Below are 57,671 nucleotides of genomic sequence, written 5' to 3'. Positions count from 1 at the left end.
GTGAGGCCGCCCTATTAGTCAATGGATTTCAACCAGAACTAACAACCGAAGGTCAATTCAGTACCTCAATATTTCGTTTTGCAGACAACGCCGAGCAGAGCCAGACAATCTGGAATAATTTACCAGAACTGTATTGGTATTATACAGCAGATGGAGTCAAGCCGGGTGCGTCTGTACTGGCAACACATCCCACACAGAAGGGAAAAAACGGACAGTTGATCCCAATAATAGCCACACAGCGTATAGGAGCTGGTAAAGTAATCTTCAGTGCAACCGACGATCTTTGGAGATGGCGCGATCTTGTCGGTGATCTTTATTACTCCCGTTATTGGGTACAATCGATCCGCTACCTTAGTCGTTCAAAACTGTTAAATCAGGAACAGGCTGTCGAACTCACACTTGACCGTAATACATATCAACAAGGCGACTCGGTTCAGTTTCGTGTGAAATTTCTGGATGAACGATTAATTCCGACAGACGATGAAGATGTGACTGTGATGCTAGAACGACAAGGAGAAGCCTCTCGGCCGGTCAAATTAACACCATTAGAAAAGTCTCCCCATATCTTCGAAGGCAGTTATTCCAATATCGCAGAAGGATCGTATCATAGCTGGGTCTCTCAACCAATCCTGCAAGGGAATCCTCCTTCCGATGACTTTCGAGTTGAAGTATCACAACGTGAATTATTAAATCGAGACATGAACCAAAGCGATATGCAGAAAACCGCCAGGGAAACGCGAGGAAAATATTATCATATCTTTGCCGCTGACCAACTTCCAGCTGCCATCCCAACAGGCCATCCGGTTCCTCTCGAGAACGAAGAACCGATCACGCTTTGGAATCGCTGGGAATTTCTCATTCTGTTCACTCTATTAATCTCTGCAGAATGGCTTTTAAGGAAACGTTTTCGACTAGTATAATAGGAATTCTGATTCTGCATTTTTATCTCTGAAGTCAATAATATGTCTGCTTCCATTCGAGCACAATTTGTGCAACTGCATCGTAAGGTTCATCAGCTGGTCTGGCTGAATGGGCTTTGCTGGGGATTGACCATGTTATTGATTTCGGCATCCCTGGTAATCAGTCTCGATTGGGCCTTAAAAATTTCAGACCCGATGATTCGATTAATCTTGGGGCTAGGTGCGGGAAGCTTTGTTGTCTGGATTCTCTGGCAACATTTGGTAATTCCTTTAAAAACACCGCTCACCGATTTTGATCTCGCTCTGAAAATTGAACGGCAATACCCTCGTCTGAAAGACAGCTTTTCCAGCAGTGTCTTATTTGATACTGAAAAACCGAGTCACTTTACCGGTTCGTCACAACTTCGTCAGGCAGTCATTAAAGATGCCTACCAGCAAGCCTCTCAAATCAATTTTCTGGAATTGATTGACACAAGACCAATCAGAAAAATAATGATTAGCGCTGCGCTGCTCTGTTTATTTGTCGTTTCCATTTCAATCTTGCATCCGAATCGAGTGATTTTAGGCATTCATCGTTTTGTACTACCCTTTTCAGCACCAGATTGGCCACAAAATGTCGAATTGCAATTTCTGGATGAAAATCTTGTACCTATCGAATCAGGCCCCAATAATCCATATCAGGTTGTAGAAGGTGAGAATTTTCGATTTTTTGTTGAAAACCGCAAAGGAACTCCTCCCGAAGATTTACGCATCGAATATCAAGTTAGCAAGAATCAACAACCACGTGGGAAATTAAATTCGGAACCGTTAAGAATCGTCTCAGTCCCAGATCAATCAGCAGTAGACCATGAACTTGGCACCGGTTCTTTAAGGATCACCAATAAAACAATAAGGCTGCGCGCGATTGGAGGTGACGATCACTCCATGCCGTGGCTGACACTACTTTCTGTACCTCCAACAACTCTGAAATTACAAGAGGTAACCCTCACCCCACCTGCCTATTCACAAGAGCCTGTTGAAAAACTACCTGCCGGTATTGGTAGCTTCAAAGCTCTGATCGGAACCCGAGTCGATCTCAAAGCGCGTTCTAATAAGCTTTTGAAATCTGTTAGCTTACGAGTGAAAGATAAAGAACCTGTATCTCTAAAACTAGAGCCGAACAGGAAAGAATTTTCTGCTCACTTCGTCATTGAGGATCCAGGTACCTATTCCTATTGGTTTGAATTAGAAAACGATCAGGGGTTTCGGCCTCCCAACCCGGAACGTTATGAAATCATTGGAATCACCGATTCCGTTCCAGAAGTATATCTCGAAAAACCAGCTACAGACTTGCAAGTGACTCCGTCAGCTCAAATACCATTAACGGTTTCAATCCAAGATGATTTAAAAATCGCCAGCGCACTGATTCGTTTTCAAAAATCATCAAAAGAAGAAACATTGTCGCGCGCACTAAGAACAGATCGAGAGAGTCAATCGTTCCCGCTACCATTCAGTCCGAATGATTCAAGTGAGCAAGTGATTCTGAACGATGTCTGGGATCTTACCAAGTTGTCGCTAACGGAAGGTGATCGAATTATTTTTCGAGCAGAAGCACATGATCATTATCAGATGTTGCCTCAAGCAGGTAATGAGACTCGGGTTGGAGTAAATCGAGTTGGAACAAGCCTTTCAAGAGTCTTGACACTCGTAAGCCCGCAGTACAAAGCGAATGAATTAGCAAATCGTCATGCACATCTGCTAGAGGAACTGACACGAGTCTTAAAAAATCAACGGCTTTTGCATACAGAAGTGAAAGATGTTCAACACCAACTTGAGCGCGTCGGTAAGGCAAGGTCAGAAGAAATTGATACAATCAAACAGGTAGAAATGGACCAGAAACGGATTACCTCTCAATTATTCAGTCCTCGGACCGGGTTGGAACAACGCTCGAAGGAACTAGTGAAAGAACTTGAGTGGAACCATATTAATGACCCTACGATGAGTCAGCGACTTACGGAGCTCAACACTGAGCTTTCTGAATTAAATCAAAATGTCTTCCCTGAAATACAGGAACAAATCACACAAGCTCGCAAAAAACTTCAGTCAAATATTGATTCCGGATCATCACGAAAGCAATCATCAAACTCAAATGCTCAACCTGAGAACCGGGGAGATTCAGAGCAGTCTGATGTGGATAATACTAAGCCAAGCACTAAAACAGGCAAAACCGAACAAAAGACATTTGCTAACACTGCCCCACTCGAAGCATTAAACATTGCAGAAAAAGGCCAGCAGCAGGTAATTAGCAGGTTGGATAATGTTCTAAAATCACTTTCTCGATGGCAGAAAACAAGAGATCTTGTTTCCGAATTAGAAGAACAGATTCAGCAACAATCAGACATTCAGAATCAAACCAGCCAACTGGCACAGAAGACCATCACCAAGTCGTTTGGTAAGCTCAAGCTTCAGGAACAAGCTGATCTTGAAAAACTGGCGTCCCGCCAGGAACAACAGGCTGAAAATTTCAAATCATTTAAAAATCTTCTTGATTCAATCAATTCAAATTCAGGAGCACTCACGCAGGAAGAACAATTAAGAAATCAGGAAGCGATCGATTTTTTGCGAAAAAAAACGATTCCGGAAGAGATGAAGCAAATAGCCGAAAAACTAAAACAAAACCAAGTGGGACAGGTACTTCAAGATCAACAAAAAATTCAGCAATCGATGCAATTGTTGAAAGATATTTTTGATCACCAATCCACAGGTTCTTCGCCGGACCAGTTGTTAAAGAAAATAAAACTGTCTGAACAAGAACTGAGTTTTTTGAAACAACAGCAACAGAACGTGCTACAGAAGTTACAGAAAGCAGCCAATTCATCAAATCAGACAAAACTGAAAGAGAAGCTAGAAAAACTAATTAAAGAAGAACAGGAGTTGCGACAAAAACTAAAACAATTCGAACAGCAATTAAAGCGATTGAGTTTACAACAGGAAGCGCAATCCGTTCAAAGAGCCAGAAATCGGCTCTCCAGAATAGAAAATGCGTTAGAACAGGGAAATCTTCAAGATGCCACAACAGAAATCCAAGAGTCGCTTGATGATCTGGAACAAGCACAACGTGAATTAGCTTCACGTAGAAAAGATATAGAAGAGTCTCTGGCGTTTGAAGCACTCGAGAAATTAGATTCAGAAATCAAAAATTTACTCAAAAGACAAGAAGCTGTGATTCAGGAAACAATTCGCCTTGAAGAGATACGTCTTTCACGTGGGCGGTGGTCTCGTGGTCAATTAAAATCCTTGAAACAGCTTTTCGAAACTGAGCAAGAACTACAATCCTTAGCGATATCACTGGCATTAGATTTGGAGGCGGCTCCTGTATTTGCTTTAGCATTTCAAAAAATCATTGATCAATTGGACCTGGCGACTAACAGATTAGGCCAACGCCTTACCGACCAGGAAACATTAACTGCCGAAAAAATAGTAAGATCAAAATTGATAGAGTTGTTAAAAGTTTTAGATGACAGAAAGTCACAAAACCAAAATCAGCCTGATCCAGCTCAAGATCTTCCCGAAAATATAATCCCCCCAAATGATCAGATTTCATTAGTCACACAGTTAAAATTACTCAAACTTTTACAAGAAGATATTCTGCAAAGGACAAAATCATTTAATCAATCTATCAGTCAGGTAAAAACATTGACTCCGCAGCAAATTCAAGAACGAAAAGATCTGTCTGAGGAACAAGCGGCTTTAGCAGAATTATCTATGGAACTATTAGCACGCTTTAATGAACCTCTCTCAGATGATCCGCAACCAATAGATGAGATCCCCTAATGACTGCATTCACAAACCGGCCAGTGATTCATACCCTTTCTATGTTCTCAATCGGATTGGTGTTCAGCCTTTCCCAGCCCTGGTTATGCGCCGACGAACCCCCTCTGAAAAATCCTGATGACAATAAAATTGCTAAAAATGAAGAAAAGCAAGATCCGGTTCTGAATCAAAAAACCAAAAAAGAACTCAAAAAGTTAAACCTTGGCCAGCAACTTCCAGTCGAGTTGATTATTGAAGAGATGAAGCGCGCCGGAAAACTGCTTCAAGATCAACAAACCGGACAACAAACTCAGAAAATTCAGCAACAGGTCGTTGAAAATATTCAAAAATTAATCCACGAGATTGAGTCGGCTTCTAAAGTATCTCTGCAGCAATCAAACCCAAAACAAGATCAACCACAGAATACCAAACAGAAAACTCAACAGCAGAAAGATGGTATGGGACAAAAAAAAATCCCCCAACCCTCTCAAGGACCAGCACGGCAATCTTCTGAGCGCCAGGAAAAAGGGCTGGTGACCCCGGGCAGTCTGACCAAATCCAATGGGCATATCAAAGATACCTGGGGACATTTACCCCCTGCTGTGCGACAGCAACTGCTAAATGTCTATACTGAGAAATTTCTTCCCAAGTATGAAGAACAAGTACGTCGCTACTATGAAGCTCTGGCAGAGAAGAAAAAGCGTTCTCCCTGACCTGAGCCCCAGTTTGCAAGAGATGACACTTTTATATAGTCTGAAGTCGCAATCTTAAGGTGAAACAACATCAAACGTGTCACTGCGTAAAATGGTTGTGTCAAAGCCATTACCATTAAACATACGAACGTAATTCCAACGCCTTGCGCCTTTGATTGCAAAGCCCGGAGTTGTCGCCAGTTCAGGCAAACGATAGGCAGAACGGCTCTGAGGACGAGGATAACGCTCTGCAACCTCTGGGGGTAGCTGGTGGCTGTAATATGAACGATTAAACATCCAGCTCTCTGCTTCAGCTTGCTGATTGCCTAAACTAAAACTAACAGCACCTGGTAACATAAGCAGCAAAACGCATTTTGCGACACATCTTCTGATTTTTGATGAAAAATTTAATTTCATAAGTCTTACCTCTTCAGAAGTCATTCAAGATGTTGCTTAAAATCAACAAATTGAATCTGCTTTGAAACGAATGTTGCATCAAAACAACATTCACTCTTCAATCAAAGTGATAAAGAGGTAATACGCAGATAGTATGCCAATCAGACACCAAGCTGATCAATCAAGCGGAATCCCCGCTTCTTTATAGAGCTCTGCTTTTTTCTTGTTATCCTGCAAGACCAGTATGTTTCCCGTTTCATCATCATAGCCATACATTTTGTAAGGAGGGAGCTGAGCAAATTCCACTCGATTTTCCTTCATCATCTTCATGTACTCATCGTAACTAGGAAATTTATCATTGAGCGCTTTGTAAGCTTTTATCGCTTGCTGCATCCCTAAAGTACTGACACGAGACGCCATCGAAAAATAAGCGCTTCCAGCCTGAGTAAAAGGATCAACCCCCTTGATCTTGCCATCGACAACAGAAATCTCTGGATTTTTCAATGCTTTTTTCGCATCAACGACAACAGCTGTTGTCTTATGAATAATACTTTTTTTCGTGTTATTTTGAGGCGCTCCCTGATTCCCCGGTTTTACATTTTGCACAGCCTGTTCGGCCATTCCCCCTTCAGGCATTTCCTGTTTTTGAGCGTCTCCCCCTGCTTCCTGTTGTTTGCCTTGAGCTGCATCTTGCTGTTTTGCTATTTCAGAAGGGTCCTGACATCCTAATGCTGCAAAGATTAGTAGAAAACAAATTAGAACAGCGTTCATACCAATATATATTTTGTCCACTAAATCTTTCATTGGTGATACTCGCAATTAGAGAGAGAAATGAATTTGAAAAACACGATTTGATACTATATTAGAAGCATACATTAACACAAAAAGAGATCGATATCATCAGATTTCTATACTTCGCTGAAAAACGAATCATTCCAACAAAAACACAATATTTTAATTCATGTTTACAAATTAAATTCTTTAAGAAAACACGATTTTCAAATTTATGACATTAGATCTCAGTAACTTTGGAACAATAAATCATAGGCACATGACACTTTTTATTTATAGAAAATAACTCGTATGCATTGTTTATGACAGCAGATTTGGTAACGATTTCCGTTCTTTCCTAAAGTTTGTAGTATTTAATTTTAATGACTGATTCCAGCCATTATAGTAAATACTTGGCAAGCTTTACAGAATTCACTGAACGGAGATACCGGACCTAATGTCGACATTCAACACTTCTTCTGATCAAGATGCTAGAAGAGTGTTTACAGAATTATTGACCAGAGAGAGGTTACGCATTTTTGGGTATATCCGGACTTTAGTTCCCCACAACTCAGATGCAGAAGACGTATATCAACATGTATGTTTGACGCTCTGGAATAAATTCAGTGAATTTGATCAAGAACGAGATTTTTTTTCCTGGGCATGTGGAATCGCTTTTTTTACTGTTTGCAATTTTCGTAGAAGTATTCAACGCGATCGACACTTTTTCAGTCAGGAGCTAATCGAAACAATGTCTGCGGAGCGGCTACGCCATTTAAGCAACCACAACACTCGGCTTGAACTTTTGCAAGACTGCTTCAGCGGTTTAAGTTCAGCTGATCAGGAATTGCTTTTGCAGGCGACATTTGAAAAGCAGTCCATCAAAGAATTTGCAGAGAAAGCTGGTAAAACGGTCCAAACACTTTACAACCGTCTGAGCACACTTAGGCGTGAATTAGCTCAATGTATTTTGAGAAAGCTTAAAAGTGAGGGCCAATCATAATGACTGTTCATGAACTCCCTCCCAATTTTGATCGACTGTTGAATCAACTGATTGACGGTCAAATATCCAAATCAGAATTTGAAGAACTGGAACATTATCTTAGTTCGACTCCTGAAGCGATGCAGACTTACTTTGATTATCTCGATATCCAAACCGGAGTTCAGAAGCGCTACGTTGAAAGATTAAAAGAACTTGACCAAATCTTCACAGACGAGGTCCCTCAAACTAAACCAGCTTCAAAAGCACCTGTTTTTAGACGAAACACGAAACTATTCTCGATGCTCAGTTACCTGGCTGTAGCAACGGCTTCGGTTACACTTATGCTATTTGCAGAAAAGTCTATCACAGGCCGTTTCTTTTGGGAGCCGGCCCCCTCAGTTCCAATTCCCTATCAAGGAGACCCAGCCCCCAGAGACTTACCTTACGTAGCCACTCTCACACGATCAAATGATTGTGTATGGGGCGGTGATACCGAACCTCTTTTCTCTGGACAGCGATTGTTAACAAAAGACCTCTATTTGGAAACAGGAACTGCGGAATTTCGCTTTGATAGTGGAATTCGCTTAGTTCTCAAAGGTCCAACAAAAATCCATATCAATTCAGCAAACTCCGCAATAGTTGATTCAGGAGAGGTCGTTCTACATGGATATGAATCTGCACCGGAATTCGCGTTAACGACTCCCCAAGCCACTTTCTTTGACATCGGTACTGAATATGGAACGAAAGTGGAGGACAACGGAGATACGGAACTGCACGTTTTTCAAGGCTCTGTCAGAGTAGAGCCCTCAAACAAGACCAAAGATTTGATCGTCAATCAAGGGAAAGCGCGGGATATCACAAAAAATAAAGATATTCCTTTAGAGTTGACAAAGTTCCAACGTGAAGTTCCAGGAAAGCCGAAAGACGCAAAGAAGGTCAATCTGGACGAGTTAATTGCTTATGACAGTTTTCATCCCTCAAAAATCATCATTCCAGAAGAGCTTTCCGAATGGCAGCGTGGTGGAATTGGCTGGGAAACCCATTGGCGAAACCATAAAAACTGGTCAGGTCTGGCTGTCGGGAATAGCTATCCTAAAAAGTCACTCGTGCCTAAAGAGCTTTCACCAAACCAATTAGGTTGTGTCGAAATAGAACGTGGAAAGATCGGCTGGCGCACTTTAAAAAAAACAGTTCGGCTCGATATTGACGCAATCTACTACATCAGCTTTTTTATCCAGAAAAGAAAATGGAGTCCTGCTATTGACCGTCAGTATGGAAACATTTCCTTATGGAATTTGGGGAAATCGAACGAAGATCAAAAAAACGCAAAAAAAATATTATTTGGCATCAGTTCGAACAGATTTCCCTCTTTACGTATTCAGACTCAAACAGTTGAGAAAGCGCCACCACTAGAAGATGAAAAACCTTATTTCTTTGTTGGTAAAATTGTGGCGAGTGAAAAATCACCAGACCAGATATTTTTACGCGTTTTTTCTGGAACCGAAAAAATCCCAGAGCAAGAACCACATATTTGGACATGCACCACTGATCCATTTTATGATTCAACAGTATTTGATCATGTTCGGATCTTTGCAGGTAGAAACAGCAAATATCTCTTCGATGAACTCCACATCGGCACAACTTGGGAATCCGTTGTAAATTTTAATGATCCCGATCCTCCAAAAGTGAATTAATTGCGCTCCACCTTCTTCTCATTTTCTTCCGTATATTTCATTCTATTTTGTACTTATGCAAACCCTGAATGAATTACACAGAAAAGTTTTACATAGAGTTTCAATAAAATTTTAATTCGCGACTATCCTTTTATAAGTGGCGTTCCAAAAACTGAATGGAATTATTGTACCGATAATTCTTTTCTGAATATTCCAACATTCTCTGTTTTTTTATAGTAAAATTTTGAATCGAGTAGACAATTTGTTGATAGCAGAGCAATCAGTTACGTCTTCATCGTAATTCTTTTTGTTCATACAATGCTAGTCCCTGAACGGCAGAAGGGGAGATGAGGGTTGGCTCATCTTCCCTTCCTTCATTTTAGCTTTACCTTAACATTTTCAGATCGAATACGTACCAGAGTAAGTCCTAGTCAAATTCTATTCTTTTTCGCGCTTCAGTTGTTGGGAAAAGCAATCCAAAATAGAAATCTGGGATCTCATATCAATCAATGAATCAATCTCTATGAGTGTGAACTTCCTGTATTGACCACGGGCTGAGTATGACGATCGCTGCATAATACAACCAACAAATTAGAGACCAACGCTGACCGATGCTCGTTATCCAATTCGATCACTCTCCGTTCTGCTAGATGGTCTAAAGCCATTTCGACCATTCCCACTGCTCCCTCAACAATTTTAGTTCTGGCTGCCACGACTGCTTGTGCCTGCTGTCGTTGTAACATCGCGGCAGCAATTTCCTGTGCATAAGCAAGATGACTGATACGTGCTTCTATGACCTCAACGCCCGCTTTATCCAGACGTTCCTGAATATCAATCTTTAACTGATCACAGACTTCAGTTGTATTACCGCGTAATGACACTTCATGGTCTTCGCTATCGTAAGGATGACGACTGGCAAGATTACGTAATGCTGCTTCACTTTGAACGGCCACAAAATCTTCATAGTCATCTACTTCGAACATTGCTTCCGCGGTATTGACGACACGCCAGACTACTACCGTGGAAATATCGACCGGATTACCATCTCGGTCATTCACTTTCGAAGGTTTTCCCGCGGAACGGCTTTTGGCCTGAAGAATTTTTCCCGTCGTCGGATCTTTCTGCTCAGGAGTTGAGATTGATCCGGTCTCAAAATTACGAATTCGCAAAGAGATCTTTTGTTTGGAGAAAAACGGATTGACCCAGAAAAAACCAGACCGCGTCACAGACCCTTTATACTCACCAAACAACAATAAAACTCGTGCCTGATTTGGAGCAACCGCCATGCACCCAAACAAACCAATGATACAAGCTGGTACTAAAATGATCGCCAATAAGATTAATGGCACACTTTCAGCAGCGACCGCAGATACGAACAAAAACACAGCCAATAATAACCCGCACAAACAAACAGCCAGCGGATTCCAACCCGATATTGGGTCATATTGTTTCTCTTCAGTCATCACATTTCTCCCTGATTCCGACATGGTTTCTATTTATCGAATATGATTACTTCTAAAAACGTAGCTGTCTGACTTCGAGATCAAATATTTCCCCTCATTTTCACCAACTCCACTATTATTTTTTACCAACAGTTCGAGAAGATTTTAGTCCTGCCTGGTTAACCGTCGAAATTTCATATTTTGCCTTTGAAGAAGCCTCATTAGTCCCATCTAGGAACTCCATCTTCGGTGCTGGATGATCATCAAAAATCGGCTGATCCGAATAATTCCAGGCGTGGAAATGCCCTTCAGGATTCCATCGTTGATTCCGATGACCTTGAACCGTGCCAATGATTTTACCATCGCGATAAATCTGGAAAGCATGAATCCCGCTTTCCAAATCGGCTTCTGCCTGCCATTCGAGTTTCACACCTTTGCCCGGCACACTGCAGACTTTTACGGCTAAAGGTGCGGCAGGAGGTGAGGTATCCGCGATCCGGCCTAACTTTACCAGTTCGTGCCAGGCTGTAGCCACCTTTTTATCGGGTAACCAGGACTGTTGCTTGGAATCAGCGGCCTGATGACTGACGAGTGGTCGAATTGTTTTTGATTTTAGATCGCCAAGCCAACCTGACTGATAATCGAGCTGTTTCAGTTTGGTTGATTTTGAATCGTTTGGTAAACGCTGTTTGAGCATTGAGTCAAAAAAACGAATCGCCAGTAACCTGCTATTACTGTTCTCATGACTCGAACCAGGGTGTTCGGCAACTGACCACTGCGCCTGTTTTTCGCGTGCGACATCAAAAACATGATGTGTACCAATCACTGCTGCATAAAAACGCTCACCAGGCTGATTTTCTTTTTCACCATAACAGAACATCACGGGAACCTGAAAGACAGCAGGGTTACTATCCGGTTTAAGCGGCTGACTACGGGGTAACTCTCGATTGACAGGAGACAATCCTCCCGAACGAGGAAACACGGCAATCACACGTTTCGGATTTCGGTATAGCATATTCATCACCCACAACGCACCACCGGAGTGCCCCCATAAACACCAGGGTGCCTTTGCAATCTCAGGATGATGGCTAAGCTTCCCCAGCTTCTGAAGTGCATAAAAAAAAGCGTGCTCCGAACCATCAGCGGGCATATACCAGGTGCTGCATTCTTCTTCAGGTGCCCAGATTTGAGTTCCTAACAACGCACAATTCCACTTTCTGGCCAAAGCCTGCCACTGCAAATCGTCTGCGTGTTCCAGACCAAACTTTCTGGCACCAGCACCACAACCATGCTGTCGCACTATGACCCCTCGAATCTGTTTGACATGATCGGGAACCCACAATCGGTAGTAGGCATTTTCATAAGCATCCTGTTCACGAGGCGGTATACTCACCTGATAAAGTCGCCCTCGATTTCGTGCAACAGGATTAGCATACTCAGAGTTCTTTTTATCGATTTCATTCTTCGATTTCGATTTATCGGCTGCCTCAATATGACTACTAAAATCAAAACCGCTAGTGAGAAATATGAGTAAGAACAGAATGCTTAAACTGATCCCGGTTTTCATTTACTTACTTTCTATTCAAAAACAACTTCAAAAGAATCATCACTGTTGCCTTATTCACTATCGTATTCTCTTTGATTTCAAAACCAAACGCTCAGAAACGTAGATCTATCGGAAAACAATTGATTAAAAACTCGATTGACAGAATTATGTCTCATCTAATTTTCCTTAAAAACAGGACTCATTTTCAATATTGACTTAGCGAAGTCTCTACTTAAAACTGCGCAATCTGCGTCGCGCGCGTGGGAATATTTTCTTGATAGTGCATCGATTATCCCCTGGTGATTCTATCACTATAAAAACCACTTGAAATTACAAATAAACGAGAAAGTTCCTGATTCGATTCACAATCTACACCATTGATTTGCATAGCTATCAAATCGTTTCACCCGTTTTGAAGCAGCTTTCACTTTACATCGCAGATCCTTGAACTCGCTTTCACACATCGATCACCCCTTGACTGGTTTACGCCCTTCAAGATGATAATTGTCACAATCAGTGAATAGAAATAGACGAACCAACGGGCTCTCTTTCAACGAGTCCGGAATTGAGGCATACCAGAAAAATCACCAGAGCATCACCGATTTTATCCGATATCATCTGCCTAGAAGAGGGGAAAAATTTGCACTTCAAGAGCAGGTCAGCGCTGAGCCTGAGAATTGCAGTCAGGTTTAGTCCGAATGTTTCAGTTGATCCAGCGAAACAAAGTCGGGAGTTTTACTAGTTTCTGAATCACAACCAGTGCAGGAGCCGCCAGCACAGCCAGTCCTTTGTTTGAAAAAACGCACAATACGACGGAGTAGAAAAAAGATGGCTGTCGCTACACAAACCAGGGCTCCCACTAATTGCCAGTCAATCTGATTCATAACCCGGACTGATCCTAAAATTCGAATGGTATTTATGTATGTTACCACTATCAACTTTAGTTAAAACAACATCCCCACCTGATAGGAAATGAATGCTCCCACATAGGCCAGCGTTGTCATATAGGTAAATGAGATTACCGGCCACAGCCAACTGTTGGTTTCTCGCCGAATGACCATCAATGTCGCCGCACACTGGGCACACAAAGCGAAAAAGACCATGATCGAAATCGCGACCGGAACATTAAACACCTTGGTGCCATCAGGCCAGGTCGCAGCACGGATTGAGCCAATCAATCCTTCGTCATCTTCACCAACGTCTCCGCCCAGACTATAAATGGTTCCCAAAGTGGAAATAATCACTTCTCGCGCAGGAAAGGATGCTATTACTCCCACACCTATTTTCCAGTCCCATCCCAGAGGTTTGACTACGGGAGCAATCCAATGCCCTGCCTGACCTAAAAAACTGGATTCCACTAATTGACTGCTCACCAGATTCTGCTGCTCATTCAGCTCAGTCTGCTCTGCTGAAAGTAACTCCTTTTTAGTTTGTAATTCCTTGAGATCCATCTGATCACTTTCATCAGTCGCGGCAATCTCAACTTCAAGCTTTTGAACTTCAGAATCAATCGTTTCGATTCTCTGCTGAATTTTAAATTGCTCGCTATGGTCACCCGGAAAATAGCCAGTAGCCCAAATTATGATTGATGTCAGAAAAATCAAGGTACCAGCTTTAACTACAAATGACTTCGCACGATTATAAACTCGTAAAATCACATTACGAGCAGAAGGCCATTTATAACCCGGTAATTCCATTACAAATGGTGCCACATCCCCTTTAAAACAAACCCGTTTTAAAAACCAGGCTACGGGAATCGCAACCAATGCCCCAATCGATGACATGCCAAACAGAACGAGCCCCTGCAATGTCACCACTGGACTCCCTGCCAGTGACAGGTAGGCAATATTCGGAATGAAAGCAGCGATAAAAAGTGTGTATACAGGCCAACGCGCCGAGCAACTCATTAAAGGTGCCACTAAAATGGTCACCAGTCGTTCGTGTCGATTTTCAATGACGCGCGTTGCCATAATCCCGGGGACCGCACAAGCAAAAGAAGACATCAACGGAATGAACGATTTGCCGCTCAATCCCAGACTTCTCATTAATCGATCCATGATAAATGCTGCGCGCGCCATATAACCACTGTCTTCCAATACTGCGATAAAGAAATACAAAATCACAATCTGTGGAAGAAAAATGAGCACACCTCCCACACCAGCTACCACTCCATCTACAACCAGACTTCTCAATGGACCAGGAGAAATCAACGATTCCACAATTCCCTCTACCATTCCCTGCCCCGCTTCAATCAGATCCATGGCAGGGCCTGCCCAGGTAAAGACAGACTGAAACACAAAAAACATCAACGCGAAAAAAAATAGAAAACCAAATACACGATGGGTTAACCAACGATCAATTCGATCAGAGGTCGTCACTTGATGTTCTTGGGGATGTTTTATAACATCTTTTAATAGCTCTCTGCTCCAACTATAACGCAAGCGCGCTTCCATAGCCGGCACAGCATGGCCAGCCTCTTTCAAACGCGTGCGTGCCTGACGTAAATCATCCATCAGGCCATTATGAGTATGGTGCTCAAAGTACGATTCCACATACCCCCCCACATCAAGCAGTAATCGATCCACCAGAAAATCGGGGGGTATTCCATCTTCATCGGTCTGAAGCTTCTCAGATAACTGTTCGCGCTCGTGGTAAAAGGCATCGGGAAAAAGAGACAAAGGCTGATGTTTCTCTCCAATGCCAATCCGTACTATTTCTGCCTTTAATTCATTGACTCCTTTCCCAGCATGCGCTTCGGTACACAACACAGGTAATTTTAGTTTTTGTGATAAAGCCGTCGCATCAATCTCAATCCCCCGTGAGCGAGCAAGATCACACATGTTGAGAACTAAAACAACGGGAATCGACAAATCAAGAATCTGGCTGAACAAATAAAGATTTCGTTCCAGATTTGATGCATCAGCTATGCAAACAATAGCATCGGGAAGCGGAACCTCTTTTTGTCTTCCCAGCAAAACATCAACTGCCACCATTTCGTCAATAGAGCGAGGTGCCAGACTATAAGTTCCCGGTAAATCAACCAGATCGATGCTCCGGCCGTCCCAGGTAACACTCCCCACTTTCTTCTCCACGGTCACACCAGGAAAATTTCCAATATGAGCATGCCCACCGGAAAGATGATTGAACAGAGTGCTCTTTCCTGTATTGGGGTTACCAATAATGGCAACAGTCATTTTTTTTTGCGTTATTGCAGGAGAGTTAGTCATGAAACTGGAAGCTCTGAAAGCGTCGCTTTCATTCGGAAGGAAACATTACGGCCTGCAAATTCAGAAAGCACTGAAGTTATACGATTTCGACCTCAACACACTTTGCTTCATTCAATCGAAGAGATAAACGGTAGCCACGTACCGCAAACTCCAAAGGATCACCTAAAGGCGCTTTGCCTAAGAGTTGAATCTCCTCGCCATCAATAAGCCCCATCTCCATTAAGCGAATGGAAACAGCATCTTCACCATTGATTTGGGTGATCCGAGCGATCTGGCCTTTGATAATCTGGTTTAGTGTCGTCACAAATACGATCTCAACACAAAAGAAAACAATATAGCGTGTTTTTAAGTGCATTTACTGTGTTATTCCTCTCCACTATAGGCATATTGAGACTCAGTTTCAACTCAGGGGTTACAGAGTCTGACTTCCTCTGAAGCGTTTGATGAAAAACTGAGCCATGATGATCAACTCAATCTCAATTGTTCTAACTACTTTCGATTAAAATACTTATATGGCATGAACAAAATACCATAATTAACATATAAAACAATAATAATTAACCTAATTTGTACCTACATTTATTGCCTTAGAGTCAATTTAACCTAAAATGATCTATATGAATTTACTAGCATTCTTTGTGGTTTCACTAATTAGTACAACACTTTAGCTAAATTAGTTTTCCCACCACTCAAAATCCCAATGTTCGTGTAGCAGGCAAACGAAACTTTCCGCGACTCCCACAAAAATTGAAATCGAAATCCAATTAGTAATATTTCACTAACTCCATTTTCGTTGGTAGAAATATTGATCCATTTTACGTCTTTCTTAAGATCATTTTTTATTTCCAGGAGCTCAAAAATATGGAAAAAATGTTACTCAAAAAGAAGCGTGGTTTCACACTGATCGAATTGCTGGTAGTGATTGCGATTATTGCCATTCTAATTGCATTACTGTTACCGGCCGTTCAACAAGCACGAGAAGCCGCCCGCCGTTCCACTTGCAAAAACAATCTGAAACAGATTGGTCTAGCTTTGCACAATTATCACGATAATTTCAGAGCGTTTCCCCCTGGAGATGTCAGAAGAACCTATCCCTCAGGAGTTCAATCTTGGACGACGAGCCAACTGGGTTGGATTCCTCGGATTCTCCCTTTCCTGGATCAAGCTCCACTTTATAATCAAATCAACTTTGAATTGGAGCACGGTGTCAGTGCCGCCCCTAACAGTAATTTACGAAGAGAAAAACTGCCTTCCGTTCGTTGCCCCAGCGATTCTTCGCGTCAACCTGATGGAAATTATGGCCCCACAAACTATATGGCTTGCAGGGGTAATTCAACAAGTGCTGGTAATAATTCCTCTGGTTCTATTTTCAGCATGAATAGTCTTGTCAGAATTCGTGATATTCAGGACGGCACAACGAATACGATGATGGTTTCGGAAACCTTTGCCAGCGCCCCTATGTGTAGCGAATTACCAGTCAGCAATTCTTGTGCAGCCACTTGCGCTACCGTTTATAACGGTAATACCACAGGCGCGCAGCAAGGTTATTCCTGGATGTGGGGACAACAATATCAAGCACACTATTATGCCACGATTTATACTCCCAATCCCGAAATTCCTGACTGTGGTGCAGGTTCGAATTCGACTAATGCACTCGTTTCGGCTCGCAGTAAGCATGTAGGTGGAGTCCATGTTCTTCTCGCTGATGGGGCGGTCCGATTTGCTTCGGAAAATATTGATCTGACCATTTGGCGAAATTTGGGTGATAACGATGATGGAAATGTCCTCGGTGAATGGTAGGATTCATTCATGGCTCTTAAATATTGAAAACTCCTCGCTACTTATTCTTCGATTCAAGTAGCGAGGTTTCTTTGCTTATCCCTAGTTAGACAGTCATCTCACACTGCAGTCTATTTCAAGATCAATTGCTTGGCCTGTAGCAACTCAAACGAAAATGGAACAACATTCAATGACCAGATTTTTACATTCAATACTGCTTGTAGCCTGTATCATTCCCTTTCAATTTGGCTGTGGTGGGGAAGAAGCTCCCATGACTCCTGAGTCAGCAGAAGATCCAGTAGAACAACTTGATCCCGCAACAGAAGCGGCTGCACAAAAGAAAGCGATGAAAGAAAATCGATAATTTATCAAAATGACCTAGTTGGTCTTACTTCGAATTTGATTACATGAATTAAATTAAGGCCGCGATAGATTGGAGTTGAATCTATCGCGGCCTTAAACTATTACCACAGTAGTTACTTAGAGTAGGTCTCACCTTAATCGAACTCTGATATCTTTTTTTAAAACCGAACAAGCTCTTTTTTAGTTGACTTAATTAAATAAGGGCTTTTGTTATGAGATGGCAATTTCTTATCTATCCTTCTTTATTACACAACACCTCAAAATGTTTTTAGGGTTGAAATATTTCTCCCTTCGGGTAAATTAAAAACACCTATTCTTAATGGTATTTTCATTTATCAATAAAAAATTAATCAATATAAGAAACTATGTATCCATTATCTAAGTATGGTTGTAGTTACTCATAAGTTAATCGAAATCACTTAATGGACTGAAACCAGTCTAATCACTTCAAATTTTATTAAGCAAAATCCCCTTTATTTCGTCAGTGAAAATACTGACAGAAATAGAGGTTCGTTTTATGTCTTAGTCGGTATCTGTTTTTGTTTCTTTATTTTATTTCCGGGAGTTCAAGTTATGGAAAGAATGTTGCTCAAAAGGAAACGCGGCTTCACGCTGATCGAACTGCTGGTAGTGATTGCTATCATCGCTATCTTAATTGCCTTACTGTTGCCAGCAGTTCAACAAGCACGTGAAGCAGCACGTCGTTCCACTTGCAAAAACAATCTCAAGCAGATTGGCTTGGCTTTGCACAATTACCACGACAACTTCAGAACGTTTCCACCGGGAGACGTCAGAAGAACCTATGGTGGAGTTAACTCTTGGACCACCAGTATGCTGGGTTGGATTCCAAGGATCTTGCCATTTCTAGATCAGGCCGTAATCTATAATCAAATTAACTGGGAACTGGAGAGCGGTGTCAGTGCCGCTCCTAACAACAATCTTCGTAGAGAAAAACTGCCTGCTGTTCGTTGTCCGAGTGACTCTTCGCGACAACCCGACGGAAATTATGCCCCTACTAACTATCTTGCATGCAGGGGGCAGGGAGACTCAACTACCGCTAATTTTGATGGTTCTATTTTTGCTCGTAACAGTAATGTCAAGATCCGTGACATCGAAGATGGCACTACGAACACAATGATGGTTTCAGAAACCTTTGCCAGTGCTCCGTTCTGTGATGATCCTTCATCTGGAGGACTTTGCCCAGCTAGTTGTCTGACCAAACCTGGTTATCAAGGTAATGTTAGACAGAGGCAACAAGGGTATTCGTGGTTTTTTGCCCAATACTACGAAGCCAACTATTATGCAACTATTTATGGCCCCAATCATGATGAGCCTGATTGTGGGGCTGGCTCAGGAACTGCTAACGCAATCTTATCAGCACGGAGTAAGCACGTAGGGGGAGTCCATACTCTATTAGCTGATGGATCTGTTCGATTTACTTCAGAAAACATTGATTTGGCTATCTGGCAAAATGTGGGGGATCCCAAAGATGGGAACATCTTGGGTGAATGGTAAAGTCGTCATTGGCGCTTAAAGCGAAAATATTCATCGCCACTTGATTTGTCAGTCAAGTGGCGATGTTTTATAATTTATAAACTCACACTATTGCTACATTTTTTGAGTCTAATGGACTCGAGAATCGAATAATAAAAACAAAATTATAACAAACACTGATGAAATCGAGTTTTTTAATCGAGATAAAACGGAAAAAGATACGCTATGAACAGATTTTTATTTTCCATCTTAATTGTATCCTGTATGACTCCCTTCATGTTTGGCTGTGGTGAAGAAGCGCCAATGACTGAGGGGGATGATACCCAACAGGTAGATGAAGTAACAGAGGAAGAAGCAGAAAAACAGGCTAAAAAGAACGTGCAGTGACTTTAAGAGCTTCGCATAATCTTTCATTATCACGTTTTGGTATCTTAATCGTTCAGAGCAAGATCAAACTATAATTTAAAGACAGAAGTCATGCTAGGTTGGCACCAACAGTTTATATATCTAAGAATCGATAGTACGTTTCTCTCTACCACTTTTAGAATAGATAAGCTGATGTTTTAAACGCTCTCTCAATTCTTAACTCTCTAAACTTTTGCTACTCAGGCTGTAACAAAAAGAAAAACTTACGGTGTAAGAATGACTGAAGAGAATTACCAAATCTCTTTCAAGTTCGCATCATAAGCCTGAATTCGGCGACCTGGTTCAAATTCTTCTGGTGATTCAGCCAGGACGCGTACCCAGACCTGATGCCCTTCATAAGTCGCTTCAATCGAAATATGTGGGCCGAGCTGATCGTCATAATCAACGGGTAAAGCCTGCCAGTACAAAGCACGAACTTCTTCAAAATATTCACCCAGTTTGAGAATATCGAAACAGAACTTGGAAGGTGCCAAAACACCATCCCATTCACCGCCTACAATCTCTGTGTTCGAAGCAAACAGAGTAACTTCCCATTCGTTACGGCTTGCATTATGAAAGAAATGACAACCAATCGGCGCAAGTACATCGACATCATACATCAAAGAGGCGACTTGATTAGCCATCGAACTAAGCCAGTTTGGAGGGGCGGGCATCTGAAATTGTCGATCTAGAAAATTGGACAGTGAATTTTATATGTGCCTTATTACTGTTTGTCAAAAAAACAATGCCTCTGAACCATATTCAAGTAACGCTAAACTTTGAATACAATTCGCAGATGATGTTCAATCGACACTAAGATCGCAGAACCTTGCTATTATTCGTCATCTCAAGGCCCGCGTATGACATTTAAGAAAAAGAGATCTAATGGGACGAAGATCGGACTCACGACATGAGCATGATATATTTGTACCCCACTTAAATATCTAATGTAATTCAATTTAACGCAAAATAAGTGCCAAACACCCTTTGGAAAAGAGATTCGGGATTGAGACTATTTGATACCTGCAAAATGACTCAAAAGCAGACATTGAGGGTAAATATTACCAATTTACAATGAGGATTGTTCTTCTATTTCTAAGGATCTCCAAAATGTAAACATCAACTGTAAAGAAAATAAAACACCTTTGATCATCGAAATGTTCAAAGGTGTTAACAAAGCTGTTTGATGAATTTGCAGTTAAAAATAACTTCAGAGCTAGTTCGCAAGTAAACCGTTAATCATCATGATGGCAGCAGGACCGACCAGGACGACAAAAATTCCCGGAAAAATGAACAGGACCAGAGGAAAGATCATCTTCACTGCAGTCATCGCGGCCTGCTCTTCTGCCATCTGGCTACGTTTCACACGCATGCTGTCAGATTGGACTCTCAACGCCTGAGCAATTGATGAACCAAACTTGTCTGCCTGAATCAAGATGGCGGCCAGAGCACGCATGTCATCGACGCCACTACGAATACCCAAGTCATGCAACACTTCACGTCGTGGTCGCCCCATCTGTAATTGCAGATTACACAAAGCAAATTCACTACACACATCCGGGGCCGTTTCTTCCAGTTCTTCAGAAACCCGCCTCATGGCAGCATCAAGCCCCAGCCCCGCTTCGACACATACGACAAGCAAGTCTAATGCATCAGGTAAAGACAAGAAAATACGTGAGATTCGAGAACTTGCTAAAAAACGTAAGACCAGTTCGGGTAGATAAAAACCAATACCACCGCCAATAACCAATGCAGTCCAACCATTTTGGGCAAATCCAAAACGATAAAATCCATAACTTGAGCCCAGCAACAATCCTAGTAATCCTAGAGCGACTTTTAATGAAAGATAGATCGAGGACGCATTCTCCGAATTGTATCCGGCATTTGCTAACCTCACTTTTAATTTGTTTTCTTCCAGTTCTGATTTGGGCGTCAATGCTTTGGAAAGTGTGGGCGCTGCCTTTTCCAATAGTGTACTGGCGGACTGAGCGGCGTCTGGGTTATTGCGTAAGTGCGGATTGCGTAACTCGTCCAGTCTCTCCGTAGTACGCGATTGATCTGAGTTCAGTTTGTTGATCAATGCGATACCACCGACAATCACCATCCCAAAGATCGCCCACGGTAATAGTTGAACAAAATCCATAATTCACTCTCCCACGCTCAGCCAACGTTTTTGGCTCTCATTTTCAAATAGTAAAAAGTTGATCCGGTAATTCTGATGTGCTTTCAATCAAATCTTGATATTAATAATCTTCTTGATCCAGAGGGCTCCCAGAACCTGAAGAACAATTCCACCGGCTATCATTTTACGCCCTAATTCATCGGTAAAGAGCAACATGACATAATCCGGGTTCAGATAGTAAACCGCAAAAAACAGAGCAATTGGTAGAGCCATCAAAACAACTCCACTGATTCGACCTTCCCCGGTCAATGCTTGAACCTGTCCCATAATTTTGAAACGCTGCCGAATAATGTGACCAATTTTGTCCAGAATTTCAGCAAGGTCTCCCCCTGCCTGTCGTTGAATCACAACGGCGGTCACAAAAAATTTCAAGTCGAGGTTAGGCATTCGTTTGAGCATACTCTTCAACGCCTCATCGATGGGAATACCCAGATTCTGTTCTTCATACGCCATCGCAAATTCCGTTGCGATCGGAGGCGGCATTTCCTGTACGACGACACTCAATCCCGACGCCAGACTATGTCCAGATCGCAGCGCGCGACCTACCAGTTCCAAGGCATCGGGAAGCTGCTGTGCAAATTTTTTGAATCGTCGATTTCGGCAAAACAATAGCCACATAAAAGGGAGTCCCCCTGTCGCTAAAGCAGCTACAGGACAAAACGGCACAGGTGCATTCGTAAACCAGGCTAATGCAAACCCTAATCCGGCAGCCACCCCTGTCATTAAAAGAAAAGTGTCTGCTTTAAACGGAGCCTCTGCCTGCTCCAGTAACAGTTTCAGATTGCCGAACTTCTCGAAAAACAGCGCAACTCGATCTGAAACACTGGTGATACCACCTTTGACAATTTCGTCTTTCAACAACGAGGCTGTTTCATCTGCTGTCTTTTTTTTACCCGTAATCACCGCTAAACGATCTTCCGCTTTACTAGACGAAAAATCCTTAAATACGAATATAACAGCTCCCACGAAAGCCATCATACCCAAAAATGCAGCGATTGAGATGATAAGTGTTTGATCCATCTCTGGTTACCTTTATCGTTTGAAGATCTATTTTTTTCCGATTTTGTATTCTTCTCTAACCAAACTGAAAACGTTAGCCCTGTAAAACACGATTTGCAAACAGATTTGAAGGCAGGCGAACGCCCGCAGCTTCCAGCCGATCCATGAAGGCCGGACGAACCCCGGTCGCTTCAAAGTGACCATAGGCTCTGCCTTCTTCATCAATGCCATCTTGAATGAACAGGAAAATATCCTGCATAATGACAGTGTCTTGTTCCATATTCAGTACCTCAGTCACATGAGTCACTTTACGAGGTCCCCCTTGCAAGCGATTGACCTGAATAATCAAATCAACGGCTGCTGCAAATTGTTGTCGGAGGGCTTTGAGCGGTAATTCAACTCCCCCCATTGTGATCATTGTTTCCAAACGGGAAACACCATCACGAGGAGAGTTGGCGTGAATCGTAGTCAAAGAACCTTCGTGACCAGTATTCATCGCCTGGAGCATGTCCAATGATTCAGGGCCACGACATTCCCCAATGATGATTCGGTCGGGACGCATACGCAGGGCATTCTTTACAAGATCCGTCGCTGTGATTTGCCCTTTCCCTTCAATGTTGGGTGGACGTGTTTCCAATCGCAATACATGCTCTTGTTGTAATTGAAGCTCGGCTGCATCTTCAATCGTAATGACACGGTGATCAGCCTGAATAAAGCTGGATAATGTATTTAAGAGTGTTGTTTTACCGGAACCGGTACCACCACTGATGATGGTATTAATCCGAGCCTTAATGATACCTTCCAGTAGCATTGCGATTTCCGGCGTGAAGGCACCAAATCTCAACAGATCTTCCAGCCCCAATGGATTCGATCCAAACTTACGAATCGTTAACGAAGGTCCATCCAGCGCCAGCGGAGGAATCACGGCATTAAGTCGAGATCCGTCGGGTAAGCGGGCATCTACCAGAGGAGAAGTTTCATCGACACGCCGTCCCACTTTGGAAACAATACGATCAAGAATTTGCAGCAGATGCTGATTGTCCCGGAAAACAACATTCGAACGTTGAATACGACCACATTTTTCGACAAAAACATGCTTGGGACCATTGATCATGATATCTGCGATATCTTGATCTTTAAGCAGCAATTCCAATGGACCAAAGCCAAAAGTTTCGTCCAGAATTTCCTCGATCAAACGCTCACGTTCCGATCGGTTGAGAAGGGGATTTTCGGTATCACACAAATGTTCGATCACCAGACGAATTTCACGCCTGAGCGAATCACCTTCCAGATCTCCAACGCGGGTCAAATCGAGCTTTTCAACCAACTTACCATGAATAAGTCGTTTGAGATCATCAAAAGCCATATTGGAATCAACTTGAGAAAGGCCAGAACCAGCCATATTCACTCTACTCCTTCAACTGATATATTTTATTGATCATCACGCATGCTTACCGGCACTTTGACCATCAGCACCATATTTTCAGCCCGCCCATTTCCATGTAGTTTTTCAGTACAAATCTAGGTCACAAAACTACCTGAAGTCGTCAGAAGTATGAAAATGATGCAAAAAAACAGCATAGTTTGACTATTGAAAGCAAAAAAGTTGCGTGAATCATGAGGAACTTATTGATCTCTCACAATCTGCGGAAAGTAGTGGTTGAAACTATCACGATTCGGGGAAATCACTGGATTACTGAAAAAGGATGCTTTTCATCACTACAAGCTAGATTTTGAATACAGTCACAGGTGAGAATCGTTCTACTGCTTCTGTCGAAAGAGAACCTAACTGAATCTCCGCATCTAAACGCCAACCGTTATAATCGCAACAATCCTGAAAAGTTAGAACATTGCCTCAATTATCGATTATCGTGCCCACCTATTGTGAAGCCGAAAATTTGGCTAACCTGATCCCGCGTATTACTCAGGTCTTGAACGACTCTGCAATTTCTGCAGAAATCATAGTAGTCCATGATCAAAGTCCAGATGGCATAGCAGATCTCTGTCAAACGCTGTCACAATCATCGCCCCTTCATCTGATCACCCGTGAAAATGAACGGGGCCTCTCAACTGCAGTCATCGCTGGCATGGATGCAGCGTCGGCAGAGATTCTGATGGTAATGGACGCCGATCTATCACACCCACCAGAAACAATTCCGGAACTGTACTTTGCCTTGAAAAACCAACAGGCAGATTTTGTGATTGGCAGCCGCTATGTGAACGGTGGTTCGACAGACGAAACCTGGGGTTGGTTCAGAAAGTTTAATTCAAAAATTGCAACTTGGATGGCACGTCCCTTCACAACAGTGAAAGATCCGATGGCAGGCTTTTTTGCGTTACATCGTCAAGATTTTTTGAATGCACGCGAAATTCTTAACCCCGTGGGCTACAAAATCGGCTTGGAATTAATGGTGAAATGTCGTTGCCGCAACATCATTGAAATTCCTATCCACTTTACAGATCGTACTCAGGGAAGCAGCAAACTCTCGTTCAAAGAGCAAATCAATTACCTGAAACATCTCAAACGTCTGTTTGAATTTAAATACAGAAACTATGCTTACTTTGCACAATTTGCTGTCATTGGATGCTCGGGAGTCGTCGTAAATTTAATGGCACTATCCCTGCTCTTGAATTGGCTTAATCGACCGGTGGCAATTGCAGTTGCGATTTGGATTTCGATGAGCACTAATTTCCTGCTCAATCGCAATATTACATTTTCGTATGCGCGATACGCTCCCATTCTCAAGCAGTATCTCGGTTACTGCAGTAGTTGTCTATTAGGTGCTTTCTTCAACTGGCTCACGACAATGGTATTATGTAGTTCAATTACCTATTTCGAGAAAAGGACTTTGCTGGCAGCATTAATTGGAATCGTGGTGGGTATGACATTCAATTTTATTCTCTGCCGCTATTTTGTTTTTTCAAAGCACAAAACAGCCAGTTGAAGTCAAAAAACAGTTTGATGCCGAAATGCTGGACATTCCAGTGAACAAACTGTTAGAATAAGCGTGTATTGAGTCGTCAAATTATTTGCGACTCAATCCCATTCAAAACACCATTTCGTTGTGACTCTCTCACCATAATTGAAGACAGGATACTCCCATGACAATCGCCGAATCAATCCTCCCCGAATTTGATATGGAAATGGCGGGAACTCGCAAAGTGCTCGAACGAATTCCCGATGACAAACTCGACTGGAAAGCGCACCCCAAATCGAACAGTATCGGCTGGGTCGCTACTCATCTCGCGGAAATGGTAGGCTGGGTTGAAGGAACCCTGACTCAAGATAACTGGGATCTTAACCCGGAGGGTGGCGAACCTTACCAAGCTCCTGTACTTAATAGCCGTCAGGAAATCCTGGATCTCTTTGACGCGAATGTTGTCGCAGCAAGAAAACGCATCGCGTCTACTTCCGATGAAGAATTTGTGAAGTCATGGTCACTTCTTTCCGGTGGTGAGCCCCTCATCACGATGCCCAAAATTGGTGTGATTCGCACTTGGGTACTCAATCATAGTATCCATCACCGTGGTCATCTCTGTGTGTATCTGCGACTCAATGATATTCCCGTTCCCGCACTCTACGGCCCCTCTGCTGACGAGCAGGAATGAATAGCAGGCACATGAGGATTTAAAGATTACCTGGTTGCCCTCCTTCAGGAGGTTGCTGCCGCTTTTGCTGCTCCGCTACTTTTCGCTGAAACTGCTCAAATGAGTGTGTCAGCGAATCGAGCAGGCGGGGAATATTCGGTGCTGCCATATGCACTCGAGCAGAAACACACGAACGAGGAAAGAATGTCGTTATGAAATCAAAGGAAAACTCTGTCGCCGAATGACCGATTCGAACTGCATTCGCATATACGCCTGAGAGCATCTCATCAGGCAGCTTCAATTCATCATACAAGTCTTCTGCTGAAGGAGGCTTTTGTCCCGCTTCTGCAGGCTTAGCTACTGGCTCAGCAGCAGGTTGCTGGGGATTGCTTTCCGATTCTGCTTCAGGCTGTACAGCCTCACCTGAAGCTCCAGCATTGATATCTGAGCCCACACTCGCGACTGGCGGAGTCGGTGCTTCAGAAGGTGCGACTTCCATCCCCGGTCCGACATTGATGGCATCTGCAGAACCAGTCACTTGTTGAGGAATAGGAGTGGGTATGACTGGAGTACCAAACCGTTTTTCATAATTATTCAAATTGTCTCTCAGGGCGCGAATCATTTGCGGAACGACGCCAATGGGTAAAACGACGCGTGCGGCAACCTGTTGAGGTGTCGAAATACGTAACAGGAAATCCAGGATAAATTCGTGTCCCCCCTGTAAGACAACAGCCCCTGTGCTGAACACCCCGCGCGAAACCCCCTCAGGCACACGCGCACTCACCTGGGAATGCCTGATTTCTTGTGTGTGCCGTTCCTGATTCGATTCCTCAGAATGGTCGTCGTTGTTTTCTGCTGGTGTCAGATCATCACTCATATCTGCTATTTCAATTCTTTAAAGATTTGGTTTTTTCTTAGAATCGCACTCAAACCCGTATGCGACTCGATCTCTACTTTTTTTATAATAAACGAAATCGAACAATTTCGAAACCGGCACCAGCCTGGCAGTTTCTATTTTGATTGCAAGATACGTAACTCTTTGGGAAGTGGGAAGCGAACCGATTCTTCACGAACAACGGCATTTTCCACTTCTGCTTGATAATGGTCTTCTAAATGTTGCACTAACTCCTGAACGACTACCTCTGGAGCACTCGCTCCTGCGGTGATGAGAATCGCCTCGCATTCTTCGAGCCATTCTGGTAATAACTCATTCACACCATCAATTAGATAAGCCTGCTTTTTAGCAGACTTTCCGATTTCCATCAGTCGCTTACTATTGGAACTATTCTGACTACCTAAGACCAATACAAGATCGACTTGCTGTGCAAGTTCCGAAACCGCTTCTTGACGATTTGTTGTCGCATAACAGATATCGGCTTTGGGTGGACTCTCGATACCAGGATACTTTTTTGTAAGACTTTCGATGACTCTGCCTGCTTCATCAACACTCAATGTTGTTTGCGTGAGATAAGCTAATTTGTCATCCTCAGAAAATTCCAAAGCTGCGACTTCTTCTGGGGTCTCGATCAAGGTAATACTTTCAGGAGCTTCACCCATTGTGCCTATGACTTCATCATGTCCTTCATGACCAATCAGAATAATGTTATAGCCCGCATTTGCATATTTAATTGCTTCCGTATGAACTTTGGTCACCAGAGGACAAGTCGCGTCAATCGTACGAATGTTTCTGTCGCGCGCCTGCTGACGAATCACAGGGGAAACACCGTGCGCGCTGAACACGAGAATCGAATTTTCGGGAACATCGCTCACGGAATCAACAAAAACCACACCTTGCTCGGTAAACCGATTCACGACATGTTTGTTATGTACGATTTCATGATAGACATAAATATTACTACCAAAAATCCGAATGACTTCTTCGAGACATTCAATTGCCATATTGACGCCCGCGCAGAAACCACGGGGATTTGCCAGAATTACTTTCATTTTACTACATCCAGTTTTGCAGATGGATTGCATTACCTATCTGCTTAAGAAGGCTTGTACGCCAATTCAGCTGGCAGACAGACGCCTCATCGAGCTTAAGAACATCGATCAGGTAATTACCGGGTACCTCATCAGTCATTCTATGCGGAACGCAGAATTAAACCAAATCAGGAAAGTTTAATTTTCGCACTTTCAGGAGAGGTATGTCTGTATTTTGCTGTTTTCAGGGAGAAAGCCCATGTTTTCTCAAGAATGAAAGTCCTTTTTCAACATCAGAAACACAGAAACCAGCCTTTGCTCTTCCCTGATTTCACTACTCTACTGTAACACTCTTTGCCAGGTTCCGGGGGCGGTCTACATTACAGCCTCGTAATACAGCGATATGATATGATAAGAGTTGCAACGGAATCGCGGTAACGAGAGGCTGTAAGAAATCTTCAACGTCTGGGACATAAATGACATCGTCAGCAATATCAGCAATTTTTTTGTCCCCTTCACAGGCAATGGCAATCACAGGCCCTTTACGCGCTTTCACCTCTTCCAGATTACTCATGACTTTGGGATATATCTGTCCGCGTGGAACAACAAAAACACTGGGGGTCTCTTCGTCAACCAGCGCAATCGGGCCATGTTTCATTTCGGCTGCCGGGTAACCTTCAGCGTGTATATAGCTGATCTCTTTGAGTTTCAGTGCCCCCTCCAATGCCCCGGGAAAATTATAAAGCCGACCCAGATAGAGAAAATTATTGAAATTACAGTACTTGTTGGAAATGTCTTTGATGAGATCATTACACTCAAGACATTTCTGAATTTGATCGGGAATTTTTTGGATCGCATCAATAATTCTGCGACCTGCAGGGTAAGAGAGATGCCTCATTCTCCCCAAAAATAGTGCCAATTGAATCATGACCATCACCTGGGATGTAAAGGCTTTGGTCGAAGCCACTCCCACTTCAGGACCGGCATGCAAATAAATTCCACCATCTGCTTCACGGGCGATTGAAGAGCCAACCACATTACAAATCGCCAATGTGGGATGACCTTTTCGTTTGCATTCTCTCATCGCTGCCAGAGTATCTGCCGTTTCACCACTTTGGGTAATGGCGAAAATCATGGTATCGTTTGAAATTGGAGGATTCCGATACCGTAATTCACTAGCATATTCGACCTCGGTTGGTATCCTGGCAAATTCTTCCAGGAGATACTCACCTACTAATCCAGAATGCCAACTCGTTCCACAAGCCGTTAAGACGACTCGGTCAATGTTTCTCAGCTGCTGCGCAGACAGGTTCAATCCACCAAATTTCGCGGTTGCCTCATCTTCATCAATACGACCTCGCATCGCATTCTCAAGTGTCTGAGGCTGCTCAAAGATTTCTTTCAGCATGTAATGCTCAAAGTCACCCAGATCGGAATCAACACTTACCTGATCTAAAGTCTGAATCGATAATTTCTGCTGACCCTCATCGCGGTGAATGACTTCAACTTCATCTTCAGTGATAACTGCGATCTCATGATCAGAGAGATAGATGACTTCATCAGTATATCCAATCAGAGGACTTGCATCGCTGGCAATAAAATGTTCCCCTTTGCCCACACCGATCACTAACGGGCTTCCCAATCGAGCCGCTATCAACAGATTGGGAAGATCCTGGAACATGATCACCAAGCCATAAGTTCCCTTTAATTTCGATAGCGTAATTTCGACAACTTTAAGATAGGTCGAAAGCTCTGACGGATCAGCGCCCAGCTTAATCTGCTCTTCCAGATGATGAGACAGTAAATGCGCAACAGTTTCTGTATCAGTCGTTGTACGGAAAACATATCCCAGTGCCTGTAGCTGAGTGCGGAGCGAAGAATAATTTTCAATGACTCCGTTATGCACAATGACGACTTCTCCGTTACCCCCAACATGCGGGTGTGAATTTTGGTCATTGGTCTCACCATGTGTTGCCCAGCGTGTATGGCCAATTCCCAATGTTCCTGCAACAGGACTCGCTTTAAAGAGCGCCGCCATTTCGGAGACCCGGCCTTTTTTCTTACGAATCTGGATAGAAGGACTCTCATGAATGGCAACACCGGAACTGTCATATCCCCGATATTCCAGTTTTTGCAGACCTTGGATCAATACAGACCCCGCCTCTCGATGTCCGATATATCCGACAATTCCACACATATTTTCGCGCTCCATCGCTGAATGAGGGAAGTTATTTCGGCTTTATGTTTTTAGTCACAGTTCCAATCAAAATACAGTAAACACTGCACCATATCCCTGATTCCATCCGTTCGGCTGGAAAATATGGCAGCAGGAAAAATGACTTTGGCTCAAAAAACGATCGCCAGTAAGCACTTACAAGAGGCGAAAGATAACACAAGTATGAAAAATGAGTCAACCACTCTTAGACTAGGAAACCGTAAAGAAAGTGGTCATAACTGCACTACGCACAATCATATAAGCGTTTATTTTCAATAGACTTATATAATTCAATGATTACTAACTCCAGATTAGCTGACGACAGATCCTAAGCAACAATCTATTAAATCCGAACCCTTTCTGCCGCCAGGCGCGCGACGGCAAACGCACAGGCCGCATTCGAAATCGATCGATCAAAGATTTCTGCGACATTTGTAATGACAGTCTCGCTTAAAACCGGGTGAGCTCTAATAATTTTTTCGGCCAGAAAAACGGCACTTCCACTCATCAATACTGCCATTGGTGGTACTGACATTTGATCCACGACTTGATTTAAAGCCTGGTTAATCTGCTTCTGCTGTTGCTCAGCCAGATAATGAGCAACTTCCACGGCCTCTGCTCTTGTCATTTCTGAAACATCACAACAAACAGACTGGGCAATTCGAGCATAAGCGTTATCTTGAGTCGCCGGATTTCCATCAGCCGTATCGTGATCATGCAGATTCTCGGTATTCTCCTCGAGCAGTAAATAGAGATCCAATGCCGTGGCAAAACATTCTGCCGCTAATGGACACCATTGACCTCGGAACGGGACCTGCTGATCAATCATCGCAAGTGGCGTCCGACGTCCACCAGTATAAACCAACTCGCGAGAAAGCAATCGCTCAACGTCCGTCAGTCCTTCCGCAATGGGAATACCATTTTCTAATGGAATAATGTCTGTGGTCGTTGATCCAATATCTAACAGAATCCCATTTTGATCAGGAATCATCCGGCCTAGCCAAGTCGCCAGTGCATGCCAATTCGCGGCAGCAACCAATAGTGGAAATTCTCTGGCGATATCAGTTGGCAGGAACTCTGCCCCTGTCTGCCAGACAACTAAGGGAACAGGAGCCACCGCTTCTTCGGTTGCAGATAAAATTTGATCTACACCCGTCGCTTTTGTTGGGAAGCAGTCCGCTAATTCACCTGTCATCGTTACCGCCACCAGATCGGGACGTTGAAAACCTGAGAGTAACTCCTGTAATGTTGCTTTTAACAATTGAGGAGTTTTCCAAAGCGCAAATGGAATCGTCCTGGCGGCACCATCGCTGTCCGCTGATTTGATGTTTGCACCACCAATATCCAAACCAATCACATACATCAATTGAACTACTCTCTAAGACTGCATCTGGTTGATTAAAACAGTTCCATCGGGTCGAAATTGAACTCCCCGTGTTTCGTCCCACTTGAGTAATGGGAAGGCCGTTTCAGAATCAACAATCCGTTGAGCCAGATTCTCCTGTGTGAGTTGACGATAACCCGTATAGCTTGTTGTCAATCTCGGATTGATTTCGACAACCAATGGATCCGTGGGGTTCTCGTCTGGCAGTAGAAGGTCAAATCCCACATATCCCGCAAGGCCCGGTAACTCATTACACAAACGTTGGAGTAGATTCTGAACGGATTGCGTCACATCAATGGCAAGCTCACTCGGGATCGCTCCTCCCTGATATTGAAAACCGGATTCCCAGCAGATCCGCTGTTCTCCTATGGGGAAAAACTCTCTGCAATGGGAATTGACCAGAACCACTGCGGAAAGCATCTTGCCAGAAACAAAAGGTTGCACGATATATTCTGAATGATTTACTTGTCTATGCGAGAATTGTTCCTGCCAGTCATCAAGCTGTGTGAAATAATGCAATCCCAAACCTCCTGCACCAAAACGATGTTTGATGACACAGGGAAAGGTACAAGGGAAAGTCAGCTGTTGACTTTCAAGTAATAAAGTTGAGATCGTAGGAATCGAGCGATCATGTAAAAATTCATACAATCGCCACTTATCCGCAGACAGGTTAATCGATTTCAAATCAGAACCAACAACATATGCCCCCAATTGGATTGCTCGCTCGGTTCTTGAAGAAAGAATTTCATCAAATTCCGGAGCGATAATCCATACAATATCAGACTGTCGACAAGCTTGTTCGAAGCAAGCTTGTTCCTCCCTTGGATCACCCACTCGATGGACTTGCAAACGACCATCCTGTTCCCATTGACTGAAATTGGGAATGGCTGTTGTCAGATCTTCCTGTATGCATGTGATAATGTTGTAATTGGGGATGGAGATCAAATCAGCGATCACCGCCTCTAACATCGCGGTTCCTTCTACCAGTATAGAAGCATCCCTACTTGATATCTCACAGGCCCCACTACAGAGAAATTCAGACACAAATACGTTCAAAATCGTACCTTATTCGTTTTCAGTATTACAAAAAAACGACCTATGAGGAGTGGGAAATCGCCATTGGGATCTGGCTGATAGTCGCAAACCAAACCATCGTCTTAATTGTTTTAGTCTAAAGACTATGAGCTTATTTGTTAATTGAAAGGAGTCTGCATCTCACTGATTTCCGCACGTTTTATCATGTTTCTCTCATTGCATAAAACTGTATCGATAATTCCTGAGAATCAGGCCTATCATTCGTTTGAATCGTTTCATTGGTCACGAGAAATGTAATGCGGATGAAAGTAGATTTCATATCCATTTTAACGCTCTTACTATTTAAAAAAACACCTTATTCTTTCTCTGTTGAACTCAAGTTTGCATGGTAAACTTTAAAGAGATACGTTTACTTTTAATTTATTGAGGATTGAGGTCTGTACATGCCGGGTAGTCAGATTCGGCCATTTTCGAAACCTACTTCAGGAATGCTGCTACTGTTAATGCTCACAGCGGTTGTATCTGCCTGCTCTTCCCTTGCGCCGGGACAACGTTCCTCCTGGAAACTGACTAATCCGCCACCATTAGATCCGCAAAATGAATCATTGGAGAATCCTCCACAAAACCCCACTTCACAATCTCGGGAAACACAGAGGGTTAATCCGGAGACCATTCGCCAAAAACAACCACAGAACTCAGAGCCTGAAAAAGATTTGTTTGCTGTTCCTGAATCTGTGAATCGGAATCTGCCACCTCAGCCCCGTGATCTACCCGAACGGATCTCTCCTCGGCCAGAGTTAAAACGTCCGGATTATCTAAAAAAATCCCCACAGTCAAAGTCTGGTCCAAAATTGCAATCTGGTCCAAAGATGACAGCCCCCGCAACAACAGGCCCGCTGGAATTGTCTGTGGATGTCATCCCCAAACGACAGTTGGGGAGTGGTGCAACATTCTATGTCATTGCCAAAAATGTTGGAGACCGTGCCGTCAGAAACGTACTTGTCGAGTGTGAATTTGATACCGAGTTCCTCTTTCCGGGGAGACGTGAAAAGAAAATCGGACAACGTCTGGGGACCTTGCAGCCAGGTGAGTCCAAGGAAATTTCGTTAACACTCTACAGCGATATTCTAGGAAATCATTGCTGCCGGTTTCGCGCCATTGCCAATGGAGAAGAACTGGTCTGGAAATCTGTCTGTGTAGAATACGAGAAGAAACAACTGGACCTGTCAGTCATCGGCCCTTCCCTGAGAACCGTTGGAAGTCGTGCAGAATATATTGTGAAATTGTCAAATGTGTCAGATGTCGATTTAAATAATATTCAGGCAGTCATCTCTTATGACGCAGTCTTTGTTCCACGCGAAGCTTCTATTGGTTCAGAACGTGAGACAGGGCAATTGAAATGGTCATTAGACAAGATCCGTAAAGGGGAAGGGGTTCAGTTACAAGTCGAATTTGATTGTGAGGTTGCGGCCGAACATGCCTGCTTACAGGTCATGGTCTCCAGTCCTGAGCTTCCAAATGAACAGGCCTCAGCCTGTTTAAAAGTGGCACCCCTACAAGGTGTCCTGGATGTGCGGGTCCGAGATACAAAAGACCCGATTACGCGTGGCGAAGAGACAACCTATGAAGTCAGTATCGAAAACCGAGGCTTACAACCTGCCAGAGATATTTCTCTGCAGGCAAAGATTCCGCGTATGTTTCGCGTCGTTTCCGTCGAAGCACATCAGGGAAATCAAAAACTGAATTTACGTCCTGAAGTAAATCAAAACATTTTAAAGGTTTCTCCAGTGAGAGAGCTTCCAGCGGATGCTTTCCTGCGTTACACCATTCTTGTTAAATCAATTAGCTCGGGAGATGGTGAATTCGAGGTCACCATCAGTGGTGCGGATGCTAAAAAACTGGTTACGCGCGTTAGTGAACCGACCACGGTCAATCGTTGATATCGCTAATTTAAAAACGATCCTACTTGTTGTGTTTCGTATGTTCGGGAAAATCGCGTTCATAGCGTTTCACAAAGGCATCCATATCCGCAGGAACAATATACACTTTCCCCCGAATTGTTTTGGTCTCACCTGGTTTTAAACCTCCCAGACGAAAGTCTGCATGCAAACACCGAATGACACCTTGAAACAGCTCCTGATACGGTTCGAAGGCCGTCGCAAAAATCCACTGATTATCAGCACTATAGCAACCAATTAAGCCATTACTGGGAACGTTCTTGCTTAAAGGACGGGGATTGACATCGGTACGAGGTACATTGATCGGACACCAAACCTGTCCCGGAATGTAGCGCGCCTTGGTGGCCCAATTTTTTGTCGGCATCAATGCTGGCTTTCCATCCAGAAAAATAAATGACTTTTTAATATAGGCATATTTATCATCCGTAGCTGACTTTCCCAGACCTGTGAAATCCCCCACACGAATGCATGGTTGTGCCCAATGTACTTCGGAACGCTGTTTTGTAGGATTGTGGGCAACTAACTGGAAATCAACTTCATCATCTTTCGCGGTAATCTTGTGATGCACGGTCATTCCGTCCGCTACAGTGCACTTCAACTTGAGCACCGTCCGATCTTCATTCATCGAAAGTGTCTGAGTCTCATGTTTCACAACAGTGTGTTTCACCCAGTCGGCATCAGTGGAATTCGCACGACAGTAAGCCTCCAGATAATAGATGGGGATTTTTCCACCCGGAATATGATCTCCATGAATATAGAGCATATTCTTTTCACGAGAGAGCGTTAGTTTTGACTCTGCCGGTTTCTGTTCTGCCGAATTCTTACCTGCCCATAATCGAGCATCATTTTGAATCAAACAGGTTGAAATCATGACACCTAAATATAGAAGTGAATAAGCGAGCGACCTCATCACATCCCCCCAGATAAAAAATATACACAGCATATAATTAGTTTATGGAATTGTTTTATATTCAAAAAAACAACCGGCATGTATCATTCACGCCGGTTGTTCAATATACCTGAACTCGCTTCATTTCAATAGCAGATTAAACAAATGGAGTCACTCCAGGTGTGGCGACTTCAGGTGTCGGTAAAGACATTGCCATATCATATTTCTCAGGAGAGAGGTCTTCCTTTGAATTCATGGCTTGTTCCCAAGTGAGTGTTTTGCCGGTATAAGCGGACATCCGAGCAATAATTCCCATCATCGAGCTGTTGGCCATGTATTCGCCGTTATTGATGACGTCGCCATTTCGGAGTGCCTTATACATTTCGTTGTGTTCCAATTGATGCATATTGGTACGTCGGCGGGCTCCCTTCCAGGGATTTTTCCCTTCGATCCGATACTTCATCAGAGTCGCTGTACCTTCCGTACCAGAAACAGTATCCACGAACATGGAACTGCAACCTTGCTGGTGTCGCGTAGACGCAACGTATTTGGCTCCGTTGGCATACTCATACACCGTACTGAAGTGATCATAAATGTGACCGTAGTCTTCACCAGTACGCGTTTGCCGCCCCCCCACGCTATAACAACGTACGGGATACTCGCCCATCACCCAGGACTGTTTATCTAGCTCATGCACAAACTGTTCTGTGTTAAAATCACCAGAGAGCCAAGTATAGTAATACCAGTTACGCATCTGGTATTCCATATCTGACCACTCAGGTTTTCGCTTCACCATTTTGGCAACGCCACCAAGATAGCGCGTACTATGTAGTGAAATAATATCACCAATCCCACCATTATGAATCTTATCAACCATTTGTTGCATACCGGTTTCGTAACGCCAGCAAAGCCCGGAAACAATCGTTAAATTTTTCTGCTTGGCTTCTGCAGTCGATTTTAAAACCGAACGAATTCCGGGAGCGTCCACAGCTACAGGTTTTTCGCAAAAGACATGTTTATTAGCATCAATACAGGCTTTTAAATGCTGAGGGCGGAAATGAGGCGGCGTTGCCAGGAGTACCAGATCAACACCGGAGTCAATTAACTTCTGAAATGCATCAAATCCGACAAATTTGTGTTCCGCATCTACTTTCACACGGTCCTGAACTTCGGTCTTCTTGAGATTCTGATAACTTTTCTCAAGATGGTCACCAAAAGAATCAGCCATAGCAACCAGTTCCACATTTGGATCAGCCCTCAATGTTTGAGCAGCAGCACCGGTCCCTCGTCCACCGCAACCAACCAGTCCCACTTTGATCATTTCTGAACTGGCAGCAAAAGCCCCCGATGTGAGTGCAGGATTCACCACAAGTCCTGTCGTTGCGAGTGTCCCCAATGATTGTTTCAAAAAATTACGACGTGCTTGTAATGGTTGTTGATCGGAGGCATGTTCGTTCACGGGAAAGACCTTTCATTCAGGATGATATTGAATTCTGTCTTCGATAAAGCGAACCATTTCCATCGAGTTCGCCAGTGGTAGGATGTTTGTGGGAGACAATTACAGGGAAGTCACTTCTTAATTGTATTAATTTATTATCAACTCTGGATCAGGCAAGATCAAGAGCATGATCCATGCGTTCTGAAATATCCTGTAATCTTTGACGATCACCTCCTTTTACTTCAGCGGTCGCCCAACCTTGAGTGTAACCAATATCTAGTAAGGCCTTACGTACCGATGGCCAATCACAGTCTCCTTCGTTGAGCTCCACTTGAAAACCCTTCCAGAGCCCTTCGTCGATTTGCTTTTTACGGCTATATTCTTTGATGTCCAGTTTTACAATCCGTGGACCAAGCACACGAATCCATTGATCTGGCCAGCCAAAACGAACCACATTCCCCACATCAAAATAAACTCCAGCAGCAGGACTCTTCAACTCGTCGATGAAACGCGCCATCTCTAATGGGCTAAGCAGAAAATTATTCCAGACATTTTCGACTAATAATTTGATGCCCTGCTTTTCTGCATACGGCAGGTGCTTTCTTAGCTTGGTTTGCTGTTGCTGGTAAACAACATCATAAGGGTTTTTCTGATCAACGCGTCCTGCCACAACCAGCACGCTTGTCCCACCATAGTACTTCGCTTGATCAATCGAATCTTTCAACTCATCACGACTACTGTTTAGAAATCCATGTACTTGGACTCCAGTGGCATCAATAGCTTTTCTGACCTCTTTCGGATCCACTTTCGTGCGATAATGAATCTCCGTCCCATCGAATCCCAGATCTTTTAGCATTTTGAACTTATCGAGAACCGCAATTTTCTCCAGAATCATCTGATACTTGACGGCTTTTTTAATCTTACTTTTGGAAGACTCTGCCTGTCCCTCTGCTGACTTTGCAGTAAGAGGGGAAACCAGACTTCCTGCCAGTGCAGACGCGGTAACCTGTTTGAAAAATTTTCTCCGCGAAGTTTGATCTTGTAAACCAATAAACTTGTACGATTGATCTGACATCTTGTATTCCTGTCGTCTGGCCTGGTAGTTAACGGTGTTGATTATATTAGCGAGAAGAAACTGCTCCCAATCTGACCACAATTTAAACGATAATTTTTACTTTCGAGTGACGGTGACCGAAACACTGCCTTCGTTATCTCCCAGTTCATTCCATGCATCATTGAGTCGAAAGTAAATCGTTCCGGAAACGGGAGCCATCCAGGTTGCACTAGCTCCCAGAGGATACTCCTCTAAAATTGAAAGTCGATCAGAAATTCCTGAAACAGAGTCCGGCCGAATCAACATGATTAATCGTCCGAGTGGCTGTCCTTTAAAATAACGAAAACTGATTCCGTCTGCAGTACTCATCCAGGGTTTTGGTTTCTCTGCCAGGCTAAACATTCCTTTGGCGATCAGTTCATATGTATCGCCTTTTTTGACACGAATCCCACTTGATTGCCAGCCACGATCGCTGGCAATTTTCGCAACCGCAAATGAATTTGCCTGATCTAACTGCTGTCCTGTACGAAATGAAATGGCTGCTCGCTCAAAGTCATAACCTGGTTGCAGGTTTTTAGCAAATAACAACCAGGCGTCATTGATCTTCGTAAAATCATCCTTGATCAATTGCTGAATCTTTTGTGAAAATGCTCTCCCCTGCATGTGTCGAGACAATTCTCGAAATGGTTTTGCATAGCGAGGATGTTTATCAAAAAACTGTGTGAGTGCCCAGGACCAGGCATAGGATTCATTATTTCCAACATAATCAGCTGGCCCAAATTGCATCACTTCCAACATGTGTTTGGGAGGTGACGTTAGCACAGCCTGTTCAATGAGCGATATCCTGCCTAATCCGGCGAAATCCTCTTTATTATGAGGCATCACATTGAGTGTAATCTTGCCGTTCTGATCGATGGAGTGTGTTGCCATGGATTCAGCGATTCCTTCCAGATACCAGACGGGCGCACCAATGTTTTCCATAATCATACTGAAGCAGTGAGTATATTCATGGAGCATTAGATGCCGTAAATAATAATTCTCGGTCTGATAGTCCATCCAGAATTGAGCTCCTTGATGGCGGCCATTGACAATTCTAGGCAACGAATCAAGAATCACGCCTGCTTCTTTGAACAACTCACGATTCTGCATAATGTAACCAGTCACCTGAAATTCGGTCCCCTCACGATCCGGAGGTAACGAACCAAAATAATCTTCCAGTGCCAGATATGCCTGATCGATCACAGGGGGCAACTTTGCGGCAACTTCAGGATCGATATCTGTATAAAGCTTCAATCGAGGAGATTCATAAAGATGAATGCCCAGTAAAGCCAATCTCTGATTGTTATGAACCGGTCTCTGATCGCTGGGCCGATAGACCGTTTTTACTATTTTCTCTGTATCCCCTTCTGAGGGACTGGCCTTGCGATGGAGATTTTTGTTGTCAACAGTTTCCTCTGTTATGGTTTTTGATTCAGTCGTACTTTTTCGAGAAGTCTTGGTTTTAGAACGTAGCTCAGGTGATTGTTCCTGCGTGACTACAATTTCAGATTCCGTAAGTTTCTGTGGAGCAGGTGATTCCGAACCGCAACCACTGATCAGTAAACTGACCACTGCGATCACAGCAAACATTTGAAAGTAAGAACGATCTATCATTGAAGACATATTCTAAAAATGAAATAGCGCACGCCGAAACTTTTTTTAAATCGTGATAGTTTTAAATCAGGCTAAAACGAACAATCTTATTGTGACGGATTGACACACAAGAGTCGAGCAACCTTTTCTATAATCGATTGAGTTGATCATTGCTGGCATTTCATGCAAAATATGTTGATCGATACTCATTAGACTGCAAGATAATGCAACCTGTCCTGGCAGCTTAAGGCGCCTCTGATAGTCTTACGTCAAATAGTATCTAAATTTATGACTGTTTCTGCGTTTTTTCCTTTAAGGAACCCCCTCAATGAGTTCTTTTCTCTACAGCCTGAATGCCAGTACAATCCGTACGACTCCACTGCTTGACAAAATTCGTATCACAGCAGAAGCCGGCTACGGCGGCATTGAGCTCTGGTTTGATGAAGTTGAAGCATTTATTTCAGAGGGTGGCGATCTTAAAAGTATTTCACAAGCAATTCAGGACACGGGGCTAGCCATTCCCACAATGATTATGTTGCGTGACTGGTGGTCTGCTACACCTGAAGAATACGCCCAAGTTTTTGATCGTTGCCTGGAACGCATTAAGCTGGCAGCCAGGCTGGGAGCAGAATATGTTATTGCCTGTCCACACCGTGAGAAACCTGACTATGACCTGGGGGCACAGCGTTATCGAGAACTGTTAGAAGCGGGAATCACAGCTGGCGCGAAACCCGCGGTGGAATTTTTAGGATTTGTAGAAGATGTTACTACCATTGAAGATGCCTTACAAATTGTCGAAAAATCGGAACACCCACAGGCAACATTGGTACTCGATCCATTTCATGTCTTTCGGGGTGGTGGCTCAATGGAGACGATTGCCAAACTCAAACCTGAGCAGATTGCCATTTCTCACTTTAACGATGCCGTCGATTCCATTCCCCGAGAGACGCAGATGGACCCAGACCGGGTTCTACCAGGAGACGGACATCTTGACTTGTCGCATTACTGCCAGCTTTTAAAACAGATCGATTATCAAAGCTGGCTTTCTCTTGAATTATTTCGGGAAGATCTCTGGCAGCAAGATCCACTGGAAGTTGCCAAACTGGGACTAGAACGTATGCAGTCCTTAGCTGAAAATGCATGATGTTATAAGTTAATCGCGTTGATGAGCGGCTACGAAATTAGCTAGTGTCTCCAGATTTTTTACAAAAATTCGCGTTTCAATGACTGGAGTATTCTTCAGCTTAGCAGAACGGATTTCTCCCTGAGTCACCCAGGCACCGCGCGTATCTAGTGCCTCGATCGCTGATTTTGCTTTTGCCGTGAGAGCAGGTGTTAAACGAACACGACGAGTTGGAAATCGCATGGAAGCAAGCTGTTTGGGAGACGCTTTCAAAAGTTTGCGATAACGGCTTTCCAGTTGATTCACTTTCGAAGTAATCATAAAACCATAGTGAGTGGGTAAATCATCAGCTTTGTAGGTGAGTTGATATTGTTTTGTAAAATATAAAGGACGATTCGTTTTCAATTCATAAAAACGGGCCAATTTTCCATTGGGCAATTCTGATTTCCGCAAATAAGCAAGTGCGGCAGGAATCGGCTTCAGATACTTTTTCTCACTCGAATAAATATAAATTTGCATTAACGTCTTAATGACTCCCTGCGACTCACCTCCTGTAATCGAAGGAGGTTCAAACCTTCGTGCCCAGGCAGGTTGCATCTTAGAATTATACTGTTGCGCCCAGGCAGGCTGTGGTTCCGGCATTTGAGCAAGCAATATAAAATCTCCTGCTTTCAAAGCCGCCTTACGATAACGGGAATCTTTATAAACATGGTTCGCCAGAAACATGAGATCCACCAAATCTCCGATCACGTTGTCATTGAATGTATAATAGTCTGTGTACTTCTTTTTAGGAAACTCTCGAGACCAACTCGCTGGATAGCTGGCTTTGAGAACAGGATAATCCTTGGGGTTCGGAAAGCTCGAATATTGTTGCGGCCAAGCACCATTGGGAAACTGAGCTTTCAGAAATGAATTCAAAGCATACATGGCTGCTTCATGAACGGATTGATTCTGAAACTTAAGTTCCTGGTCCAACAGAATCAAAAAGCGAAGTGCGGACTGCGATTTATTGTCGTCGAATGTTGTCCGATTTCTGGCTTTCGGACCTCCACCATCAATGCGATATTGGACATTCTCACGTTTATTAAAATCAATATAGTGCCCCCAGCCTCCCGATTTCAGTTGACCTTTAATCAATGCATTTGCAGCCTCCCTGGCCGCATCCAGTAAATACGGTTCACCTGTTTTCTGATAAGCGGTCAAAAACGCTTCACCTACTGTCGGTGTGCCCGGCGGTTGAAGCCAGATCATGGAATCAGAAGCGCGGCCTTCTCCTTCCCGAAGTGACAAGTCTGCACTGTACGTCCAGAGATAACCTCCCTCAGTCGATACCTCATCTGTAAAAAAACGTGTCGCTTTCTTCATCGCCTGTTTCGCATCAGCGGGAGAGACCTCAGCAAACAGATACTGTCCAGAACTTACCCCAAAACAAAGAGAACAGAGAAAAAACGCGAAACGTGTTCTCGGACAAATGGAAGAAACAAGCATTGCCAGAAATTCCTTATGAGCAGGGGAAGGAGGAGAGAAAGCAATTCCGCTCCATCCTACAAAAAGCATGTTTCGAGGGAAAGCAATTATTTCTTAATCTCGTTCAGAATGTGAAAGGCCAGTTTTCTATTGCGCACTCGCTTGCGTCCCAGGCAATTCTATGTAATGCTCATACCCACTTGAGATATTCATCTAAGATTTTTCTGGAGCAGCGCTTATGTTGGAGAACTATCCATTTCTGATCTTATTCATTGGTATTGCCACCGTCATCGGCATGATCATCTTTCTGAAGATCAATGCGTTTCTGGCGTTGATTACTGCGGCCATAGTAGTCAGCCTGCTCGGTCCCGAGTCAGTCATGAATCCGGAGACTGGCGAAACAGTCAACCGAATTAAACGCGTTGCGATTGCCTTTGGTAACTCCGTTTCCGGAATTGGCATTGTGATTGCGCTGGCTGCCATCATTGGAAAATGCATGATGGACAGTGGGGCAGCCGACCGAATTGTCAGAGCGTTTCTAAAAACACTCGGTGAAAAGAACGCATCATTTGCCCTCATGGGTAGTGGATTTGTTTTAGCTGTTCCTGTTTTTTTTGATACAGTCTTTTATCTCCTGATTCCGCTGGCACGCTCTCTCTATCGCAGCACCAAAAAGAATTATTTGATGTATATCATGGCTATTGCTGCGGGAGGGGCAATTACACATACGCTGGTGCCTCCCACACCCGGACCCTTATTTATGGCCGACAATCTGGGAGTAGACTTAGGAAAGATGATTTTTGTGGGCGCACTCGTCGCACTGCCAGCTGCTTTTGCAGGGATCTTTTACGCCATGTTTGCTAACCGGGTCATGAATATTCCCATGCGGGAAGTCGCAGAGCATAAAGATCCCGATCCACTGGAAGAACATGAATTGCCTTCTCTTACAATTTCTCTCATGCCCATCGTATTACCCGTATTGATGATCACTACCAACACGCTTGTGAATTCCATGCTGGCAAGTGGAGTCGGACCACAAAGTTTATTAGAAAAAATCAGTCCCTTCACATCGATTATTGGAGATGCCAATTTTGCGTTGTTAATAGCTACCGCAATTGCTCTGGGAATTCTTTATCATCAACGAAAAATGACACTCCTTAAATTGGGAGCCTCCGTTGAAAATGCCCTCATGAGTGGTGGTGTGATTATTCTGATCACAGCTGGCGGGGGCGCCTTTGGAAAAATGTTGACGGTGGCCCAAATTGGTCCTGCGATTCAGAACATGTTTAGTACCGCTGAATCAGAGGCTGCTGGGCTGAGTTTTCTTTTCCTGGGATTCGGAATAGCCGCCTTACTGAAAGTCGCTCAAGGCTCCAGCACAGTAGCCATGATTACGACCTCAGCGATGTTGGCAGCAATGCAGGTGACACCCCAAATGCTGGGTTTTGATCCGGTCTATCTGGCAACGGCCATCGGTGCAGGTTCACTGATTGGTTCCTGGATGAACGACAGCGGCTTTTGGATCTTCTGTAAAATGAGCGGTTTAACTGAAGCAGAAGCATTAAAATCATGGACTCCGTTATTGATTGTTTTGGGCTTTACCAGTTTGGCGACAACAGTTTTGCTGTCGATCGTCTGGCCAATGACCTAGTCATTTTCCTTGAAGTCAGCTTTACTTTGCTCGAATTCAGAAATAAGCTGAAATATGCTGTATGAGTGACGAATGGCGTTTCAAAAACTGGGAGATCTGATGTGAATCCACTTTTTCCTCAATGTGAAATCGTTCCACTTCCAGGTTTTCAATTTTCCTTTCGGATCAAAGGAAAAGAACGGCTTCGCTGGAACCATAGTCCCGAATATCAACGCCCTTTCTTTTACCCTTTAACCGGTCCCTCAGGTATTCCTTTGACACGTATCGGACATCCGGGCGCGCCAAACCATGATCATCATTGCTCAGTCTGGTTTGCACATCACAAAGTACTCGGAATCAATTTCTGGGCAAACGACACAGGTGCCAAAATTATTCAAAAACGATGGCTTTCTATCGACGAACGTAAAGACGAAGCTATTCTCGCCGTCGAATTGGAGTGGCTTGATGGCCATGATCCACAACCTTTACTGAGGCAGGAATTGATCTCTGCTGTCAGAACCAATGCAAATGATGAGCTGTTTTTGGAATTACAGTCCACGTTTTTTCCCACTGCCCAAGCATTGGAATTCCAAAAAACGAATTTTGGCTTTCTCGCCGTGCGAGTTGCTAAAACCATTTCGAGTTTTTTTGGAGCAGGTAAGATCACAAATAGTCGCAAACAAGTTGGCGAAAAAAACATCTTTGGAAAACCAGCTGAGTGGATGGATTATTCGGGACCGGTATTACCGAATATCAGAGAAGGAATTACTTATTTCTCGCATCCATCCAATCCAATAGCGAAATCACAGGCTGCCGTCTCATGGCATGTTCGTGAAGACGGATGGATGGGCGCTTCACCTTGTATGCATGGCCCGCTTGAATCAACCCAAAAGTCACCTTTAGTATTTCGATTTTTATTGCATGCACATGCGAATGAAATCAACCATGATCTGGCAAACGAAATTTATCAGAAGTTCGCTTCAAGTCAGTCTTACCAACTGAAAAAACCTGAAATACGCCATACAAGCGCGACTGTCGTTAGAACTTCTTCGTGAGGAGCATCAGACTCACCAGATAAACTCAACGCCGGCACTGATACCATCTGCTGTAAAGTCTTCGTGTTGTTGTCTCACTTTAGTTCCTGTCGCAGGGTTTGTTGCTGTGCGGTCTTCGTTGTAATCGATAATATTGAAAGCACGTGAGATCTGACCAATAAACAGATAATCATAACCAATGAAAAACTTCATATGTTCATTGACTTGCATTTTTGCATAGACTGTAAGCTGAAAGGTTGGTGAAAACTCATTGTTTTTCTGAACAGATACAATGCGCGGATCGGTAGGTTCAAATAATTGTTCTGTAGCAACTTCGTTTGTATTGCGATTAAAGCCAAATGTAAACTTGGGCTCGGCCCCGATTGAAAATCGATTGTTCGAGTATTCCGCACGTGCACCAATGCTAGGTCCAAAGACCCGGTTTTCAACTGTAGAAGCAATTGTTGTTGTACGAGGCAACCCAATTCCGCCACCTGAATCGACTCCTACTTGATTCATCGATTCCTGCAAACTGATAAACCGAAAACCAAATAATGGCCGCATTCGAAAACCATTTCCAGGAAGATAGGGGTCTAAAACATAATTGATTCCCGTACCAACCATTTCTGTATTCAGGTCAACGGTGTAGCTGGTATCATAAACATTCGTATTGGAAGCAAGGTCATTATTGATATTAAAATTCGTCACGACCACCAGATCGTCAGTCGGATCAACAGTAGTTCGTGTCCCAAAGATTTCATCTGTTGGACGGGTTGATTCATTTCTGAAAAGCCCCCAAACATTCCATTCCAGGCTTCCCTCAGGTAATGCAAATTCAAGAATCCCCCGCATCCCGTTTGTATCCATGGACTTATCAGTATAGTTCAAAGCCACACCATTTCCACGAGAAATTCCAGTCGCACGATCAAAAACGGGGGCAGGTGCTGTTGGATCTGGGTTCCCCAAAATTGGCGCACTTAAGAGAATATTGTCAGGGCCCTCAATAGACCAATGTAAATAGTCAAGTCGTAACTTAGATGTTTGAAACGCGCTTTTAATGGATCTGTCTATTGGTGAATCATAAGTCCAACCACGATCCACTGGCAGCTTGCGGACCATCGACCTTGAATAAGTATTGATGCCAGAGAATAACCCTGAGTTTTCAATATATTCATCGTCTACCACATCTGCATCACCGTGCATGACATGTTCCAACGCGCCATCATCGGCAGCTGTCACATGTTTCTCTCCAACCAGTAATCCGGTCGAGCACAAGAACACTAGAAGTGCACTCAGTCTGAATGGAGTAATCATTATTACTTTCCAGGATGTGCGACTCATCGATTAAAACCTTGAAATATTTGAAGCAAAACACACCAGAGTGTTATTGAAATTATTTATTTACGAGACTTTTCTTTGTTTTATGGTTATGGAAGCAAGAAGCCATTCAGGCTAATTTGGCCATCAAATGTACCTCCGCCAGGATTGAACAGAATAAAGCTGTTGTTGTTGCCTACAAAAGTCACATTCACAATATTATTAACACCAGTTCCCAATGACAGCGGACCATTGGTCATTGCATTGAAACCAACTGCTGTTTCATTGTCATCGAAACCACCATCAAATAATCCGATCAGGTTATTATCAATGACAACCGAGGAATTGGTGGCGTCGATTAGATCAAAGAAGATTGCATTCCCTCCAATTCCCGTCATGTTGATGATATTTGTGTCAATTTGCACGTTGCTATTAGCAGCTAGATCCAAGAATCGCAGACCGGTTGAGTCCTCACCTGCCATCACAATACCCTGATCAACATTGTTAGAAATTAGAATATTCGAAGGCCCTTCAGTTGAAACCTGAATACCTTCACTGTCTGTTCCTGAGATAACAAAGTTATTATTATTGATCACAGTTAAGGACATCAGATCTGCTAAATCACTACTGGTTGCGTCTATGTTAATTCCCTGGTTATTAGTGGCTCCTGTGCCAAAAAAGTTGTTCGCGTTAGCAACGGTAATATCCATCGGTCCCTCCCAAATCACGCTCAACCCGGCAGTATTGGAAACACTATTTGTAATCGCATTTCCTTCCAACAATACTTCTAACAGAGAATCATCAAGCAGTACTCCTGCAGACTGTATGCGAATGGCATCTGCACTATCGTCTGTGATCGTATTGTTCTGAATCGTGATGTTAAAGGAGTCATCGTTCGTATCATCTAGTTCTAGATTTGCTGTGTATTCAATAGAATGTTCTGTAGCATCAGTACCATTATCCAGTAATTCTGAATCGGTTATCTGGAATGTGCGTCCGTTGATAATTCGAATACCATCGCCTAAAGAATCTTCGACTCTGACTCGTGTCAAATTCACCACAGGGCCATCGGCAACAGTGGTTTCCTGCCACTCGATACCAGAAACAGTGGGGGCATCTATTTCTAATCCATCGATATTGACGCGGCCAATATCTGCTAACCACACTCCGTGAGTTGCACTGATAATAGTTCCCCCGGCATCAATTGTGGCTCCATCGCCGGCGATAGAAAAGAGACCTGGTGTTCGAACCAGTCGAATACCGGCACTATTTAAAAAGAAGCCATCTCCTAGATTTAAGTCGGGACCATTAGTCGGTCCTGCTGACACTGACGTCAGTATCATAGAAAGATTAGTATCTTGAATATCTATTGCAGCGGCATTTGTCACAGTGAAGACACCACCTGATGAACTCAATGTTCCCGAATTATTATCGGCTATAAATCCGAGGTTATTCGTTGCTGTCACATTTAAGTCACCAAAGTTAATATTGCCGGGATTGGTTTCCACAGAAATCGCTGGTGCCACTACAGGAAATGCAGCACTGGTTGCCGTGACACTCAGTGAACCAAAATTAACGATCGGAGTAGTATTTAAGATATGCACGGTAGGAACTGTTGAAACTGCGGTTCCTGTTACTGTGGTATTACCAAAGGAAACTTGCCCCGCAGTCCCCCCCTGTCCTGCATTATTGATCAACAATACCGAGTTTGTCGTACTGGCATTTGAAAGAATTGTATCTCCCATCCTGATCACAGGACTGTCATTCAAGACGATAAATGCCTCTGCCGCTGTCCCGGAGATGGTTGTGGTACCAGTAACATTAAAGGATCCCGTATTATTACCTGCATTAAATGAAATCCCCTCTCCCGCTCCACCGGTAATCCCGAGGGTTCCACCGAATAAAATATTTCCGGTAGAATTATTAACATCAATACCATGATCGGTCGCAAGTGAAGCCCCGTTAGTGATCGTCGTATTTCCAACAACCGAGATATCACCTGAAAGATTCTCAACCAGGATACCTGTTCCATTACGATTCAGGATGTCAACATCTTCGATTTGAAAAATGCCCTGATAATTTTCCACAAAAATACTGGCATCAGTTGCTCCATCAATCACATTTGCAGCCTGACCAGTATTTCTGACAGTCACAATTGCACCTGCGGTACCGCCAGTAACGTGAATTCCCTCATTCGTACTTCCAGTAATGGTCACGTTATCTAAGACTGCTCCACCGGCGATATTACTGACCAAAACACCTTGGCTATTCGTATCAGTAATAGTTGAACCGGTCATATTGACCGATCCCCCTGTCGTATTTTGAATCAAAACTGCTCGACCTGCTGCCGTATTGGTGATGGTTCCTACATAATTTACAAATGGGTCACCTCCATCGACAACAAAAGCATCGCCAGCAGCGTTAGTAATATTCGTAGTGTCAAACGAGAGCGTCCCCGTCGTTCCACTTAGGAAAATCCCCTCTCCAGCAGCATCATTGACATCAACATTGTCCACAGTCGTACCAGACACACCGACTCCTACAACACCACGGCCTGTAGGGGTATTTATGATGAAGCCAGAAAATTCGCTGTCTGATGCAAGAATCACACCATCACCAACAGTGTTATTAAATGTTGGTCGCACAAAACTTGGGTTTCCGAATGCAGGAGAGTTAGGCAACAACCTGGGACCAAATCCTTGAATATCGATGAAGTGATCAATACCCTGTCCTTCTCCGAGTATGCGGTCACCAGCGGCCAGAGTGATTGGCGGTCCGTTATCGAATACACTTCCCGCATGAGTGAAGATAATATCATTAGCAGGCCCTGCCTGGGCATCTGCGATCGTCTGGAAAGGATCGAGGACGGTTCCAGTCCCTCCAATCGCTGCATTTGAATCAACATGGGAGATTGTCCAGGGAAGCCCCGTGGCTGGATTGATGGCAATCAGCCCGGAATCGACCACATCACGTTGTTCGACAACAACATTGTAATTTCTTCTGACCCGTTCAGCCATACGATACATCTGAGTGGATTTTTCCATCTTATTCCATTCAGGTCGACCTGCAAAGGTCCATGTTACATTGAAGAAAACATTCGTATTAAAGGTCGCGTCGTTGGTTAAGCTGAGTTCCATCAAAACATTGGGAACCGGATTAGCCTGTAAACGACCTCGCCAGCCCCAGACGTCTTCACTGCCTGTTGCTGCGAAGTGATAAGTTCCCGCGTAAGCGCGCGCTTCATGTTTTTGAGCGATTTGCCCCCAAATGGGAACTCCGAATTCAGCATCAAATCCACGCATTGCTGTTCCAAGTGTACGTGTCTGGTCATAAAGAACATTGAATCCTGAAAACCGCTGACTACCTTCATTAAATTGAACGTCAAGCAATTTCTGACGGGTTCCAATAGGCAGATAGAAGTTTCCATTCGCGTCCCAAAAGCGTCCCATTGTTTCTACATTGAGAACTAACTGTTGGAAAATTTTTGTAGAAGAGTCATCACGATCATAATAAAAACTGGCTCCAAAAATTCGGTCTCTGTCATAATTGAAAAATCGATAACCAAGACCAAGACCGCCGCCAAGGTGACCACGATTTGTTCTAAACAAGCGAAAGTTTCCAAATAACATACCTGCATCATCAGGATTTTTCGTGTATGTAAACAGATATGGCATGGCCTCAAGATGAGAAATGGATTCCTCTAAACCAACGGTTTTACCTGCCTGATGTCCGGCTCGAAACAGTGTTCCCATGCCATTACCGGGCACAATTGATGAGATTCCATCGAGTGTATCTGTCGTCTCCGAACCATCTGCAATGATTGTTGAAAATTCCTGTTCTTCGGCCAGTAATGTTCCTGACATGGCAGAAATTGCCAGAACGATCACACCTGCGATCAGGCGAAATGCAATTTTCATAAATCGTCCAGAATAGCTTGATGTCAACACAGGCATCTGTTTCACCTCGGTTATGCACGTTGAGTGCAATTTGGCGTTATCGTCTCGCTCTGTTGTATTTTGATCTGTCATGAATTTGTTTTTATCTATGACAATAATTTCAGGATCATTCATGAGATGTCTCAACAAATCATCTTCCAAATTCAGAACCGAATTGAGGAGCTATCTCCACAGACTCGATCAATCAAGTCGTAGTTACAAATAAATTAAGCTCATAATTACAGATACATACACCAACTGCCCAACAGCAGTGGCAGAAAAAATGCGCATCTGTGATTTTATGTCTTAAAAATCAATTGTTATAAGGAAGTAAATCAACTCGACTGGCTTGCAATCATCATGAGAGAGTTCATTGATCATTACACTTCTATCAGAAGATAGAATCCGGCCGAATATTGAAGGATATGTAGTCACACGAACCGATAAAAATGGGCTTTTTAGCGGAAACGTGCTAGTATTGTTTGAATAGTTTCTAGGTAATTTTTATTGTGAGTTGTCACTCAGAAGAATCCGATCGATCAACCTTGGGTAAGGCTGATCCATTTTGAACTGAAAAAGAAGATCATTACCCAATGGTTTTCTTAATTTACAGTTCTGAGAGAGATAGATTCTTTGAGTTTAAGAGATGTTGGGCGGGAACATATGCTAAATTCAGATCCAACGAAAGACGAATTTGACATTTCCATTGAGAAATTTTTCACAATTTTCAAAAAAGCATGAGAAAAAACCATCTGGATTCCATACTTATCCCCTTTTTAAAGGGGAGGCGGTACACAATATAGATGAATGACGAACCTTATTTAGTCAAATTGGCCCTACGGCTGGCAGCAGGATTAGAGAAACTGCCACCAAGTTCATTAGAAAAACATCGCACTTTTATTCTGGCTCAACAACAGGCAGATGGGGGATTTTCTGGAAGAGAAGGAGACTCGGATCTATATTATACAGGGTTCGCGGTTCGTAGTCTGGGAATTTTAGGAGGGGTTGAAAATCAGCAGTGTATTGAACTTAGCAGCTATCTCAAACAATTCCACATAGAAAAACTGTCGACCATCGATCTGTTAAGCTGGCTCTACTGTGCTCTGATCATTCAAGCCTCAGGGGGAGAAGACCTCTTAACAGGAGCGTCTGAGAACTGGAATACACAAATCTCACAAAATTTAGAACGGCTAAGAACTCCTGACGGTGGCTACGCAAAATCAGAACAAGGTGCTCTTGGAAGTACGTACCACACGTTCCTAGTCGTTTTGATCTATCAGTTAATCGGCCTTGAGATACCTGACTCAAACGATTTAATACAATTTCTTTACGATCGACAGCGTGACGATGGCGGTTTTGTAGAAATCTCGCCTATGAAACGTAGTGGTACAAACCCGACAGCCGCTGCCGTTGCGACATTACTGATCCTAAATGCAATGGATGATGAACTGAAAGACGATATTCGCGATTTTCTCAATCAAGTGAAGAGTTCTGAGGGAGGCTTTCAGGCAAATACGCGTATTCCATTTGCCGATGGACTATCTACGTTCACCGGATTACTGACTGCACAGGATCTGGGGCTTGACTCACTGGTCGATCAAAAGCAATTGATGCAATTTATGACCGAATGGCTTGAGTTCCCCACAGGAGGGTTTCGAGGAGCAAGCTGGGACGAACAAGCTGATGTAGAATATACATTTTATGGCTTGGGTGTGCTGGCGCTACTTAACGCATAACAACGAATCGATTATACCTCGTTATTCCTGTGATTCTTCCAGGTATAAGAGGCGCCCACATGACTTACAGAAAACGAGTTTTCCTGAATTCAACTCCACGCGCAATTGAGGCGAGATTAAAACATTACAGGAAGAACAATACTTACCTTCTACAATTGCTAAGGCACCAGCTCCGTGTGACCGCACCAATCTTTCAAATTGAACCTTCACATTCTCTGGTATGATGTGTTCAGCATCGGCAATTGCTGCATTACATTCTTTGATCTCTTCATCGAGAGAATCTCGAGCAGACTCGAAATTTTGTGCCGCTTCTTTAGCTGCCTGGTGTGCGGCATCTTTTTTTTCCACCCATAACTGAACATCGGCTTCAGCGGCATCGATTTTATCCATGAGCTCCAGGATTTCATCTTCCAGCACACTGTTTGCCATTTCGTCTGCCTTAATTTGCCCTTTAATAATATCAAACTCTTTATTTGAGGAAGCAGTATTCAGTTTTGCCTTCAGATCAAGTATTTTTGTCTCATTGGATTGTAAGTCCAGATTCTTCTGCTGGACCTGTTTTTTCAACTGCGTGACCTGTTCCTGAAAAGACCTGAGCTTCTCTTCCTGCTGTAAAGCGAACTCCTCTTTCAGTTTAATTCGCTTGGGCCCCTGCTCTAATTTTCGGTTTACATCATGTAATCTCAAATACAAATGGTGTAAAGCTTTCAAGCTGGCTGCAGTAGTTGACATGTTAAAGAACTCCAGAAACGCTTATTTTTGGTGAGACGAAATGCGACACGCCTCAATACATTTGCTTTGTTATAAAGATTCTGTCGGCAAATAGCCAGACAAACGCAGTAAATCTAGCGATCTTCTTTGGTGCCAAAATATAATGAATCATAGTCACTTCAAATAAAGTAAAAAAAAACGCCGATCAATAATGATCGGCGTTTGAATTTCAAATACTGGCTGATGCTGTCACATCCGCCTCTTCTTCGGATTCAGCCTGCCCCCACTCGGGGACTAACCCTTCTATAAAGCCCTGAAGTTGTTTACTCCTAACTGGATGCTGTAATTTTCTGACCGCTTTTGCTTCGATCTGACGTACACGCTCTCGTGTTACTTTAAAGATGCGCCCCACTTCTTCCAATGTATAGGTATAGCCATCTCCCAAGCCAAAGCGTAATTTGATAATTTCACGCTCACGGTAGGTCAGTGTTTTCAAGACATGATCGATTTTATCTTTTAGCATTTCCTGGCTGGCTGTGTTAACAGGACTGTCTGAGTCAGAATCTTCGATGAAGTCACCAAAGTAGCTATCTTCACTCTCACCAACTGGTCGATCAAGGCTAATGGGGTGGCGGGAAATCTTAAGCACACGGCGCGTTTCTTCCAGACTGATGCCTGCCACTTCTGCTGTCTCTTCCATGGTAGGCTCACGTCCTTTTTCCTGTAATAGTTGCTTACTGACCTTTCTGAGTTTGGACATCGTCTCAATCATATGTACGGGAATACGAATTGTACGAGCCTGATCAGCAATAGCACGGGTAATGGCCTGTCGAATCCACCATGTGGCGTATGTTGAAAACTTATAGCCGCGACGGTATTCGTATTTATCAACCGCTCGCATCAAGCCAGTATTGCCTTCCTGAATCAGGTCAAGAAAACTCAGACCACGATTGCGGTACTTCTTAGCGATAGAAACGACCAAACGTAGGTTACCACCTGAAAGTTCACGCATCGCGGTCTCGTAATCGAGATAGCGCTGCTTGACCGCTTTGATTCGCTCACGAAGTGTTTCGGGAGTTTCCATTGTCATGGAAACCAAATCTTGTAATTCACGATCAAGATTGGCACGATCATCTTTGGAATTTTTCACTCTCAGATCGTTCATATCACGAATCTGATCTTCCAATTCCGTCATACGTTGAGAAATTTGCTCAAGTCGCTTCATACCAATTTGCAGACGTTGTGTGCGCAAACTCAACTCTTCAATCAAAGTCGCCATTTTCCGACGTCGCTTTTGCAACGAGGAATATGCTTCACGACGTTCACTTTTCGAAAGCTCTGGGTCGACAAATCTTTGAAAGTCACTTGAGTTTTTATTACAAAGATACTCCAGTGTCTTCAAATTATGAGGCATCCGACCAAGAATCTGATTTTTTTCGAGGCCTTCTGTAACCGAAACTTTAATCGTTCTATCAAAAGGAAGTTCGGTTTTATGAACTTTGTCCAGAATGTCAATTGCCTGTCGCATTGCATAATCACTACTCAACAATTCACGACGGAACCGACGACGTGTGATTTCAATCTTCTTGGCAAGTCGGATCTCTTCCTCACGTGTTAGTAATGGTATTTCACCCATTTGAGTTAAATACATCCGCACGGGATCATCAATACGACGAGCAGCATCGTCGGAAGAACGAGAGCGACCTCCTTTGGTTTTTTCAGGCTTTAAGACTGTAATAATCTGATCAGGAATAATATCTAATTCAATCTCCTCAATCGTGAGCAAAAGGTTATCAAGCTTCTCAGGATTGAGTGCTTCATCAGGTAAATAAGCACTCACCTCATCGTAAGTGAGATATCCTTGTTTTTTGCCGTTTTCGATGAGTTCATTCAATCGGGCGTCGAGTCGGTGCACGTTGCTTCTCCCAATCTATCTAGTTAATGGGTCTCAAGTGAGTTTTTCTGGTGTCGTTTTTGGTGAAACTCAGATGCTTTCTTCAATAATTCTTTTGCATCAGAATTCAAAATTGTATTTTGGGAATTCTGAAATAGAAGTCCCTTAGTCTGCTCGTGGTGTTCCCGTTCTTCCCGCCATTTAAGGTTTTTGATGGAATGCTTCAAAAAATGAGGAATTCCTTCATGCAGGTTGGGACTCGCATGGATTTTTGTATGAATTGCTTTTTCTTGCGCCTGGGCGTCAATTTTTACGACCAGTTGTTTCAAATCTGGATCATCAATTCGATCCAGAATCCGATCCAGGACGGGTACAATCCCCTCTTCAGTTAAATCAATGCTTAACTGATAAAGAAATCGCAACTGCTGGTTCTTCAAGTTGGAAGGGGAAATATGTTGATGAATTTGGGTGACAGATTCCGGATATACAAAGATAATTTCAAGAAGTTCGCTCTCAAGTTGATTGTCTTTCGTTGTATGATCTGTTTCCTGGCTGCTGCCCGGAATGGAATTCGTGACTGGAATCGAGCGAGATTCATTAGCTGAGGGACTGGAGTTAAGATTTGAATGACGCTTTTGTTTTACTTCACTAAGTCGTTTTCGGACAGCTTGTTCATGTAAACCCAGTCGATCTGACAACTTTCTCAATATAATGTCTTCACGAACTTTACCGGTTAGGTTGGGACTTGCTGCCAACAACTCAAGCATTTGTTCTAAAATACGATGCTGACCATCAATTGACTCTAGTCCAAATTTTTTGAGACAAATATTTAACTTGAAATTCCACGCTTCGGGCGCTTGATCAATCAGTTGCTTTAGCTTTTCTGCACCTTGCTCTTCCAAAAACTCGGCAGGATCTTTTCTCGCAGGTAACGTTAAAATTCGCAAATCGACTTCCTGAGAGATAAATTTCGTTAAAGAACGCTCGGCCGCATTTTGCCCTGCATCATCACCGTCAAATACGAGCACGACTTTTCGCGCCAGACGCTTCAGATAAGAAACATGCGTGTCCGTCAACGCTGTTCCTAATGTTGCCACTACATTCGTCACCCCAAACTGATGCGCTGTTATGCAATCAGTGTACCCTTCGACGACGACTACGGTCTCCGTTTCTCGAATTCGTTGTCTTGCTTGATCCAAACCGAATAGCAGCTTGCTCTTAGTAAAGATCAAGCTTTCGGGACTGTTGAAATACTTGGCAATTCCATCGGAATTCGTTCCTGGCAGAACACGTCCCCCAAATGCAACAACGCGTTTACGCTCGTCGCGAACCGGAAACACCACCCGATTGACGAAATAATCGGAATATCGGTTATGACCTTCTTTTTTGAAAATCAATTTTGCTTCCGACAATAATGCTTCAGCATATTTACCTTGTGCGCGATTCACTAACCATTGCCAGTGGTCCGGATGAAAGCCTAACCGAAACTGCCTGATAGTATCTTCGGTATATCCTCGCTCCTCAATAAGATAGCGACGAGCATATTCTCCTTCGGCAGTTTCCATCAAACAATGGTGAAATTGCTGCTCTGCCCATTTCATCACTTCAAATAATGATGTCTTTTCTACGATATTAGATCGCGGAACAGATCCCACGCGTGCAGTAGATTGAGGCAGTTCCAAATGGGCTTTCTCAGCCAAGATCTTTAATGCCTCATAGAAGCTGACATCATCATATTTTTCCACCCAGGAAAAACAGTCGCCTCCGTTATCACAGACCCAGCATCGCCAGGTACCACGCTCAGGATAGACCATCATTGAAGGATTATGGTCATTGTGAAAAGGACAGAGACCTTTGAAATCGTGTCCGTTGGGAGTCAATTGAATCGACTCGGATACCAACTCGACGATGTTTGTTCTCTGGCGGACCAGTTCTTTGAAATTTTGATCAAATCCTGGCGACACCAGTTTCTCCTGAACAGTTCAAAAACGGCCCCTCAGTGCCACTTAATTCATCAAACATGAAAAGTGGACACACGTATCTAGGTCAAGAGTGCTTCCCTGCTCAGCTCTGCGTAACTTAATTTTACCCCATAGTTCCCATTGGTCAAGAAAATCCATTCAGAGAAATTTAAACCAGGTTCGCTCATAAGATCAAAATTTATATAATGTTATAAACATACCTAAGTGTGCAAGTCCAAGTTAATCCGAATAGTAAACCATGATTGTATCACTTACTCAATCAGAATAATTAACACAATCCGAACAGGGAAATCAATAGCCATTAGACAGTTGGTTTTTATGAATTATAGGCATTATAACTTCTGAGACTACCACCGCAATGTCCCTGTCAAATGCTGAAGAAGGTTGTTAGCAAATAAAAAAGAGTAAGGAGTGGTTCAACAAATCAACACTCTTGTACTATTCAGATTCCGCTTGTTCTGGCACTTCAGATATTGCAATTTGCCAGAGAGAGATGTTGCCGAATTTCTCATTACACTTGGGGCATTTCGCTTTCGCAATTCCCTTACCCGTTTTCCCCCCAATTCGCTCTTTCTTCCTTGAATCCTCGCTTACAATTAACTGACAGGCTTCACATTGTCGTCCAGCAAGTGCCAGTTCAATTTCGGGATCTGCTTCATAAAAATGAAGACTTTCATTATCCAACGTCTCAAATGATTCTTCACTATAGTGACAAGTGACTTGACTGACTTGATCCGTCAGTGGAATCCCAGAATCTTGCCCCAGATTACTGATACCATGAAGTTCATTTAACGCTTTAGAAAATTTGCGATATTCGGTCAGAGAAAGTGTGAGGTATTGGTTCTCTTTTGCATCTTCCTGCTTCGGTAGCAATATCGCAATACGCCCTTTTCCAAAGACAGGCACGCCAGCAAAAACTGATTCATGATCATACATCGCAGGAAATACGACTCGCAATTTCTGGATCTGATCTGTGTCAAACACTTGCACATTCTGAGCGGGAATTTCTGATTCGTCTTTTTCTTCACTCAGATGCTGTGCTATCTCAGCTCTGACCTTC

General features: G+C 43.4%; 43 protein-coding genes (2 of these 43 cut by a window edge). 16 read left to right on the top strand and 27 right to left on the bottom strand.

Annotated elements, in window-relative coordinates; translation table 11 throughout:
* The 3 genes in view from V202x_RS05915 to V202x_RS05905 are tightly spaced (at most 42 nt apart) and all read left to right on the top strand, a layout consistent with a single transcriptional unit that may run on beyond the window.
* Positions 1-920: the final stretch of a vWA domain-containing protein gene (locus V202x_RS05915; protein WP_145172108.1), read on the top strand. 1,495 nt of this gene lie to the left of the window's left edge; the window shows 920 of its 2,415 coding nt (coding positions 1,496-2,415); its start codon lies beyond the left edge, outside the window; its stop codon occupies positions 918-920.
* A 42-nt stretch (positions 921-962) separates the two neighbouring features.
* Positions 963-4,733, top strand: coding sequence for a hypothetical protein (locus V202x_RS05910; protein ID WP_145172106.1), 3,771 nt, complete (start codon positions 963-965; stop codon positions 4,731-4,733).
* Positions 4,733-5,425, top strand: a complete 693-nt coding sequence (locus V202x_RS05905) for a hypothetical protein (RefSeq protein WP_145172104.1) — start codon at positions 4,733-4,735, stop codon at positions 5,423-5,425. Before V202x_RS05910 ends, V202x_RS05905 begins: the two co-directional genes overlap by 1 nt.
* 54 nt (positions 5,426-5,479) lie before the next feature.
* Here V202x_RS05905 and V202x_RS05900 read toward each other — a convergent pair whose 3' ends face one another.
* On the bottom strand, positions 5,480-5,701 hold the full coding sequence (locus V202x_RS05900) for a hypothetical protein (protein ID WP_145172102.1): 222 nt from the start codon (positions 5,699-5,701) through the stop codon (positions 5,480-5,482).
* Between the two features lie 276 nt (positions 5,702-5,977).
* Positions 5,978-6,604 (bottom strand): hypothetical protein, encoded by a 627-nt coding sequence (locus tag V202x_RS05895; RefSeq protein WP_145172100.1) that lies wholly within the window; start codon positions 6,602-6,604, stop codon positions 5,978-5,980.
* A gap of 424 nt (positions 6,605-7,028) precedes the next feature.
* On the opposite strand from V202x_RS05895, the gene V202x_RS05890 reads away from it, so the two are divergent.
* Both V202x_RS05890 and V202x_RS05885 read left to right on the top strand, forming a co-directional pair.
* Positions 7,029-7,574 (top strand): sigma-70 family RNA polymerase sigma factor, encoded by a 546-nt coding sequence (locus V202x_RS05890; RefSeq protein ID WP_232098871.1) that lies wholly within the window; start codon positions 7,029-7,031, stop codon positions 7,572-7,574.
* Positions 7,574-9,247, top strand: a complete 1,674-nt coding sequence (locus V202x_RS05885; RefSeq protein ID WP_145172098.1) for a FecR domain-containing protein — start codon at positions 7,574-7,576, stop codon at positions 9,245-9,247. Before V202x_RS05890 ends, V202x_RS05885 begins: the two co-directional genes overlap by 1 nt.
* Before the next feature lie 500 nt (positions 9,248-9,747).
* Here the strand turns inward: V202x_RS05885 and V202x_RS05880 are convergent, their stop codons facing one another.
* The 5 genes from V202x_RS05880 to V202x_RS05860 form a co-directional block, all read right to left on the bottom strand.
* Positions 9,748-10,689, bottom strand: a complete 942-nt coding sequence (locus tag V202x_RS05880; protein WP_145172096.1) for an SPFH domain-containing protein — start codon at positions 10,687-10,689, stop codon at positions 9,748-9,750.
* Between the two features lie 115 nt (positions 10,690-10,804).
* Positions 10,805-12,235 (bottom strand): hypothetical protein, encoded by a 1,431-nt coding sequence (locus V202x_RS05875; protein ID WP_145172094.1) that lies wholly within the window; start codon positions 12,233-12,235, stop codon positions 10,805-10,807.
* 668 nt (positions 12,236-12,903) lie between these two features.
* Positions 12,904-13,098 carry a hypothetical protein gene (locus V202x_RS05870; RefSeq protein ID WP_145172091.1) on the bottom strand — a complete coding sequence of 65 codons (195 nt, stop codon included), beginning with the start codon at positions 13,096-13,098 and terminating at the stop codon, positions 12,904-12,906.
* A gap of 60 nt (positions 13,099-13,158) precedes the next feature.
* Positions 13,159-15,441 carry a ferrous iron transport protein B gene (feoB, locus tag V202x_RS05865; RefSeq protein ID WP_145172089.1) on the bottom strand — a complete coding sequence of 761 codons (2,283 nt, stop codon included), beginning with the start codon at positions 15,439-15,441 and terminating at the stop codon, positions 13,159-13,161.
* A gap of 76 nt (positions 15,442-15,517) precedes the next feature.
* On the bottom strand, positions 15,518-15,796 hold the full coding sequence (locus tag V202x_RS05860) for a ferrous iron transport protein A (RefSeq protein WP_145172086.1): 279 nt from the start codon (positions 15,794-15,796) through the stop codon (positions 15,518-15,520).
* 506 nt (positions 15,797-16,302) lie between these two features.
* Between V202x_RS05860 and V202x_RS05855 the strand changes: the two genes are divergently transcribed.
* From V202x_RS05855 to V202x_RS27375, 4 genes are all read left to right on the top strand, one after another.
* A complete protein-coding gene (locus tag V202x_RS05855; RefSeq protein ID WP_145172084.1) occupies positions 16,303-17,241 on the top strand; it encodes a DUF1559 domain-containing protein in 939 nt (312 codons plus the stop codon).
* A gap of 169 nt (positions 17,242-17,410) precedes the next feature.
* Entirely contained in the window at positions 17,411-17,584 is a 174-nt protein-coding gene (locus tag V202x_RS27380) for a hypothetical protein (RefSeq protein WP_197993250.1), read from the top strand.
* Positions 17,585-18,156: 572 nt separating this feature from the next.
* A complete protein-coding gene (locus V202x_RS05850; RefSeq protein WP_145172082.1) occupies positions 18,157-19,098 on the top strand; it encodes a DUF1559 domain-containing protein in 942 nt (313 codons plus the stop codon).
* Positions 19,099-19,302: 204 nt separating this feature from the next.
* Positions 19,303-19,464: a hypothetical protein gene (locus tag V202x_RS27375; protein ID WP_197993249.1), complete on the top strand. Its 162-nt coding sequence runs from the start codon at positions 19,303-19,305 to the stop codon at positions 19,462-19,464.
* Between the two features lie 269 nt (positions 19,465-19,733).
* Here the strand turns inward: V202x_RS27375 and V202x_RS05845 are convergent, their stop codons facing one another.
* The 4 genes from V202x_RS05845 to V202x_RS05830 form a co-directional block, all read right to left on the bottom strand.
* A complete protein-coding gene (locus V202x_RS05845) occupies positions 19,734-20,126 on the bottom strand; it encodes a hypothetical protein (protein ID WP_144983766.1) in 393 nt (130 codons plus the stop codon).
* A gap of 572 nt (positions 20,127-20,698) precedes the next feature.
* A complete protein-coding gene (locus tag V202x_RS05840; protein ID WP_144983763.1) occupies positions 20,699-21,625 on the bottom strand; it encodes a type II secretion system F family protein in 927 nt (308 codons plus the stop codon).
* An 87-nt stretch (positions 21,626-21,712) separates the two neighbouring features.
* Entirely contained in the window at positions 21,713-22,684 is a 972-nt protein-coding gene (locus V202x_RS05835) for a type II secretion system F family protein (protein WP_145172080.1), read from the bottom strand.
* A 73-nt stretch (positions 22,685-22,757) separates the two neighbouring features.
* Entirely contained in the window at positions 22,758-24,065 is a 1,308-nt protein-coding gene (locus tag V202x_RS05830; protein WP_144983757.1) for a CpaF family protein, read from the bottom strand.
* 448 nt (positions 24,066-24,513) lie between these two features.
* On the opposite strand from V202x_RS05830, the gene V202x_RS05825 reads away from it, so the two are divergent.
* Together V202x_RS05825 and V202x_RS05820 are read left to right on the top strand one after the other, a co-directional pair.
* On the top strand, positions 24,514-25,608 hold the full coding sequence (locus V202x_RS05825) for a glycosyltransferase (RefSeq protein ID WP_145172078.1): 1,095 nt from the start codon (positions 24,514-24,516) through the stop codon (positions 25,606-25,608).
* A gap of 157 nt (positions 25,609-25,765) precedes the next feature.
* A complete protein-coding gene (locus V202x_RS05820; RefSeq protein ID WP_145172076.1) occupies positions 25,766-26,272 on the top strand; it encodes a DinB family protein in 507 nt (168 codons plus the stop codon).
* A 19-nt stretch (positions 26,273-26,291) separates the two neighbouring features.
* On the opposite strand, the gene V202x_RS05815 is transcribed toward V202x_RS05820, so the two are convergent.
* The 5 genes from V202x_RS05815 to V202x_RS05795 all read right to left on the bottom strand — a co-directional run bounded on the left by V202x_RS05815 (position 26,292) and on the right by V202x_RS05795 (position 32,745).
* Positions 26,292-27,128 carry a DUF3467 domain-containing protein gene (locus V202x_RS05815; RefSeq protein WP_145172074.1) on the bottom strand — a complete coding sequence of 279 codons (837 nt, stop codon included), beginning with the start codon at positions 27,126-27,128 and terminating at the stop codon, positions 26,292-26,294.
* A 134-nt stretch (positions 27,129-27,262) separates the two neighbouring features.
* Complete coding sequence (ispH, locus tag V202x_RS05810) at positions 27,263-28,198, bottom strand: 4-hydroxy-3-methylbut-2-enyl diphosphate reductase (protein ID WP_145172072.1); 936 nt, start codon at positions 28,196-28,198, stop codon at positions 27,263-27,265.
* A 313-nt stretch (positions 28,199-28,511) separates the two neighbouring features.
* Positions 28,512-30,374 (bottom strand): glutamine--fructose-6-phosphate transaminase (isomerizing), encoded by a 1,863-nt coding sequence (glmS, locus tag V202x_RS05805; protein WP_145172070.1) that lies wholly within the window; start codon positions 30,372-30,374, stop codon positions 28,512-28,514.
* Between the two features lie 361 nt (positions 30,375-30,735).
* A complete protein-coding gene (locus V202x_RS05800; RefSeq protein ID WP_145172068.1) occupies positions 30,736-31,755 on the bottom strand; it encodes a hydantoinase/oxoprolinase family protein in 1,020 nt (339 codons plus the stop codon).
* 15 nt (positions 31,756-31,770) lie between these two features.
* The gene (locus V202x_RS05795) at positions 31,771-32,745 is read right to left on the bottom strand and encodes an ATP-grasp domain-containing protein (RefSeq protein ID WP_145172066.1); all 975 of its coding nucleotides are present in this window, start codon (positions 32,743-32,745) and stop codon (positions 31,771-31,773) included.
* A gap of 509 nt (positions 32,746-33,254) precedes the next feature.
* On the opposite strand from V202x_RS05795, the gene V202x_RS05790 reads away from it, so the two are divergent.
* Entirely contained in the window at positions 33,255-34,751 is a 1,497-nt protein-coding gene (locus tag V202x_RS05790; protein ID WP_145172064.1) for a hypothetical protein, read from the top strand.
* A gap of 22 nt (positions 34,752-34,773) precedes the next feature.
* Here the strand turns inward: V202x_RS05790 and V202x_RS05785 are convergent, their stop codons facing one another.
* The 4 genes from V202x_RS05785 to V202x_RS05770 form a co-directional block, all read right to left on the bottom strand.
* A complete protein-coding gene (locus V202x_RS05785) occupies positions 34,774-35,679 on the bottom strand; it encodes a hypothetical protein (protein ID WP_232098869.1) in 906 nt (301 codons plus the stop codon).
* Positions 35,680-35,815: 136 nt separating this feature from the next.
* The gene (locus tag V202x_RS05780) at positions 35,816-37,117 is read right to left on the bottom strand and encodes a Gfo/Idh/MocA family protein (RefSeq protein ID WP_145172060.1); all 1,302 of its coding nucleotides are present in this window, start codon (positions 37,115-37,117) and stop codon (positions 35,816-35,818) included.
* A gap of 148 nt (positions 37,118-37,265) precedes the next feature.
* Entirely contained in the window at positions 37,266-38,171 is a 906-nt protein-coding gene (locus tag V202x_RS05775) for a sugar phosphate isomerase/epimerase family protein (RefSeq protein ID WP_145172058.1), read from the bottom strand.
* Between the two features lie 96 nt (positions 38,172-38,267).
* Entirely contained in the window at positions 38,268-39,803 is a 1,536-nt protein-coding gene (locus V202x_RS05770; RefSeq protein ID WP_145172056.1) for a hypothetical protein, read from the bottom strand.
* A gap of 307 nt (positions 39,804-40,110) precedes the next feature.
* Here V202x_RS05770 and V202x_RS05765 point away from each other — a divergent pair, with 307 nt between their 5' ends.
* The gene (locus tag V202x_RS05765) at positions 40,111-40,926 is read left to right on the top strand and encodes a sugar phosphate isomerase/epimerase family protein (protein WP_145172054.1); all 816 of its coding nucleotides are present in this window, start codon (positions 40,111-40,113) and stop codon (positions 40,924-40,926) included.
* 9 nt (positions 40,927-40,935) lie between these two features.
* On the opposite strand, the gene V202x_RS05760 is transcribed toward V202x_RS05765, so the two are convergent.
* Positions 40,936-42,393 carry a pectate lyase gene (locus V202x_RS05760; protein ID WP_197993248.1) on the bottom strand — a complete coding sequence of 486 codons (1,458 nt, stop codon included), beginning with the start codon at positions 42,391-42,393 and terminating at the stop codon, positions 40,936-40,938.
* Positions 42,394-42,610: 217 nt separating this feature from the next.
* Between V202x_RS05760 and V202x_RS05755 the strand changes: the two genes are divergently transcribed.
* Complete coding sequence (locus V202x_RS05755) at positions 42,611-44,023, top strand: GntP family permease (RefSeq protein ID WP_145172050.1); 1,413 nt, start codon at positions 42,611-42,613, stop codon at positions 44,021-44,023.
* Positions 44,024-44,124: 101 nt separating this feature from the next.
* Positions 44,125-45,057, top strand: coding sequence for a PmoA family protein (locus V202x_RS05750; protein ID WP_145172048.1), 933 nt, complete (start codon positions 44,125-44,127; stop codon positions 45,055-45,057).
* 12 nt (positions 45,058-45,069) lie between these two features.
* Here the strand turns inward: V202x_RS05750 and V202x_RS05745 are convergent, their stop codons facing one another.
* Together V202x_RS05745 and V202x_RS05740 are read right to left on the bottom strand one after the other, a co-directional pair.
* Positions 45,070-46,377 (bottom strand): BBP7 family outer membrane beta-barrel protein, encoded by a 1,308-nt coding sequence (locus V202x_RS05745; RefSeq protein ID WP_145172046.1) that lies wholly within the window; start codon positions 46,375-46,377, stop codon positions 45,070-45,072.
* Positions 46,378-46,463: 86 nt separating this feature from the next.
* Positions 46,464-50,423 (bottom strand): beta strand repeat-containing protein, encoded by a 3,960-nt coding sequence (locus tag V202x_RS05740; protein ID WP_145172044.1) that lies wholly within the window; start codon positions 50,421-50,423, stop codon positions 46,464-46,466.
* 668 nt (positions 50,424-51,091) lie between these two features.
* Here V202x_RS05740 and V202x_RS05735 point away from each other — a divergent pair.
* The gene (locus V202x_RS05735) at positions 51,092-52,024 is read left to right on the top strand and encodes a prenyltransferase/squalene oxidase repeat-containing protein (RefSeq protein ID WP_145172042.1); all 933 of its coding nucleotides are present in this window, start codon (positions 51,092-51,094) and stop codon (positions 52,022-52,024) included.
* Positions 52,025-52,045: 21 nt separating this feature from the next.
* Here V202x_RS05735 and V202x_RS05730 read toward each other — a convergent pair whose 3' ends face one another.
* From V202x_RS05730 to V202x_RS05715, 4 genes are all read right to left on the bottom strand, one after another.
* The gene (locus V202x_RS05730; protein WP_145172040.1) at positions 52,046-52,756 is read right to left on the bottom strand and encodes a zinc ribbon domain-containing protein; all 711 of its coding nucleotides are present in this window, start codon (positions 52,754-52,756) and stop codon (positions 52,046-52,048) included.
* A 208-nt stretch (positions 52,757-52,964) separates the two neighbouring features.
* Positions 52,965-54,650: an RNA polymerase sigma factor RpoD gene (rpoD, locus tag V202x_RS28045; RefSeq protein WP_145172038.1), complete on the bottom strand. Its 1,686-nt coding sequence runs from the start codon at positions 54,648-54,650 to the stop codon at positions 52,965-52,967.
* A gap of 23 nt (positions 54,651-54,673) precedes the next feature.
* The gene (gene dnaG, locus V202x_RS05720) at positions 54,674-56,593 is read right to left on the bottom strand and encodes a DNA primase (RefSeq protein WP_197993247.1); all 1,920 of its coding nucleotides are present in this window, start codon (positions 56,591-56,593) and stop codon (positions 54,674-54,676) included.
* Positions 56,594-57,049: 456 nt separating this feature from the next.
* On the bottom strand, positions 57,050-57,671 hold the final stretch of the coding sequence (locus V202x_RS05715; protein ID WP_145172034.1) for a hypothetical protein. 1,007 nt of this gene lie beyond the right edge of the window; 622 of the gene's 1,629 nt are visible here — the last part of the coding sequence; its start codon lies beyond the right edge, outside the window; it ends in the stop codon at positions 57,050-57,052.

This window comes from Gimesia aquarii (assembly GCF_007748175.1).
GTDB classification, from domain to species: Bacteria; Planctomycetota; Planctomycetia; order Planctomycetales; family Planctomycetaceae; genus Gimesia; species Gimesia aquarii_A.
The sequence above is the reverse complement of the archived record's forward strand: the minus strand, read 5'-3'. Positions and strand labels throughout refer to the sequence as shown.

What these genes read in the sequence shown, in the direction of transcription:
- V202x_RS05910 (WP_145172106.1), top strand. Translation starts at nt 963, where the DNA reads ATGTCTGCTTCCATTCGAGCACAATTTGTGCAACTGCATCGTAAGGTT.
- V202x_RS05905 (WP_145172104.1), top strand. Translation starts at nt 4,733, where the DNA reads ATGACTGCATTCACAAACCGGCCAGTGATTCATACCCTTTCTATGTTC.
- V202x_RS05900 (WP_145172102.1), bottom strand. Translation starts at nt 5,701, where the DNA reads ATGTTTAATCGTTCATATTACAGCCACCAGCTACCCCCAGAGGTTGCA.
- V202x_RS05895 (WP_145172100.1), bottom strand. Translation starts at nt 6,604, where the DNA reads ATGAAAGATTTAGTGGACAAAATATATATTGGTATGAACGCTGTTCTA.
- V202x_RS05890 (WP_232098871.1), top strand. Translation starts at nt 7,029, where the DNA reads ATGTCGACATTCAACACTTCTTCTGATCAAGATGCTAGAAGAGTGTTT.
- V202x_RS05885 (WP_145172098.1), top strand. Translation starts at nt 7,574, where the DNA reads ATGACTGTTCATGAACTCCCTCCCAATTTTGATCGACTGTTGAATCAA.
- V202x_RS05880 (WP_145172096.1), bottom strand. Translation starts at nt 10,689, where the DNA reads ATGACTGAAGAGAAACAATATGACCCAATATCGGGTTGGAATCCGCTG.
- V202x_RS05875 (WP_145172094.1), bottom strand. Translation starts at nt 12,235, where the DNA reads ATGAAAACCGGGATCAGTTTAAGCATTCTGTTCTTACTCATATTTCTC.
- V202x_RS05870 (WP_145172091.1), bottom strand. Translation starts at nt 13,098, where the DNA reads ATGAATCAGATTGACTGGCAATTAGTGGGAGCCCTGGTTTGTGTAGCG.
- feoB (WP_145172089.1), bottom strand. Translation starts at nt 15,441, where the DNA reads ATGACTAACTCTCCTGCAATAACGCAAAAAAAAATGACTGTTGCCATT.
- V202x_RS05860 (WP_145172086.1), bottom strand. Translation starts at nt 15,796, where the DNA reads ATGCACTTAAAAACACGCTATATTGTTTTCTTTTGTGTTGAGATCGTA.
- V202x_RS05855 (WP_145172084.1), top strand. Translation starts at nt 16,303, where the DNA reads ATGGAAAAAATGTTACTCAAAAAGAAGCGTGGTTTCACACTGATCGAA.
- V202x_RS27380 (WP_197993250.1), top strand. Translation starts at nt 17,411, where the DNA reads ATGACCAGATTTTTACATTCAATACTGCTTGTAGCCTGTATCATTCCC.
- V202x_RS05850 (WP_145172082.1), top strand. Translation starts at nt 18,157, where the DNA reads ATGGAAAGAATGTTGCTCAAAAGGAAACGCGGCTTCACGCTGATCGAA.
- V202x_RS27375 (WP_197993249.1), top strand. Translation starts at nt 19,303, where the DNA reads ATGAACAGATTTTTATTTTCCATCTTAATTGTATCCTGTATGACTCCC.
- V202x_RS05845 (WP_144983766.1), bottom strand. Translation starts at nt 20,126, where the DNA reads ATGGCTAATCAAGTCGCCTCTTTGATGTATGATGTCGATGTACTTGCG.
- V202x_RS05840 (WP_144983763.1), bottom strand. Translation starts at nt 21,625, where the DNA reads ATGGATTTTGTTCAACTATTACCGTGGGCGATCTTTGGGATGGTGATT.
- V202x_RS05835 (WP_145172080.1), bottom strand. Translation starts at nt 22,684, where the DNA reads ATGGATCAAACACTTATCATCTCAATCGCTGCATTTTTGGGTATGATG.
- V202x_RS05830 (WP_144983757.1), bottom strand. Translation starts at nt 24,065, where the DNA reads ATGGCTGGTTCTGGCCTTTCTCAAGTTGATTCCAATATGGCTTTTGAT.
- V202x_RS05820 (WP_145172076.1), top strand. Translation starts at nt 25,766, where the DNA reads ATGACAATCGCCGAATCAATCCTCCCCGAATTTGATATGGAAATGGCG.
- V202x_RS05815 (WP_145172074.1), bottom strand. Translation starts at nt 27,128, where the DNA reads ATGAGTGATGATCTGACACCAGCAGAAAACAACGACGACCATTCTGAG.
- ispH (WP_145172072.1), bottom strand. Translation starts at nt 28,198, where the DNA reads ATGAAAGTAATTCTGGCAAATCCCCGTGGTTTCTGCGCGGGCGTCAAT.
- glmS (WP_145172070.1), bottom strand. Translation starts at nt 30,374, where the DNA reads ATGTGTGGAATTGTCGGATATATCGGACATCGAGAGGCGGGGTCTGTA.
- V202x_RS05800 (WP_145172068.1), bottom strand. Translation starts at nt 31,755, where the DNA reads ATGTATGTGATTGGTTTGGATATTGGTGGTGCAAACATCAAATCAGCG.
- V202x_RS05795 (WP_145172066.1), bottom strand. Translation starts at nt 32,745, where the DNA reads ATGTTAGAGGCGGTGATCGCTGATTTGATCTCCATCCCCAATTACAAC.
- V202x_RS05790 (WP_145172064.1), top strand. Translation starts at nt 33,255, where the DNA reads ATGCCGGGTAGTCAGATTCGGCCATTTTCGAAACCTACTTCAGGAATG.
- V202x_RS05785 (WP_232098869.1), bottom strand. Translation starts at nt 35,679, where the DNA reads ATGAGGTCGCTCGCTTATTCACTTCTATATTTAGGTGTCATGATTTCA.
- V202x_RS05775 (WP_145172058.1), bottom strand. Translation starts at nt 38,171, where the DNA reads ATGTCAGATCAATCGTACAAGTTTATTGGTTTACAAGATCAAACTTCG.
- V202x_RS05770 (WP_145172056.1), bottom strand. Translation starts at nt 39,803, where the DNA reads ATGATAGATCGTTCTTACTTTCAAATGTTTGCTGTGATCGCAGTGGTC.
- V202x_RS05765 (WP_145172054.1), top strand. Translation starts at nt 40,111, where the DNA reads ATGAGTTCTTTTCTCTACAGCCTGAATGCCAGTACAATCCGTACGACT.
- V202x_RS05760 (WP_197993248.1), bottom strand. Translation starts at nt 42,393, where the DNA reads ATGCTTGTTTCTTCCATTTGTCCGAGAACACGTTTCGCGTTTTTTCTC.
- V202x_RS05755 (WP_145172050.1), top strand. Translation starts at nt 42,611, where the DNA reads ATGTTGGAGAACTATCCATTTCTGATCTTATTCATTGGTATTGCCACC.
- V202x_RS05745 (WP_145172046.1), bottom strand. Translation starts at nt 46,377, where the DNA reads ATGAGTCGCACATCCTGGAAAGTAATAATGATTACTCCATTCAGACTG.
- V202x_RS05740 (WP_145172044.1), bottom strand. Translation starts at nt 50,423, where the DNA reads ATGAATGATCCTGAAATTATTGTCATAGATAAAAACAAATTCATGACA.
- V202x_RS05735 (WP_145172042.1), top strand. Translation starts at nt 51,092, where the DNA reads ATGAATGACGAACCTTATTTAGTCAAATTGGCCCTACGGCTGGCAGCA.
- V202x_RS05730 (WP_145172040.1), bottom strand. Translation starts at nt 52,756, where the DNA reads ATGTCAACTACTGCAGCCAGCTTGAAAGCTTTACACCATTTGTATTTG.